This is a genomic window from Sediminicola luteus (assembly GCF_002514735.1).
Classification (GTDB): Bacteria; Bacteroidota; Bacteroidia; order Flavobacteriales; family Flavobacteriaceae; genus HQA918.
Genome location: NZ_NBWU01000005.1, coordinates 288,357 through 346,027 on the forward strand (window position 1 = coordinate 288,357; position 57,671 = coordinate 346,027).

General features: G+C 44.8%; 53 protein-coding genes and 1 tRNA gene (2 of these 54 cut by a window edge). 22 read left to right on the forward strand and 32 right to left on the reverse strand.

Annotated elements, in window-relative coordinates:
• From B7P33_RS16485 to B7P33_RS16515, 7 genes are all read left to right on the forward strand, one after another.
• A protein-coding gene (locus B7P33_RS16485) for a porin family protein (protein WP_097443323.1) crosses the window boundary here: on the forward strand, positions 1-230 show its 3' end. It extends 424 nt beyond the left edge of the window; 230 of the gene's 654 nt are visible here — the last part of the coding sequence; the start codon falls outside the window, past its left edge; the stop codon is at positions 228-230.
• A 133-nt stretch (positions 231-363) separates the two neighbouring features.
• A complete protein-coding gene (gene dnaG, locus B7P33_RS16490) occupies positions 364-2,343 on the forward strand; it encodes a DNA primase (protein ID WP_097443324.1) in 1,980 nt (659 codons plus the stop codon).
• Positions 2,344-2,511: 168 nt separating this feature from the next.
• Positions 2,512-3,648, forward strand: a complete 1,137-nt coding sequence (locus B7P33_RS16495) for a glycerate kinase (RefSeq protein WP_097443325.1) — start codon at positions 2,512-2,514, stop codon at positions 3,646-3,648.
• A 159-nt stretch (positions 3,649-3,807) separates the two neighbouring features.
• Positions 3,808-5,313, forward strand: a complete 1,506-nt coding sequence (locus B7P33_RS16500; protein ID WP_097443326.1) for an MFS transporter — start codon at positions 3,808-3,810, stop codon at positions 5,311-5,313.
• A 32-nt stretch (positions 5,314-5,345) separates the two neighbouring features.
• On the forward strand, positions 5,346-6,209 hold the full coding sequence (locus B7P33_RS16505) for a phosphoenolpyruvate hydrolase family protein (RefSeq protein WP_097443327.1): 864 nt from the start codon (positions 5,346-5,348) through the stop codon (positions 6,207-6,209).
• A gap of 3 nt (positions 6,210-6,212) precedes the next feature.
• Positions 6,213-6,620, forward strand: coding sequence for a cupin domain-containing protein (locus B7P33_RS16510; protein WP_097443328.1), 408 nt, complete (start codon positions 6,213-6,215; stop codon positions 6,618-6,620).
• Between the two features lie 18 nt (positions 6,621-6,638).
• Entirely contained in the window at positions 6,639-9,977 is a 3,339-nt protein-coding gene (locus tag B7P33_RS16515) for a PVC-type heme-binding CxxCH protein (protein ID WP_172435979.1), read from the forward strand.
• 80 nt (positions 9,978-10,057) lie between these two features.
• On the opposite strand, the gene B7P33_RS16520 is transcribed toward B7P33_RS16515, so the two are convergent.
• The gene (locus B7P33_RS16520) at positions 10,058-10,927 is read right to left on the reverse strand and encodes a helix-turn-helix domain-containing protein (RefSeq protein ID WP_097443330.1); all 870 of its coding nucleotides are present in this window, start codon (positions 10,925-10,927) and stop codon (positions 10,058-10,060) included.
• A 170-nt stretch (positions 10,928-11,097) separates the two neighbouring features.
• On the opposite strand from B7P33_RS16520, the gene B7P33_RS16525 reads away from it, so the two are divergent.
• Together B7P33_RS16525 and B7P33_RS16530 are read left to right on the forward strand one after the other, a co-directional pair.
• Positions 11,098-11,799, forward strand: a complete 702-nt coding sequence (locus tag B7P33_RS16525; RefSeq protein ID WP_097443331.1) for a hypothetical protein — start codon at positions 11,098-11,100, stop codon at positions 11,797-11,799.
• Entirely contained in the window at positions 11,796-12,860 is a 1,065-nt protein-coding gene (locus B7P33_RS16530) for a PCMD domain-containing protein (RefSeq protein WP_097443332.1), read from the forward strand. Before B7P33_RS16525 ends, B7P33_RS16530 begins: the two co-directional genes overlap by 4 nt.
• 221 nt (positions 12,861-13,081) lie before the next feature.
• Here B7P33_RS16530 and B7P33_RS16535 read toward each other — a convergent pair.
• From B7P33_RS16535 to B7P33_RS16615, 17 genes are all read right to left on the reverse strand, one after another.
• Positions 13,082-13,155 (reverse strand) — tRNA-Arg (locus tag B7P33_RS16535).
• On the reverse strand, positions 13,146-13,397 hold the full coding sequence (locus B7P33_RS16540; protein WP_097443333.1) for a GIY-YIG nuclease family protein: 252 nt from the start codon (positions 13,395-13,397) through the stop codon (positions 13,146-13,148). Before B7P33_RS16540 ends, B7P33_RS16535 begins: the two co-directional genes overlap by 10 nt.
• A gap of 48 nt (positions 13,398-13,445) precedes the next feature.
• Positions 13,446-13,697 carry a GIY-YIG nuclease family protein gene (locus B7P33_RS16545; protein WP_097443334.1) on the reverse strand — a complete coding sequence of 84 codons (252 nt, stop codon included), beginning with the start codon at positions 13,695-13,697 and terminating at the stop codon, positions 13,446-13,448.
• Between the two features lie 74 nt (positions 13,698-13,771).
• The gene (locus B7P33_RS16550) at positions 13,772-14,218 is read right to left on the reverse strand and encodes a GatB/YqeY domain-containing protein (protein ID WP_097443335.1); all 447 of its coding nucleotides are present in this window, start codon (positions 14,216-14,218) and stop codon (positions 13,772-13,774) included.
• Between the two features lie 98 nt (positions 14,219-14,316).
• Complete coding sequence (gene ftsZ, locus B7P33_RS16555) at positions 14,317-16,311, reverse strand: cell division protein FtsZ (protein ID WP_097443336.1); 1,995 nt, start codon at positions 16,309-16,311, stop codon at positions 14,317-14,319.
• 48 nt (positions 16,312-16,359) lie between these two features.
• Complete coding sequence (gene ftsA, locus B7P33_RS16560; protein ID WP_097443337.1) at positions 16,360-17,697, reverse strand: cell division protein FtsA; 1,338 nt, start codon at positions 17,695-17,697, stop codon at positions 16,360-16,362.
• 3 nt (positions 17,698-17,700) lie between these two features.
• On the reverse strand, positions 17,701-18,420 hold the full coding sequence (locus B7P33_RS16565) for a cell division protein FtsQ/DivIB (RefSeq protein ID WP_097443338.1): 720 nt from the start codon (positions 18,418-18,420) through the stop codon (positions 17,701-17,703).
• The gene (murC, locus tag B7P33_RS16570) at positions 18,410-19,762 is read right to left on the reverse strand and encodes a UDP-N-acetylmuramate--L-alanine ligase (RefSeq protein WP_097443339.1); all 1,353 of its coding nucleotides are present in this window, start codon (positions 19,760-19,762) and stop codon (positions 18,410-18,412) included. The genes B7P33_RS16565 and murC overlap by 11 nt, the downstream gene beginning before the upstream one ends.
• Positions 19,759-20,850 (reverse strand): undecaprenyldiphospho-muramoylpentapeptide beta-N-acetylglucosaminyltransferase, encoded by a 1,092-nt coding sequence (gene murG / locus B7P33_RS16575; RefSeq protein WP_097443340.1) that lies wholly within the window; start codon positions 20,848-20,850, stop codon positions 19,759-19,761. Before murG ends, murC begins: the two co-directional genes overlap by 4 nt.
• The gene (locus B7P33_RS16580) at positions 20,837-22,048 is read right to left on the reverse strand and encodes an FtsW/RodA/SpoVE family cell cycle protein (protein WP_097443341.1); all 1,212 of its coding nucleotides are present in this window, start codon (positions 22,046-22,048) and stop codon (positions 20,837-20,839) included. The genes murG and B7P33_RS16580 overlap by 14 nt, the downstream gene beginning before the upstream one ends.
• A gap of 46 nt (positions 22,049-22,094) precedes the next feature.
• The gene (gene murD, locus B7P33_RS16585) at positions 22,095-23,426 is read right to left on the reverse strand and encodes a UDP-N-acetylmuramoyl-L-alanine--D-glutamate ligase (RefSeq protein ID WP_097443342.1); all 1,332 of its coding nucleotides are present in this window, start codon (positions 23,424-23,426) and stop codon (positions 22,095-22,097) included.
• Position 23,427: 1 nt separating this feature from the next.
• Positions 23,428-24,642, reverse strand: a complete 1,215-nt coding sequence (gene mraY, locus B7P33_RS16590; protein WP_097443343.1) for a phospho-N-acetylmuramoyl-pentapeptide-transferase — start codon at positions 24,640-24,642, stop codon at positions 23,428-23,430.
• Between the two features lie 18 nt (positions 24,643-24,660).
• Entirely contained in the window at positions 24,661-26,124 is a 1,464-nt protein-coding gene (locus B7P33_RS16595) for a UDP-N-acetylmuramoyl-L-alanyl-D-glutamate--2,6-diaminopimelate ligase (RefSeq protein WP_097443344.1), read from the reverse strand.
• Positions 26,121-28,124: a penicillin-binding protein gene (locus B7P33_RS16600; RefSeq protein ID WP_097443345.1), complete on the reverse strand. Its 2,004-nt coding sequence runs from the start codon at positions 28,122-28,124 to the stop codon at positions 26,121-26,123. The genes B7P33_RS16595 and B7P33_RS16600 overlap by 4 nt, the downstream gene beginning before the upstream one ends.
• Positions 28,124-28,438, reverse strand: coding sequence for an FtsL-like putative cell division protein (locus B7P33_RS16605; RefSeq protein ID WP_097443346.1), 315 nt, complete (start codon positions 28,436-28,438; stop codon positions 28,124-28,126). Before B7P33_RS16605 ends, B7P33_RS16600 begins: the two co-directional genes overlap by 1 nt.
• A gap of 2 nt (positions 28,439-28,440) precedes the next feature.
• Entirely contained in the window at positions 28,441-29,343 is a 903-nt protein-coding gene (rsmH, locus tag B7P33_RS16610) for a 16S rRNA (cytosine(1402)-N(4))-methyltransferase RsmH (protein ID WP_097443347.1), read from the reverse strand.
• The gene (locus B7P33_RS16615) at positions 29,333-29,794 is read right to left on the reverse strand and encodes a division/cell wall cluster transcriptional repressor MraZ (protein WP_097443348.1); all 462 of its coding nucleotides are present in this window, start codon (positions 29,792-29,794) and stop codon (positions 29,333-29,335) included. Before B7P33_RS16615 ends, rsmH begins: the two co-directional genes overlap by 11 nt.
• 271 nt (positions 29,795-30,065) lie before the next feature.
• Here B7P33_RS16615 and B7P33_RS16620 point away from each other — a divergent pair, with 271 nt between their 5' ends.
• The gene (locus tag B7P33_RS16620; RefSeq protein WP_097443349.1) at positions 30,066-30,833 is read left to right on the forward strand and encodes an alpha/beta fold hydrolase; all 768 of its coding nucleotides are present in this window, start codon (positions 30,066-30,068) and stop codon (positions 30,831-30,833) included.
• A 9-nt stretch (positions 30,834-30,842) separates the two neighbouring features.
• On the forward strand, positions 30,843-31,448 hold the full coding sequence (gene yihA / locus B7P33_RS16625; protein WP_097443350.1) for a ribosome biogenesis GTP-binding protein YihA/YsxC: 606 nt from the start codon (positions 30,843-30,845) through the stop codon (positions 31,446-31,448).
• 3 nt (positions 31,449-31,451) lie between these two features.
• Here yihA and gldC read toward each other — a convergent pair whose 3' ends face one another.
• On the reverse strand, positions 31,452-31,787 hold the full coding sequence (gene gldC / locus B7P33_RS16630; protein ID WP_172435980.1) for a gliding motility protein GldC: 336 nt from the start codon (positions 31,785-31,787) through the stop codon (positions 31,452-31,454).
• Positions 31,787-32,749, reverse strand: coding sequence for a gliding motility lipoprotein GldB (gldB, locus tag B7P33_RS16635; RefSeq protein WP_097443352.1), 963 nt, complete (start codon positions 32,747-32,749; stop codon positions 31,787-31,789). The genes gldC and gldB overlap by 1 nt, the downstream gene beginning before the upstream one ends.
• Positions 32,750-32,809: 60 nt before the next feature.
• On the opposite strand from gldB, the gene nadE reads away from it, so the two are divergent.
• From nadE to B7P33_RS16650, 3 genes are all read left to right on the forward strand, one after another.
• On the forward strand, positions 32,810-33,598 hold the full coding sequence (nadE, locus tag B7P33_RS16640) for an NAD(+) synthase (RefSeq protein ID WP_097443353.1): 789 nt from the start codon (positions 32,810-32,812) through the stop codon (positions 33,596-33,598).
• Between the two features lie 155 nt (positions 33,599-33,753).
• On the forward strand, positions 33,754-34,383 hold the full coding sequence (locus B7P33_RS16645) for a response regulator (RefSeq protein WP_097443354.1): 630 nt from the start codon (positions 33,754-33,756) through the stop codon (positions 34,381-34,383).
• A gap of 248 nt (positions 34,384-34,631) precedes the next feature.
• Positions 34,632-35,051, forward strand: coding sequence for a CBS domain-containing protein (locus B7P33_RS16650; RefSeq protein WP_097443355.1), 420 nt, complete (start codon positions 34,632-34,634; stop codon positions 35,049-35,051).
• Between the two features lie 84 nt (positions 35,052-35,135).
• Here B7P33_RS16650 and B7P33_RS16655 read toward each other — a convergent pair whose 3' ends face one another.
• Both B7P33_RS16655 and rpe read right to left on the reverse strand, forming a co-directional pair.
• Entirely contained in the window at positions 35,136-36,092 is a 957-nt protein-coding gene (locus tag B7P33_RS16655; protein ID WP_097443356.1) for a YpdA family putative bacillithiol disulfide reductase, read from the reverse strand.
• Between the two features lie 3 nt (positions 36,093-36,095).
• On the reverse strand, positions 36,096-36,755 hold the full coding sequence (gene rpe / locus B7P33_RS16660) for a ribulose-phosphate 3-epimerase (RefSeq protein WP_097443357.1): 660 nt from the start codon (positions 36,753-36,755) through the stop codon (positions 36,096-36,098).
• Positions 36,756-36,877: 122 nt separating this feature from the next.
• On the opposite strand from rpe, the gene B7P33_RS16665 reads away from it, so the two are divergent.
• From B7P33_RS16665 to B7P33_RS16675, 3 genes are read left to right on the forward strand one after another with little or no spacing between them, the layout of a single operon-like run.
• On the forward strand, positions 36,878-39,148 hold the full coding sequence (locus tag B7P33_RS16665; RefSeq protein WP_097443556.1) for a tetratricopeptide repeat protein: 2,271 nt from the start codon (positions 36,878-36,880) through the stop codon (positions 39,146-39,148).
• A 54-nt stretch (positions 39,149-39,202) separates the two neighbouring features.
• Positions 39,203-39,382, forward strand: coding sequence for a type II toxin-antitoxin system HicA family toxin (locus tag B7P33_RS16670; RefSeq protein ID WP_097443358.1), 180 nt, complete (start codon positions 39,203-39,205; stop codon positions 39,380-39,382).
• A 55-nt stretch (positions 39,383-39,437) separates the two neighbouring features.
• Complete coding sequence (locus tag B7P33_RS16675) at positions 39,438-39,875, forward strand: type II toxin-antitoxin system HicB family antitoxin (RefSeq protein ID WP_097443359.1); 438 nt, start codon at positions 39,438-39,440, stop codon at positions 39,873-39,875.
• A gap of 204 nt (positions 39,876-40,079) precedes the next feature.
• Here B7P33_RS16675 and B7P33_RS16680 read toward each other — a convergent pair whose 3' ends face one another.
• The 6 genes from B7P33_RS16680 to tamL all read right to left on the reverse strand — a co-directional run bounded on the left by B7P33_RS16680 (position 40,080) and on the right by tamL (position 48,588).
• On the reverse strand, positions 40,080-40,943 hold the full coding sequence (locus B7P33_RS16680; protein WP_073180565.1) for a sigma-70 family RNA polymerase sigma factor: 864 nt from the start codon (positions 40,941-40,943) through the stop codon (positions 40,080-40,082).
• Between the two features lie 213 nt (positions 40,944-41,156).
• Entirely contained in the window at positions 41,157-43,406 is a 2,250-nt protein-coding gene (locus tag B7P33_RS16685; protein WP_097443360.1) for a polyribonucleotide nucleotidyltransferase, read from the reverse strand.
• Between the two features lie 183 nt (positions 43,407-43,589).
• Complete coding sequence (gene rpsO, locus B7P33_RS16690; protein ID WP_097443361.1) at positions 43,590-43,859, reverse strand: 30S ribosomal protein S15; 270 nt, start codon at positions 43,857-43,859, stop codon at positions 43,590-43,592.
• 91 nt (positions 43,860-43,950) lie between these two features.
• On the reverse strand, positions 43,951-44,811 hold the full coding sequence (accD, locus tag B7P33_RS16695; protein WP_097443362.1) for an acetyl-CoA carboxylase, carboxyltransferase subunit beta: 861 nt from the start codon (positions 44,809-44,811) through the stop codon (positions 43,951-43,953).
• A gap of 15 nt (positions 44,812-44,826) precedes the next feature.
• Positions 44,827-45,894 (reverse strand): class II fructose-bisphosphate aldolase, encoded by a 1,068-nt coding sequence (gene fbaA / locus B7P33_RS16700; RefSeq protein ID WP_097443363.1) that lies wholly within the window; start codon positions 45,892-45,894, stop codon positions 44,827-44,829.
• A gap of 93 nt (positions 45,895-45,987) precedes the next feature.
• Positions 45,988-48,588: a translocation and assembly module lipoprotein TamL gene (tamL, locus tag B7P33_RS16705; protein WP_097443364.1), complete on the reverse strand. Its 2,601-nt coding sequence runs from the start codon at positions 48,586-48,588 to the stop codon at positions 45,988-45,990.
• Positions 48,589-48,612: 24 nt separating this feature from the next.
• On the opposite strand from tamL, the gene B7P33_RS16710 reads away from it, so the two are divergent.
• Positions 48,613-49,338 carry a TrmH family RNA methyltransferase gene (locus tag B7P33_RS16710; protein ID WP_097443365.1) on the forward strand — a complete coding sequence of 242 codons (726 nt, stop codon included), beginning with the start codon at positions 48,613-48,615 and terminating at the stop codon, positions 49,336-49,338.
• Positions 49,339-49,346: 8 nt separating this feature from the next.
• Here B7P33_RS16710 and porT read toward each other — a convergent pair whose 3' ends face one another.
• Entirely contained in the window at positions 49,347-50,045 is a 699-nt protein-coding gene (gene porT, locus B7P33_RS16715; RefSeq protein ID WP_097443366.1) for a type IX secretion/gliding motility protein PorT/SprT, read from the reverse strand.
• A gap of 60 nt (positions 50,046-50,105) precedes the next feature.
• Entirely contained in the window at positions 50,106-50,834 is a 729-nt protein-coding gene (gene ubiE / locus B7P33_RS16720; RefSeq protein WP_097443367.1) for a bifunctional demethylmenaquinone methyltransferase/2-methoxy-6-polyprenyl-1,4-benzoquinol methylase UbiE, read from the reverse strand.
• A gap of 171 nt (positions 50,835-51,005) precedes the next feature.
• Here ubiE and trkA point away from each other — a divergent pair, with 171 nt between their 5' ends.
• Genes trkA through B7P33_RS16735 form a run of 3 tightly spaced genes read left to right on the forward strand, consistent with a single transcriptional unit; the run spans position 51,006 to position 54,308 of the window.
• On the forward strand, positions 51,006-52,355 hold the full coding sequence (trkA, locus tag B7P33_RS16725; protein WP_097443557.1) for a Trk system potassium transporter TrkA: 1,350 nt from the start codon (positions 51,006-51,008) through the stop codon (positions 52,353-52,355).
• Positions 52,355-53,845, forward strand: coding sequence for a TrkH family potassium uptake protein (locus B7P33_RS16730; protein WP_097443368.1), 1,491 nt, complete (start codon positions 52,355-52,357; stop codon positions 53,843-53,845). Before trkA ends, B7P33_RS16730 begins: the two co-directional genes overlap by 1 nt.
• A 16-nt stretch (positions 53,846-53,861) precedes the next feature.
• Entirely contained in the window at positions 53,862-54,308 is a 447-nt protein-coding gene (locus B7P33_RS16735; protein WP_141402504.1) for a hypothetical protein, read from the forward strand.
• Positions 54,309-54,392: 84 nt separating this feature from the next.
• Here the strand turns inward: B7P33_RS16735 and B7P33_RS16740 are convergent, their stop codons facing one another.
• A complete protein-coding gene (locus tag B7P33_RS16740; RefSeq protein ID WP_097443370.1) occupies positions 54,393-55,577 on the reverse strand; it encodes a pyridoxal phosphate-dependent aminotransferase in 1,185 nt (394 codons plus the stop codon).
• A gap of 317 nt (positions 55,578-55,894) precedes the next feature.
• Between B7P33_RS16740 and rsmG the strand changes: the two genes are divergently transcribed.
• Positions 55,895-56,530: a 16S rRNA (guanine(527)-N(7))-methyltransferase RsmG gene (rsmG, locus tag B7P33_RS16745; RefSeq protein WP_097443558.1), complete on the forward strand. Its 636-nt coding sequence runs from the start codon at positions 55,895-55,897 to the stop codon at positions 56,528-56,530.
• A 358-nt stretch (positions 56,531-56,888) separates the two neighbouring features.
• Here the strand turns inward: rsmG and pruA are convergent, their stop codons facing one another.
• Positions 56,889-57,671, reverse strand: partial view of an L-glutamate gamma-semialdehyde dehydrogenase gene (gene pruA / locus B7P33_RS16750; RefSeq protein ID WP_097443371.1) — the 3' end only. It continues 846 nt past the right edge of the window; the window shows 783 of its 1,629 coding nt (coding positions 847-1,629); the start codon falls outside the window, past its right edge; the stop codon is at positions 56,889-56,891.

Here is a 57,671-nt window from a genome sequence, read left to right on the forward strand (position 1 = left end):
ATAATGGACAAAAAAATGGCGAAAACAACTTTGATAACTGTGCCGTGGGCGTCTCACCGGGGGTATCGGTTTTTTTGAATGATAGATTTGCCTTTCAATCGCAAATAGGGTTTTTGGGATATCGCCATCATAAAACGGAAGCTCCAAATGGAGGAAAAAGTAGGGTAGACCGGTTCAGCCTCGATTTTAATACCACCCAATTTTTCTTTGGGTTGGCGTATTATTTCTAAACAACGGAAACATGTAATCCAACGCTTAATGGGAGGTGCAACGTACAAAGCACCTCCCTTTTTTTGGTATGGACTCGAAGTTATCGGGCAGATTTTCCGATTTTTGCTACCTTATCGCTAATTTCAGTTTTCCTTGATTGCAAAATCGACCATAGATGCCGTTTACGATACCGCCCGGGTAGAGGAGGTTATCGGCGATTTTGTGCAACTCAAAAAATCAGGTGCCAACTTTAAAGGCCTTAGCCCTTTTTCCGATGAGCGTACCCCAAGTTTTATGGTGTCGCCCGTAAAACAGATTTGGAAGGATTTTAGTAGTGGTAAAGGAGGTAATGTGGTCGCTTTTTTGATGGAGCACGAACACTTTACCTATCCGGAAGCCATAAAATACTTGGCCAAGAAATACAATATTGAGATAGAGGAAACCGAACAGAGCCAAGAAGATAAGGCTGCCGCTTCGGAAAAGGAAAGTATGTACTTGGTCTCAGAATTTGCCCAAAAACATTTTTCCGAAACCCTATGGCGTTCCGAACCAGGCAAGGCCATCGGCTTAACCTATTTCAAGGAACGGGGTTTTACCACCGAAACCATCGAAAAATTCGGTTTGGGCTATTGCTTGGACGAATGGGACGGTTTTACCAACGCTGCTTTAAAAAAAGGCTACAAACTGGAGTTTTTGGAGAAAACGGGCCTGACTATCGTAAAGGAGGCCGGTACGGACCGTCAGCGGACTTTCGACCGTTTTAAGGCAAGGGTCATGTTCCCAATCCATTCCATGAGTGGGCGTGTACTCGGGTTCGGGGGGCGTATTCTTACCAACGATAAAAAGGCCGCCAAATACCTGAATTCGCCCGAAAGCGAGATCTATCATAAGAGTAAGGTGCTCTATGGTATCTATTATGCCAAGCAGGCCATTGCCAAAGAAGATGTCTGTTATTTGGTAGAAGGCTATACCGATGTGATCCAATTGTACCAAAGGGGGATACATAATGTAGTGGCTTCCAGTGGTACCGCCCTTACCCCCGAACAAATCCGTTTGATCGGTAGGCTTACCAATAATATTACCGTGCTCTTCGATGGCGATGCTGCCGGAATGCGGGCCTCGTTGCGCGGGGTCGATTTAATCTTGGAACAGGGCCTGAACGTTCGGGTGTGTACTTTTCCGGAAGGCGAAGATCCCGATAGTTATGCCAAAAACCATTCTTACGAAGAAGTAAAGGATTTTTTGGAAAACAATGCCAAGGATTTTATCCAGTTTAAAACCTCTTTGTTGTTTGCAGAAACGGCACACGATCCCATTAAAAAGGCAGAGACGGTCCGCGATATCGTAAGCAGTATTTCCAAAATTCCCGATCGCATCAAACAAGAAATCTACATACAGGAATGTGCCCGTATGCTCGATGTTTCGGAAGAAGTGCTTTTCAATACTTTGGCCCAAAATCGTAAAAAGGAAATTAATGCAGCGGTAAAAGAGGCAAAAAAGGACAAAGAAAAGGCCTTTGAGGTGGTTAAGAACGAACCCCAACGCCCCCAGGTAAACCAACAGGCCTTGCTCGAACGCAAAATATTGGAGTTGCTGTTACTCTACGGTAATATGGAGGCCGAATTCGAAGATCTGATTCTAAAAGAAGACGATAAAGGGGAATTGGCTCTGGAACCCGAAATGGTATCGGCAAAAGTGTATGAGAAAATCTATTTGGATCTTCAAGAAGACGAGATTGGTTTTACACATGGCAATTTTCAAGCTATATTCGGACTTATAGTTCAGGAGATGAACCAAAACCCCGAATTTAATATGGGGCAGTTCCTTTCCGATAAAGATATTGGCTTGGTCGAAGAGATTTCATCCATTCTTATGGAAGACGAAAAATATGTACTCCACGAATGGGAAAAGAAAGAAATATATCCTAAATCAAAAGAAGTGGGCGTGGCCCAGATTGTTAGTGAGACCATACTTACCCTACGCTGTGTTCTCGTAAAAAAGCAGATTTCTGAACTTCAGGCCAATTTGGCCCAGGGCCCGGAAGCCGATAATAGTGGTATATTAGAAGAGGTTTTGGGTTATATCCAACTCAATAAGATTTTGAGTAAAAAGCTCAACCGGGTTATGGCTTAACATATTCTCAAAAAGTATCGGGCAATGGCTACTTTACTTATCCCATTTCTGAAGAGGTGCCCATTATCACCATCATTTGGCCGGTTCCGATACTATTATTTCATTCAAGTGCCATTTTTTAGGCTCAATAAGGAATAAAAAGTACATTAGGGCGACAATCTTCACATTATGAATATCGTACTTGCTCCCGATTCCTTTAAAGAATGTCTCTCGGCTACCGAAGTGGCCCAGGCCATGGCCCAAGGCATTTTAGAAGTGGTGCCCGAAGCCAACATAAAACAGATTCCCATTTCCGATGGGGGAGAAGGCCTTTTAGATGCCTTGGTGCTTCCTTTAGGAGGTACTATAAAAAGTACGGAGGTACAAGATCCCTTAGGGCGATTGATCACAGCCGAATACGGCCTACTGCCCGATGGCAAAACCGCTGTAATCGAAATGGCCAAAGCATCCGGACTCGAATTACTGACCCCCGCCGAGAAAAATCCCTTGATTACCACTACCTATGGTACGGGTCAATTGGCACGGGCGGCCTTAGATCAAGGTTGTGACCGATTTATTCTGGGAATAGGTGGTAGCGCCACCAACGATGGGGGCGTGGGTATGGCCCAGGCCTTAGGCTATCGGTTTTTGGATGGCGAAGGGAATGAGTTACCCCCTGGAGGCGGTAGTTTGGGTAATTTGGTCACTATAGATTCCAGCCATGTAGACCCTCGAATAAAAAACGCAAGTTTTACGGTGGCTTGCGATGTATCCAATCCTTTTATTGGAGCCACCGGGGCTTCAAAAATATATGGTCCACAAAAAGGTGCCAAGCCCGATATGGTTGAACTTTTGGATGCTAATCTGCAGCATTTAGCCGAAACCATTTCCCAACAATTGAAAGTTGATATTGCCCAAGTGCCCGGATCGGGTGCGGCTGGAGGTTTGGGAGGAGGACTGTTGGCTTTCTTCCAAGGACATTTGAAACAGGGCATAGAATTGATATTACAGACCCTAGAACTTGACAAACATCTCCAAAATGCCGATCTGGTATTTACCGGCGAAGGTAAGATCGACGGACAAACCCTTTATGGTAAAACCATTGCTGGTTTGGGACGATTGGCCCAAAAACATAATGTACCGGTGATAGCTGTTGCAGGAAAACTGGGCGAGGGTAGCGAAAACTTGGCCCAAATTGGCGTTACGGCCAGTTTTTCAATAGTTAATGGTCCAATGACCTTATCCGATTCCATGGCCAATGCGGGCCCTTTGATTCAAAAACAACTGAGCCAGATTATGCGTTGTATTACACTTTCTATAAAGTAAAACCCCTAGGCCTACGATAGTATTTTGACTAGTTTTTAGCATCTATTTAGGTCAAATGTCATAATAGTATCGAAAACGGTATTAAAATAACTGGATTTCATCCCTATTAATTTGCTCCTTTGTCACAATGCTAATGATAGCAGTTAATTGTAAAGTGTCATGGGAGAACTTCAAATTAATAAAAGTAGGTTGTTGTGGGCCAGTTTTTTTACCATTGTGGCGGCCGGGGTCGGCTTTGCCGTTCGTGGGGCCATTTTGGTAGATTGGGCCAATGAGTTCGGTTTTACCATGACCGAATTGGGCACCATAACCGGTGGTGGATTCGTGGGTTTTGGACTAATAATCATTTTATTCAGTCTTATTGCGGACAAAATCGGTTACAAAAAACTGATCGTACTGGCCTTTGTACTTCATTTTCTTTCCTTGGTCATTACCGTTGCCACGGCCTATGTATTTGAGAATATGGGACGCGAGGCAGCCTACTGGTGCCTGTATTCGGGTACCTTTTTGTTTGCCGTGGGTAACGGGGTCTGTGAATCGGTGATCAATCCGTTGGTAGCCAGTTTGTACCCGAAACAGAAAACCCATTACTTGAATATTTTACATGCCGGTTGGCCCGGGGGAATGATCCTTGGAGGGATTCTTTCCATTGCTTTTGGCGATATGGTTTCTTGGGAGGTATTGATGTCGTTCTTCTTAGTCCCCGTATTGATCTACGGTTTCATGATTGCCAAAGAAAAATTCCCGGTATCGGAGGCGAAGGCGGCTGGAGTACCTTTTAAAGAAATGCTGGCGCAATTCGCTTCCCCGATCTTAATACTACTTGTGGTACTTATGGTCTTGGTAGGTTATGTAGAACTGGGCACTGACAGTTGGATCCAGAATATTACCGGAAACATATTACAAAGCGGCACCAAAGGGGTGTTGCTCTTTATCTACACCTCGGCCCTCATGTTCGTGCTTCGGTTTTTTGCAGGGCCCATAGTACATAAAATATCCCCCTTGGGATTATTGTTTTTAAGTGCGGTTCTGGGTACCATAGGCCTTTACATTCTCGGTAATTCCACTACGGGAATGATCATGGTGGTGGCCGTAACCATTTATGGTATAGGTAAAACCTTCTTTTGGCCCACTATGCTGGGTGTGGTGGGCGAGCGTTACCCGAAAGGGGGCGCCGTTACCATGGGTATAATCGGTGGAGTAGGCATGCTTTCTGCCGGATTGTTGGGTGGCCCCGGAATAGGGTACAAGCAAGATTATTTTGCTTCTGAACAGATTAAGACCACGGCTCCGGATGCTTATGACCGGTATAAGGCCGATCATGAAAACAGCTTTTTGTTTTTTAAAGGTATTCAAGGTTTAGACGGTGCCAAGGTGGCCATTTTAAACGATGGTGGTGCCCAATTGGAAACCGATAAACAGAATTGGGAGAAAACCGGAAAATCATTGGCTGAGAACGCCAACCTTACCCAATTGGATCAATGGTGGCAAAGTGCCAAAACGGATGCGAACCAAGACAAGAATCCTATACAACAAGCTGGGTTCTATGGGGCCGGAAAAGCGGTGGTTGTCACGGCCTTGGTGCCTTTGGTCATGGCGCTGGGTTACCTCTTTTTAATCCTGTATTTTAAACGGAGGGGAGGCTACAAACAATTAGAGATTTAATCAAGAAACTATAATATTTAAAACGGAATATCATGCCAAATCCATGGACGGGGATAGGAAACCCCTATACAAAACAAGAAGTAAGGGATAGGTTGCAGGCTACCTTGGATCAGAAAAAGGCCATTATCGCCGCTGGTGCCGGAACGGGTATCAGTGCCAAATTCATCGAAAAAGGTGGGGCCGATCTATTGATTATCTATAATTCTGGGCGTTTTCGTATGTCCGGACACGGATCTACCGCCGGAATGATGGCTTATGGCGATGCCAATGCCGTAGCCATGGAAATCGGGGAGTTCGAAGTGTTACCCGTGGTAGAGGAAATACCTGTAATCTGTGGTGTTCATGGTAGTGACCCCAGAAGACGTATGTGGCACTGGTTGGGCAAGGTAAAGGATATGGGCTTTTCAGGGGTAAACAACTTTCCGACCCATTCCATTATAGACGGCCACTTTAGAAATGTGCTCGAAGAGACCGGAATGAGCTTTCAAAAAGAAGTGGAAATGGTGCGATTGGCCACTAAAATGGACCTTTTTTCCATTGTGTATGTAGGTAAACCGGAGGAAGCGGTACAAATGGCCGATGCCGGGGCCGATGCGGTTATCGCCCACGTAGGTACCACGGTAGGTGGTTCTATTGGGGTTACAGGGGCTACCTGTGGTATGGACGAGGCTATTGATCGTACCCAAAGTATTATCGAAGCAGTGAAAACAGCCAAACCCGATACCTTTTTCTTGGCTCATGGAGGGCCCATAAACACCCCGGAAGATGTACGTGTGATCTTGGATAAGACCGATGCCGATGGTTTTGTCGGGGCTTCTTCCCTAGAACGTATGGGTGTAGAGGCTTCTTTGACCCAACTTACCCGAGATTTCAAGGCTTTGACCCTCAACCGTTAATCTATGGCTACCGGTTATACTTTCCGAAAATCTTCAGATGGTTGGGAAGAACAAGTGCTCGGGCGCGATCATCTATGGCATTTCCATCCGGAAATAACCACAATGGCCGATACGCTTTTGGTAAAAGTGACCATGCCCCCCAAAGGCTTTCACGATTTCCATAGGCATCCCGAGATGAACGAGATACTGTACATTCTAAAAGGAACGGCCGAACAATGGGTCGAAGATGAAATGCAGCTGTTACAGGCGGGCGATTCGGTTTACATGGATCCCGATGTGGTGCATGCCACCTTTAATGCCGGGGATACCGATTTGGAATTTTTGGCCATTCTGGCCCCCAAAGCAGGTTGGGAAGCCGGAACCATTGACGAATATAAGAACGAACCCTATTGTAATTATAGGAAGGATTAGTAAATAAAAATGAATACTATGAAAGCCATCTTCAAGGCACTTATGGCCTTTGCTGCCATAGCCATTATGATTACCGCTTGCAAAACGGATAAAGGTCCGCTACCCCCACTTACCTATACCGGTGAGGAACCTAAGGTACAAGACCCTTTATCGCCAGAAGACTCGCAACGGCATATTCAGCTGCCCGAAGGTTTTGAAGCACAACTTTTTGCGGCTGAGCCCAATATCATAAATCCGATTGCATTTAGTTGGGACGAAAAAGGTAGATTGTGGGTAGTGCAATCCCAAGATTATCCGCATGGATTGGCCAACGATGTCGGTGGCGACCGTATTACCATTTGTGAAGACACCAATGGTGATGGTAAGGCAGATACCTTTACCGATTTTGCCACAGAACAAAGCCTTACTACCGGTATAACCATAGTCGATGGTGGTGCCATAGTGGCCCAAGCCCCGAATATGGTGTATTTGCAAGATACCGACGGTGACGATAAAATGGACAAAAGCACCATACTTTTCGATGGTTTTGGCACCTGGGATACCCATGCGGGACCCTCGAGCCTACGTTATGGGTTGGACAATAAAATCTGGGGTTCCGTGGGCTATTCCGGATTCGAAAACAGCTTCCAGGGTAAGAACGTAAACTTTAAAATGGGAGTGTTCAACTTTGGCCGCGACGGAAAATCGTTTGAGCCCGTAGGGCAGTTCAATAACAATACTTGGGGACTTGGATTTAACGAGAATTTTGAGATTTTCGGGTCCACGGCCAATAATAACCATGCCTGTTATGTGGGTATTCCATTGCGTTACTATGAGTATTTGGACAAAAGGCCAAAATGGGCCTTGAATGCCGATTTTATTCAAGGGCACTATGAGATTACCCCTGCCGATACCCTAATTCCATTACAACAGGTAGATGTACGTGGCGGCTATACGGCCGCAGCCGGAGCTAATTTCTATACTGCCCGTAATTACCCCAAGGCCTATTGGAACCAAATGTACGTTACCGAACCTACAGGGCATTTGGTGCACTTGGCCCGCATCGAAAAAGAGGGTGCTGGTTATACCGAAGTTGATGGGGGTAATATTTTTGCCAGTACTGATGCTTGGTCGGCTCCTGTGTTTGCTGAGACCGGGCCCGATGGTAATCTTTGGGTGGCCGATTGGTACAATCCCGTAATTCAGCATAACCCCGACAAAAGGGGGATGGAAAACCAAATCTGGAACGATGAAAAGGGCGATGGGAATGCCCACATTAATCCATTACGCGATAAGGGCCATGGTCGAATTTATATCATAACCCATGAAGATGGTGACGATTCCGATATCGAATCTTTGGAAGATGCCGATAACGACGAATTATTGGAAGCACTTTCCGACCCTAATATGTTTTGGCGAACTACCGCACAGCGGCTTATCGTAGAAGGCAACAAAAAAGAATTGATTCCGGAATTGGTCAAATTGGCCAAAAACAATGCCCAAATCGATGAAACCGGACTCAATGCCGGGGCCTTACATGCCCTGTGGACCTTAGATGGTTTGGGTGCTTTTGACAATGAGGAGCATATCTCCCTTTTATATGGGGCGCTTGGTAATAAAAGTTATGCCGTACAACGTGCCGCTATAGCCTTATTGCCGGCCACAACCGAGGCTTCGGAAAAGTTGGTGGCATCCGGTTTGTTGCAAACTTCTGATCTTAGATTATGTAAAAATGCGATTCTTAAGGCGGGTGAACTTCCTGAAACCGTTGAAATGTCCGCAGCCATGGAAACCCTTGCCAGCGTGGGTGTCAATAGTGAAGATAAGTGGCTCGATGCCGCGGTTAAAGTCTATCATCGCGAAAAGAATTTTGAATATGTAGAGGAAAAAGATGTGGATATGCTCTTAGGTAGTGCCCAAGAAGGCAAGGCGGTATGGAGCTATACCCAAGAAACCCCTGCAGAAGGTTGGAACCAAGTAGATTTTAACACTAGTAGCTGGAAAAAAGGGGAAGCCAAATTCGGAGGGAAGAAAACCTTTAAAAAGACCTTATGGTCTACCCAAGATATTTATCTCCGTCGCGAATTTACCCTAAAAGAAACCCTAGAGGAGCCCGTAATCAAAATTGCCCATGACGATGGTTATTCCATATATATCAATGGGGAATTATTGGTGAGCGAAGAAGGTGCCAGTGGAAAACATAAGTACATTAAACTCGATAAGGAAAAAGGAAAATTATTTAAAAAAGGGAAAAACCTTATCGCCGTCCATTGCCATGACAACGGGGGGGAGCGTTATATAGATGTTGGTATCGGTACGGTGCGCAAACCTGTACCAGATGTAACCTTTAACCTAAAGACAGTCAACCAAAAAATGGCCTTTGATAAAACAGTTCTCGAGGCAACTGCGGGTCAGTTGATCGAGATCAAATTGGCCAATCCGGATCAAATGTCGCATAACCTGGTGGTAATTGATAAAGGAAGTACGGAAGCCTTTGGTAAAATGGTCGATGACTTTATGCAAAAACCAGAAGCGGCCAAAATGGGTTATGTGCCCAAATCGAGATATGTTTTGGGTGCCACCCCCATGCTGGAACCTGGTGAATCGGGTTCGGTAATGGTGCGTTTACCCAATGTACCCGGTAGGTATCCGTTTGTATGTACCTTCCCAGGGCACTGGCGTATGATGCAGGGGGTAATAATCGTAAATGCCCCCGGCAGTTATATTTCCAAGGATGAAAGAGCCCCAAAAATAAGTATGATGGGCGGGGGCGGTTCCCACGATTTCCTGAGATTTTTTGGAATACAGGATGGTAAGACCTTGAGTTTGGATGGCACCAATACCGTTATTTACACTGAAAACGGTAAGGAGCTGGAAGACCTTCTCCCTGTAACTGATGTATTGCATATTTCGAACAACAAACCCTTTGGCGCTACTACCCAAGAAGCTATTTTCAATAGGGTAAATGAAGGTATGGCCATGCTTATCTATCATCCCAGTACTTGGTATAACTGGCAAGATTGGCCCAAATACAACAAAGAACTGGTTGGGGGCGGATCCCGTTCCCACGAAAAATTACAGACTTTTGAAGTCAAGGTGGTTAAGCCGAACCATCCCATTATGAAAGGGGTACCGGCCAAGTTCAGGATTTTTGATGAATTATACCGTTGGGAGCAAGACCCAGAAGGTACCGATATCGAAGTTTTGGCCATGGGCCGCGGACTGGAATCGGGCGATGAGTTTCCGGTGGTTTGGATCGTAAAACACCCGAAGTCCAAAATTGTGGCCAACACCTTGGGCCACGACGAAAGGGCACATGATATAAAGCCATATCAAACCATACTTAAAAACAGTATCCAATGGGTGCTGCCACAATAACCTACACCCAGGTAATCGTATTAGATTAAAGGTGTAGTTTGTTTGAGTCGTGAGGTCGTTCCGTTTGGGGCGACCTTTTTTTAACGCATACTGCGATAGCCTTGTCTGTATTTAAAAGGATTGGTGCCCACGATACCCCTAAATTTTTTATTGAAATTAGAAAGGGTCTTGTAGCCACATTCATGGGCAATCTGAAGAATGGAAAGGTCGTTGGTTTGTAATAGTTTGCAGGCCAGCCCGATACGCAGTTCCGCCACGAATTCAGAAAAGGTCTTATTGGTATGCGATTTAAAATACCGACTGAACGAGGTGGGGGAGAGGTTGGCCAGGGCGGCCACTTCATCTAAGCGTATATCCCCTTTAAAATGGTCCAAAATATAGGCATGTATGCGCTGCATGCGTTTCGAATCGGCATCGGTAACCGTATTCAAATAACCTTCCTTGTTTATATAGGTCAAATCTGGGGTTTCTGAAAGTTGGTGCAAGATTTTCAACAGGCTAAGTACCCCTTCGAACCCATGTTGGGTAAGCATTTCCAACATTTGGCCCTCTACTTGGTCTCTGGTATTACCCAAGACTTCAAGCCCTCTATGGGCGCGATCCAATAACTTTTGAATGCCCTCCATTTCTTCTTTGGCCAAAAAAGCATCACCTAGAAAATCAAATGAAAAATAGATCACCACACAACGGGTACGCAATCCTTGATTATCAAAATAGATATCATCGTTACGCCAAACATGGGGTAGGTTAGATCCGGTAAGTACCATATCGCCTGCCTCAAAATGTTTTATGTCATCGCCAACGAAACGTGTACCGGTACCCTCCAATACAACCACCAATTGATATTCTTCGTGAAAATGCCAATAGGGATCGAAATAAGGGGCCACCAAATCATACATAGTATATGACTTGGATGCCTTAATCGGTAATTTGCGTATGGCTTGCTTCATTTTATCATCTGTTGACGAGTAAATATACGTTTTAAAGACAAAATAAAGGTGGTTGTGTGTCTTTAAAATGGGGTGTGATGGCACTAAATTTTCTAGGTATTATGGCATGCCAATGGTTGGTCGGTTTGCCTTATCTTTAGCCTTCTTTCTTGGTGTTAATGCCTTGCCCTATGCGTAAATATGTTTTTCTTTGGTTGGCCCTAGGAGTAGTAGTTCAAATCCGGGCCCAAGACTTGCCTTCCCAATTTGAAAAAGGGAATACTATGGTCTCTGCTACTTTTCATTTAAAGCATTCCGAATCGGAAAATGAACCTAGGTTGTTCCAAACCCTCGATGGTTCTTATACTTTGGATTGGGGAGTAGACATGAAAGCCGGAAAATTTATAAAGAAGGATTTTGTGTTGGGTGGGGGTATTTTTTATGATCAACAACTAAAAGAGCGGCAATACGAAGGCGACAATGGCGCGGTCACCGACGATTTGTTGTCTAAGGAATATGGGGTAGCTCCTTATATAAGAAACTACTTGCCTATTGGTAATGGTCGGTTTAGTATTTTTAATGAAACCAGTTTACAGTTCACTTATGGCCGCAGTGTTCGTCAAATAGAAGATGCCTTGGAATTGGACAGATATGTGGTGGATTCCTATGGGTTAACATTGGGACTACAGCCGGGAATTTCAGTTTATATTACCAAAAATGTCGGTTTTGAGTTGGGCACCTCGGTCTTGGGCATTAGTTCAACCTATTCCAAAGGGGAATTGAACGGCGACGGGGACAATGCCTCGACCAAATTTACCAACCAGGTTAGTTTTGAGGTGGACCTGTTAAAGTTGTTTTTAGGAGTAACCTTTTATTTGCCCCCAAGATCATGAAAAATATAGTTGTCTCGGTACTAAGTGTAGCTTTTTTGTGGTCATGTGTTAGTGAAGATCATTTCGGTAAATCAGGGAAAGCTTTAATTCAAACTTTTGAATTGGAAGGTCAGGTGGGTACCACTGTCATAGATAATGAGGCCTTAACGATTGCCGTTTCGGTAACGGACCAGCAGATCGATTTAAATTTGGCACCAACCGTTATTGCCGTTTCAAATTTTGCACAGGTAGCCCCCAAGGTTAACGAAGTACAAGATTTCTCAATGCCCGTAAGTTATACCGTTACAGCCGAAAACGGGGTAACCAATACCTATACCGTAACTGTAGAACGGAGTGGCCCCGATGCCCAACTCGATAATACTTCTTTCGAAGATTGGTATACGGCTACCTCCTTAGGTAAATCTTTTGAACAACCGGGTAGCTCTAAAACAACTACCATATGGGATACGGCCAATGCGGGCTTGGTTTTGGGCGGAGCAGACCCGAATACCAAACCTGTAGAAAAAACGGCCGATTCTTTAGGGGTTCAAATGGTAACCGTTGCGGCTCCGGCCTTGGTGCGTTTGGCTGCGGCTACGATTTTTACGGGTAAGTTCACTGAAGATTTTCCCAGTGTGTCCGATCCACGGTCCAATATTGAATTGGGCACCCCTTTTCAAGGTAGACCGCTTAGCTTTTCGTTTGAATATACGTATATACCGGGTGCGGAAAATGCCGATACCGATGGGCAACCCTTACCCTATGGCGATCAATGCGATATTTATCTTTTGTTGGAAAACCGCGAAGGGAGCCAAACCCTAAGGGTAGGCACGGCTTGGTTTAGGAGTGGGGAGAGTGTTTCGGATTGGAAAAAAGAACTAGTTCCGGTCAAATATGGTGAATTGCCAGCTAGTGACCCTTGGTATGCCTATGCCCAACCCCAATCCGGTGAAAGTTGGGGAACCGGCGAGGAGCCTATAACCCATATTTCTGTTTTGGCCACTTCCAGCTTTGAAGGCGACTTTTTTAAAGGTGCCATAGGTAGTGAGTTACGTTTGGATAATATCTATTTGGGGTATTGAGTGGCATAAAAATCCTTTAATAACCATTACCATAAATAAGGAAACTCGGGTTTTCAATCTTCCGAAAAACAAAAAGCCAACCTGTCGGTTAGCTTCCTTGCTTGATGTGACCGCGGGAGGATTGCCCATAGGCCTCCTCACAAAGCTCCGCTTTGAAAATAGTACGAACAAAAAAACGCTCAAGCGAACTTGGCGTTTTTTCTTATCGAACTATTTATTCGTGACCGCGGGAGGATTCGAACCCCCAACCCTCAGAGCCGAAATCTGATATTCTATCCAGTTGAACTACGCGGCCAGTATGTCTTTTAAAAATTCTCGACCTGCGCCCGATTTCAGGTATTTCTCCCTTAATCTGGCCTCTTGCCGAGTTTCAAATATTTCATGGTAAACCAAAACCCAAGGCATATATCCTTTAGTAGATTTAACTTTACCACCGTTGTGTTGACTAAGTCTTAACTCAAGATTCTGGGTCATACCCTTGTACAATCTTCCGTCAACTTCACTTTTAAGAACGTAAACATAATGTTTTTCTGCCATAGAAATCTGATATTCCCTGCCTGCCGGTCAGGCAGGTATCCAGTTGAACTACGCGGCCAGTATGTCTTTTAAAACTTCCCGGCCTGCGGCCGATTTCAGGTATTTCTCCCTTGATCTGGCCTCTTGCCGAGTTTCAAATATTTCATGATAAACCAAAACCCAAGGCATATATCCTTTTGTAGATTTAACCTTACCACCATTGTGTTGACTAAGTCTTAACTCAAGATTCTGGGTCATACCCTTGTACAATCTTCCGTCAACTTTACTTTTAAGAACGTAAACATAATGTTTTTCTGCCATAGAAATCTGATATTCCCTGCCTGCCGGTCAGGCAGGTATCCAGTTGAACTACGCGGCCAGTATGTCTTTTGGGGTTACCCCAGTTTTTCTTTTACGATTTTAGAAATGGTCTTGCCATCTGCTTGGCCAGCCAATTCTTTGTTTACCGCACCCATAACCTTGCCCATGTCCTTCATGTTTGTAGCACCTAAGGCATCGATGGTCATAACCACTACCTTTTCGATTTCTTCCTCAGATAATTGCTCTGGGAGGAATTTTTCTAAAACGGCAACCTGTGCCAATTCCGGTTCGGCCAAATCGTTGCGGCCTTGCTCGGTAAAAATGGCGGCACTGTCCTTACGCTGTTTTACCAACTTTTGGACAAGCTTAATCTCGTCGGTTTCGGTGAGTTCAGCACTACCTGCTTCCGACTTTTGTAACAACAAGGCCGACTTGATGGCACGAAGGGCTTCCAAGGCAACAGTGTCCTTGGCCTTCATGGCGGCCTTCATTTCTTCCATAACACGTGATTGTAACGACATGCTTGCTGTTTTTTAAGGCCACGAATATAAAAAATAAACCCGAGAAAGTAGGTTCCCGGGTTTTATATTTATTCGAATTAAGGTCGTTGAAACATGGTCTAATCTACATTATCGTGTAGAAAGGAATTATTAGAGCGCAATTGTAGGTCATCATTACTGTCTTCGCCCAAACTGGTACGCGAAACATTGCGTTCTTCTGGCCCTTCACTAAGATTGATACCCTGACGCTTGTAAGCAGGTTCCTTTTCAATCTCATCGATTCGCTTGTTCAAGCCTTGGAATTTATAGTTGAAATCTTTTAGGCTTCTGCGTCTTTCTTCGGCCCTGCGACGTAATACCTCTTTGATTGGTACTTCGGTTGGGTCAACATCTACATGGTCTGAATTGGCATCGGTCTCAGGAAGCACTTTTTTCTCAAAAACCAATTCGTCGTCAACGATTTTTGGGTCAAAATTCTCGGCCTTCGATTTGGCACCGGTCAATTTGGCTTCTAAATCCATATAATCGTCCAAACTGTATCGGGTTTCGCCTTCTTTATTGTATTCCAAAACAGGTACTACTTCTATATGGTCGGTTACCTGCACTTGGTTTACCTCTTCTTCGGCATCTAAATCGAAGGTTACCTCTAGTCTTTCGTCTTCTTGATCCTTAGGCCCCTGTTGGTTTAACGGCATGTCAAAACTCAGGGTAATCTGGTCTTCCTCCTTTTTGGGCTTTACCACTTCGGCATCGATTACCTCGATGTTTCGTATGTTTTCTTGGGCATCTACAATTACGAAATGCTCGGTAATATCCTCAGGTACTACCTCTTCATAGAATACATTGAAATTACGGATGTAGTTGGTAGTCGGAATCAAATTGGGGTCGGCTTGTGGCTGGGCCGGAGCCTCAGGTTCCACTTCATCTTCCAATACCAAGGTGTGTTTTATAATGGTTTCCTTCTCCTCTACGATTGGGGCTACTGGAGGCGCTTGAACCACAGGGGTTGGGGCTACGTTTTCTACCGAGGCCTGTGGGCTTGGAGTAGGGGTTACCGGTGGTTGGGCCTGTAACTCTTCCAAGGAGTGCACGATTTTTTTCGATTCGGTGTTTACAATGGTGTCTTGTTGGTCTACATTGAACCCGGTAGCGATTACGGTAACTGCAATGGCATCGCCCAAGGCATCTTCCTCACCCACACCCATGATGATGTTGGCGCCATAACCGGCTTCGGTCTGGATAAAGTCATTGATTTCACCGATCTCATCGATGGTAATTTCCTGGCTACCGGAAACGATGAGCAAGAGTACGTTTTTGGCCCCGGTAATTTTATTATCGTTAAGTAAGGGCGAGTCCAAGGCCTTCATAATAGCTTCCTGGGCGCGGGAAGAGCCTGAGGCATGGGCAGAACCCATTATTGCCGTACCGGAATTGGATAGCACTGTCTTGGCATCTCGAAGGTCAATGTTCTGGGTATAGTGGTGGGTAATAACCTCGGCTATACCTTTGGCGGCTGTTGCCAAAACTTCATCTGCCTTAGAGAAGCCTGCCTTAAAGCCTAGGTTACCATAAACTTCACGGAGCTTATTGTTGTTGATGACTATGAGCGAGTCTACATTGTCCCGTAATTTTTCGATACCCAATTGGGCTTGATCGCAACGCATTTTACCCTCGAACTGAAAAGGAATGGTAACGATACCAACCGTAAGTATGTCTAGTTCGCGGGCTTGTTTGGCAATCATAGGTGCGGCCCCGGTACCGGTACCACCACCCATTCCGGCGGTAATAAATACCATTTTGGTATTGGTGCCTAACATATTCTTGATGTCCTCCATGCTCTCAATGGCGGCTTGTTCACCAACATTAGGGTTGGCACCTGCCCCCAATCCTTCGGTTAGGGATACGCCTAATTGGATCTTATTGGGAACGGAACTGTTTTGAAGTGCTTGGGCATCGGTATTACAGATAACGAAATCTACTCCCTTGATCCCAGCCTGGAACATATGGTTGATCGCGTTACTACCGCCTCCGCCTACACCTATAACCTTGATTACGTTGCTTTGGTTTTTAGGAAGGTCGAAGGAGATGTTCTCAAATTCAGTGTTCTTGCTCATGTTGTAACTGATTTCCGGTTTTGTGTTTTGTGTTGGTGATACTGGTTGTTATTCGGCGTTGTCCAAAAAGTCTTTCAACTTATCGGTCCAACGTTCAAAAATAGATTTACGGGGCCCTCCGTAATGTGCTTGGGTCTCTTGGGTTCCGCCCTCCAATACATCTGCGGTCTCCAATTGTGCTTCCGGTGAAGCGGCAGCTTCTTCTTCCTGTAATTGCTGCTTTTCCTCATTTCTGATGGCATCCATCAATAATCCTACGGCAGTGGCGTATAACGGACTCGCAATATCTTCATCAGAGTCGCCTGCCAAATGCTCGTTGGGGTATCCAATACGGGTATCCATCCCGGTAATATATTCTACCAATTGTTTTAAATGTTTCAACTGGCTGCCCCCACCGGTCAATACAATACCGCCGATGAGTTTTTTCTTCTGGTCTTCGTGCCCGTAGTTCTTGATTTCTACATAGGCTTGCTCGATAATCTCCACTACTCGGGCGTGAATGATTTTCGATAGGTTTTTTAAGGTGATTTCCTTGGGTTCGCGACCACGTAATCCGGGAATGGAAACGATCTCGTTGTCCTTGTTTTCACCGGGCCATGCCGAACCAAAGCGTACTTTTAATAATTCGGCCTGTTTTTCTATGATGGAACAACCTTCTTTAATGTCTTCCGTAATAACGTTGCCCCCGAAAGGGATTACAGCGGTATGGCGAATGATGCCATCTTTGAAAATGGCCAAATCGGTGGTGCCGCCCCCTATATCGATCAAAGCCACACCGGCTTCTTTTTCTTCTTGACTGAGTACGGCGTCTGAAGAGGCCAAAGGCTCCAAGGTAATGCCCCCTAGATCCAATCCGGAACTCTTGATACAACGCCCTACGTTTTTGATAGAGGATACTTGCCCAACCACTACATGGAAGTTGGCTTCTAATCGGCCCCCGTACATGCCCATAGGTTCTTTGATCTCGGCCTGGCCATCTACCTTGTATTCCTGTGGTAGTACATGTATGATCTCCTCACCCGGAAGCATCACCAATTTATACACTTGGTTGCAAAGGTTGTCCAGGTCTTCATGGTTTATGACCTTTTCGGAATCTTGTCGGGTAATATAATCGCTGTGTTGTAGGCTACGGATATGTTGTCCGGCAATACCGACCACTACCGATCCTATCTTTAGGCCAGCATCTGCCTCGGCTTGGGCCACTGCTTGTTGTATCGATTGAATGGTTTGGGTAATGTTGTTCACCACCCCGCGGTGAACCCCAAGGCTTTTAGATTTACCCACACCCAAAACCTCGATCTTACCATATTCGTTTTCACGACCGATTATGGCCACGATCTTGGTGGTACCTATGTCCAACCCTACTGAATACTTAGCTTGTTCCATACCCTAAATTTTTGTGCACACGACCTGGTTGTCAAATTCTAAACTTACTACACGATAAGCCCCCAAAATCTTGTCTTTGGTGGCTTTGGCATAAAATGCCTTGAAATTGGCGAATTTTTGGGGCAATTTTTCAATGGCGCCTAATTCTACCACAAAATCTTCCATTCGGAACCGCAACTGGAAATCGTTATCCGATACCACGTGGATTCCGATGAGGTTTTTTCTTAAAAAGCCATCTTGGTTAACGTACTTGAGCAGCTCATAGATTTGAGACAAAGCATCGCCGGTTACCTCACCTGTGATTATAGGTACGCGGGCAGCATAAAAGGGCGACAATGGCATGCGTTTGCCCTCATCGTCCAAATAAAATTTGTCGTTCCCTTGCACCCTGCCAATAGGTGTTCGTTGTACTATATTGGCCTTAAGTTGCCCGTTTACAGTGTAGTACACATGGGCATTTTTAATCATGTCGTTGGCCAAGATGGTCTGTTCGAGACTATCCAAAACTACTTCATCTTTGGGGAGGTTTTCAAGGCTCCCATAATTTTGTATTAACAATTTATTAACCGCGTCTTGGGTTATAAAAAGTCGGTCGTCGCCCAAAAATTTGAGACTTATTTCCGTGGGTTTTCGAAGTTGGGATCTATGGTTGCTAAAGGCGAATAGTGCCATGACCACGATTAGGGCCCCCAAGAGTTTTATACTTTTCCATTTAGTTCCCATGGCTTAATGCGGTTTTAAGTTGGGTTACTTCGTTTCCTATATCACCGGCACCTAAGGTTAATAGGATATCGGGGTTGATATTACGTACCTCGTGCACCAATTCTGCTTTAGTGACCAGTTTTTTGTTCGGGTTCTCGATCTTGTTGAGTAACCAGTTGGCATCCACCCCCGGGATGGGGAGTTCCCGGGCCGGATAGATTTCTAACAGTAGCACATGGTCGAATTGCGCAAGACTTCTTGCGAAATCATCGGCAAAATCTTGGGTGCGACTGAATAAATGGGGTTGAAAGACTACTGTATTCCGTTTGTCAGGATATAGCTCGCTTACGGCCTGATGTACCGCATCGATTTCCGTAGGATGATGGGCGTAATCGTCTATATAGACAAAATCACTGGTTTTTATTTGATAGCTGAACCTTCTGGCCACGCCTTTGAATGTCCCTAAGGCCTTAGCTAGAATATTCGGGTCAAAACCAGATTCTACACCCAGGGCAAAGGCAGCCAAGGCGTTCATAAGGTTATGTCGCCCTGGTTTGGTAAAACGGCATCCTTTTATGTGTAGGCCCGGAGCTTCAATATCAAATTGGTAGGCTCCTTGATGTAAACGAATGTTGGTGGCCCTATAGGTGGCTTCGGCTTCTTCGCCATAGGTGATACCTGGTATTGGTAGGCCGTATCTGATAATGGACTTTCCACCCGGTTTTTGAAGTGCAATAAATTCTTCAAAAGCTGCGGTTAACTCCTCAGCTGCACCATAGATATCTAGATGATCGGCGTCCATGGCCGTTATACAGGCTATATCTGGGGTCAGGCGTAAAAAGGAGCGGTCAAATTCATCTGCTTCAACAACGGCGTAATCAGTACCGTTAAGGGCGAAGTTATTGCCTAAATCTTCGGAAACGCCACCTAAAAATGCCATATAAGGGGCTTGGGCCTCGTTTAGTAAATGGGCCAAAATACAGCTGGTAGTGGTTTTTCCATGGGTGCCGGCCACGGCCATGCAATAACTGGGATTGGCGATCATGCCCAAGACCTCTGATCGTTTGGCCAAATGGAAGTCGTTCTGACGGTAATAGGTTAACTCGGTATGGGAGTCGGGTAGGGCGGGGGTGTAAACCACCAGGGTGTTTTCTGGCTGAGTAAAGTCCGCTGGGATTTTTGAAATGTCGTCTTCAAAATGAATTTGGGCCCCTTCGCTTTGCAATGCTTGGGTACGGTCGTTTGGCGTACGGTCGTAACCTCCTACTTTTTTGCCCGAAAAAAGGAAATAACTGGCTAGGGCCGACATCCCAATGCCGCCAATGCCCAAAAAGTATACGTTATGTACTTGTTCCAGTTTCATTTTTTTAATAAAGCCTCTATTTCGTCTACAATATGTTCCGTGGCCTTTGGTAGGGCCAATTGTTTAATATTTTTTGAAAGTTCGGTTTGTTGTTCTTCAGATGCAACCAAGTTTTTGAACAGGGGTTGGAATCCCGTTTCCAGTTCTTTTTCCCTGACCAGTATGGCGGCTTTTTTATCGACTAGGGCCAAGGCGTTTTTTGTCTGATGGTCTTCGGCTACATTAGGCGAAGGAATAAATACCACAGGCTTACCAACGATACAGAGTTCCGATACCGAACTTGCTCCCGCTCTTGATATAACAAAGTCTGCTGAGGCATAGGCCTGGCCCATTTCTGTGATAAAGTCCAATACTTTTACCGAATCGTTTTCCAATGTGGCATATTGCGTTTTATACAGTTTGCCACACTGCCAGATGAGTTGAATGTCCAACGAATCGAAAAACTCTAGATTTTCACTGATCAACTGATTAATGCGTTTAGCACCTAAGCTACCTCCCAAAATCAGTAAGGTCTTTTTGTTGGGGGCTAATCCAAAATGTTTTCGGGCCTCTTCTTGAGGTGTGTGCTGCGATATGATAAGATCCCTTACCGGGTTTCCGGTCAATCGGATTTTGTCTTTTGGGAAATACCTTTCCATGTTATCGTAGGCTACACAGATTTTAAAGGCGGCAGGGGCCAACCATTTATTGGTGATACCGGCATAAGAGTTTTGCTCCTGTAAAACACTAGGTACGTTTAAAAAGGAGGCGGCCTTAATCAAAGGGCCACTGGCAAACCCGCCGGTACCTATAACGACATTGGGTTTAAAACGGGCTACGATACTGCTGGCTTTAATTAAACTCCAGACCAGTTTAATGGGGAACAAAAGGTTCTTTAGCGAAAGCTTACGTTGCAGTCCGCTGATCCAAAGTCCTTTTATGGGGTATCCGGCTTGGGGTACTTTTTCCATTTCCATGCGATCAGAGGCGCCTACGAATAGGAATTCTGCCTGCGGATGCCTACGTTTTAATTCGTTGGCAATGGCAATGGCCGGGTAAATATGACCGCCGGTTCCGCCTCCAGATAATATGAATTTATAATTGCCCACTGAGTACTTCCAAGGGATTTGGTTCTTCTTCTTTTTTTGTGGTTTTCACGGCTTTTTCCTCCTCAGTATCTTTTTTAACACTGGCACTAAGGATAATGCCTACAGCCAAACAGGTCATCCAAATGGAGGTGCCCCCCGTACTAATCAGAGGTAGGGTTTGGCCAGTTACAGGGAAAAGTCCCGTAGCTACCGCCATATTGATAAAAGCCTGGAAGACGATGGGTATGCCCACGCCTATGGCCAATAGTTTGGCGAAAATGGTTGTTGCTCCGTTGGCCACAACGACCACACGGAACAGGAATAATAGATAGAAAAAAAGTAGGGCGAGTCCGCCTAACATGCCATATTCCTCAATGATAATGGCATACATGAAATCGGAAGAACTCTGGGGTAGGGTGTTTTTCATAACACTCTTACCGGCTCCCCTGCCAAAAACACCACCTGAGGCAATGGCCATTTTAGCCCGCTGCGACTGGTAGTCTTCATTTAATCCGTCTTCACTGGGGCTAATGAATCGTTCGATACGGGCAGTCCAGGTGTCTACCCGAGTGGGCATAAGGTCTGGGAATGCCTTGGTAGTCATTATAAACAAAGCTGCCCCGATTACCCCTGTGGCTACAATGCCCAATAGATATTTGATGGGGTAACCCCCAATAAAACATAAGGTAAGTACCATACTAAAGATGATGGCAGCGGTAGAAAAATTAGCCGGAAAAATAAGGGCGACCACTAAGAATACCGGGGCCCATAGAGGGAGAATACTTTCTTGAAAACTAACTTTTCGGTCTTTTATTTTTGATAGGTAGCGGGCCACATAGACCATTAAAACCACCGCGGCCAAATTTGAGGTCTGGAATTTTAAACCTACGAATGGTACTTGCATCCATCTACTGGCGTTGGCGCCATCCATAACCTTGCCTTGGGCCAAGGTATAGGCCAAAAGTAAAATGATAACGGGCATGGCGATAATGGAGAGCCCTTTAAAATAATGAGTAGGCACGCGATGTACGGCATATATAATCCCGAAGCCGAGTATGAGTAAGAATATATGTTTGATGATATACCCGAAAATGGTGCCACTACCTGCCAATAATGAACTGCCCGTGCTGTATACGGGTAAAAATGAGAAAAAGGCCAAAAGGGTTACTACGCCCCAAATGGCTTTGTCTCCTTGTATGTCGGCTAGGTATTTTTTCATTTTCAGTGTTCTTGTTAGCCGGGTTGTTTTATGTTGTGCCCCTAGTTTATAGTCTTTTAATGGCTTGTTTAAATTGGTTTCCGCGATCTTCGTAATTCTCAAAAAGGTCAAAACTGGCACAGGCAGGCGATAATAGTACCGTGTCTCCCCTGCGGGCCACTTTGTAGGCTACTTTTACGGCTTCTTCCATAGAATAGGTCTCCACCAACAATTCGGCAATATTGCCAAAAGCGTCAACGATTTTGCTGTTGTCGTTACCTAAACAGATTATGGCCTTAACCTTTTCGCGAACCAAGGGCATCAATTCGTTATAGTCGTTTCCTTTATCTACCCCGCCTACGATCCATACGGTAGGGGTCTTCATGCTGTCAAGGGCGTAATAGGTGGCGTTTACATTGGTGGCCTTAGAATCGTTAATGTACTGTACGTGGTGTATTTTCAATACTTTTTCTAGGCGGTGTTCGGCTCCTTGGAAATTGGCGATGGAGTTACGTAGGGTTTCCTTTCTAATGCGTACCAAATTGGCGACCGTGGCGGCGGCCATGGTGTTTTTTAAGTTATGCTTACCTTCTAAAGCAACGGTATCCCTCATAATTTCCATAGTGTCTTCTGCTGTTTTAATAACAATTTTATTTTCATTTAAATAGGCTCCGAATTCCAATTCCTTTTCAAGGGAAAAGGGGAGTAATCTGGATTTCACGGGATGTTTTGCCAACCAATCCACCAATACCGGGTCATCGGCATCGTAGATCAAATAGTCGTTTTCGTCCTGGTTTTCCGCAATACGGAATTTAGAAGCGATATAGTTCTCGAATCGGTATTCGTAGCGATCTAAATGGTCGGGCGTAATGTTCGTAATGACCGCGATATGTGGCTTGAAATCTATAATACCGTCCAGTTGAAAACTGCTGATTTCAAGTACATAAGGGTCATAATCATTTTCACTGACCATTTTTGCGAAACTGTCGCCTATATTACCTGCCATGCCTACCTGTTTACCGCCTTCTTTTAAAAGGTGGTGGGTTAGTAGGGTAGTGGTGGTCTTACCGTTACTTCCGGTTATGGCGATAAGTTCTGCGGCCGTATAACGGGCCGCGAATTCAATCTCAGAAATGACCGGGATACCCGCCGTCATGAGCCTGCGTACTATAGGCGCGGTTTCGGGTATGCCCGGACTTTTCATAACCACATCGGCGTCGAGGATCAACTCCTCGCTATGTTGTTGTTCTTCCCAGTGAATTCCAGAATATATAAGAACCTTTTTGTATTTCTCTTGGATGGTGCCGTAATCCGATACGAATACCTCCAGTTGTTTTTTTTTACCTAATAGTGCCGTACCTACGCCACTTTCACCACCGCCCAATACCACCAATTTCATCTTAGCGAATCTTTAGGGTTACGATGGTTACCACCGCCAAAAGGATTCCAATAATCCAGAATCGCGTAACGATCTTGCTTTCGTGATAGCCTTTCTTTTGGTAGTGGTGGTGTAGGGGGGCCATCAAAAAAATACGTTGACCTTCCCCGGTTTTCTTTTTGGTGTATTTGAAATACCCGACTTGTAGCATAACAGACAGCGACTCTGCGAAAAAAATGCCGCAAAGAATGGGTATCAATAGTTCTTTTCTGATGATGATGGCGATAACCGCGATAATACCACCAATGGTCAAACTCCCGGTATCACCCATAAATACTTGGGCAGGATAGGCATTGTACCATAGGAAGCCGACCAAGGCTCCGGTAAATGCGGCAATGAACACTACCATTTCCCCGGCTCTGGGAATGAACATAATGTCTAGGTAATCGCTAAATATCACATTACCAGATACCCAGGCGAATATGCCTAGGGTGAGTACGATGATCGCCGATGAGCCCGCTGCCAAACCGTCGATGCCATCGGTAAGGTTGGCACCATTTGATACGGCGGTAACGATTAGGATGACAAATGGAATAAAAATGAGCCAAGCATACTCGGCCATGCCATCGCCCATCCAACTGATAAAATCGGAATAATCCAGTTCGTTGTTCTTTATAAAAGGCAAGGTCGTTTTGGTCGATTTTACCTCGGGTATGTCAGCGATTTCTATTTTGGGTAATTGGTCATCGGACTGATGGGCTTTCATGGTTACCCCGGGATGAAAGTAGAGGGTAGCGCCAACGGTGATGCCGAGTACTACTTGTCCCAAGATTTTGAACCTGCCTTTTAGGCCTTCCTTGTCTTTTTTGAAAACCTTGATGTAGTCATCTATAAAGCCGATAATGCCCATCCAAACGGTGGTTACGATCAATAAAATCACGTAAACATTATCGAGCTTGGTGAAGAGCAAAACCGGAACCAAAGTGGCCAATATAATAATGATGCCGCCCATAGTGGGAGTGCCCGCTTTTTCATTTTGACCGGCCAGGCCAAGATCGCGCACGGTTTCGCCTATTTGTTTTTTACGGATGAAATTGATGATGCGTTTACCGTACACCGTAGAAATGAACAACGACAACAAAATGGCCAGTGCTGCCCTAAAAGTCAGGAACTGGAAAAGTCCGGCTCCGGGGAGCTGGTAGTGTTGTTCTAAATATTCAAACAAATAATATAACATATGCGTGGGTGCCTGGGCTTATTTTTCCAAAACCGTCAAGGCTTCTTTTATCTTTTTAAAATCGTCGAATTCGCTGCGTACCCCTTGGGTTTCTTGATAGGTTTCGTGGCCTTTGCCGGCTACGAGTACAATGTCTTTGTCTTGGGCCAACCTACAGGCGGTCTTTATGGCTTGCGCCCTATCGACTACCGAAAGAAGCTTGCGTTGGTTTTGCATTTCAACGCCGGCTTCCATCTCGTTGATTATGGTGGCGGGGTCCTCGGAGCGGGGGTTGTCCGAGGTAAAAATGACGGTATCGCTCATTTCTGAAGCGATATGACCCATAACCGGACGCTTTGAGTGGTCACGATCACCACCACACCCCACTACGGTGATGACGTTTTCATTTCCGGTTCTCAACTCGTCGATCGTACGGAGTACGTTCTTAAGTGCATCCGGTGTATGGGCATAATCAACTATGGCTGTAACCCCTGTTGGGGATTTGTAATATTGAAATCTGCCGTCTACGCTTTCCAATTCACTGATAATCCTGAGTATTTCCATGGCCTCAAGACCCAATAATTCCGCAGTCGCGTATACCGCTAAAAGGTTATATGTGTTGAAACCGCCTATTAATCGGCTCCAAATCTCATTGTCATTGATCTTTATCAGTTGACCATCAAACTGTTGTTCCAATAATTGGCCTCTATAGTCTGTATAGGTTTTAAGGGCGTATCCGTATTTCGTGGCCTTGGTGTTTTGCAACATAAAGCCTCCATTTTTGTCGTCTTGGTTGGTAAGGGCGAAGGCCTTTTTGTCGAGTTGGTCGAACAGTCTTTTCTTAACGTTCCTGTACTCGGCAAAATCTTTATGGTAGTCTAAATGATCGTGGGTAAGGTTTGTAAAGATGGCACCGGAAAATACTAGGCCATCGGTACGTTTTTGGTCCAAACCATGGGAACTAACTTCCATAAAGCAATAGCTGGCACCTGTATCGCGCATTTCAGCCAAATATTTGTTGATTACCAAGGGGTCTGGGGTGGTGTGTTTGGTTGGGTAAACCTGGTCGTCTACCTTGATTTTAATGGTGGAGATTAAACCGGTAGCGTAACCTGCCTTACGAAACAATTGGTAAAGTAGGCTGCTAACAGTGGTTTTTCCGTTGGTGCCTGTTACGCCGACTAGCTTCAAGCTCTTCGAGGGGTTGTCGTAATAATTGGCGGCCATAATGGCCAAGGCACTTTGTGGGTCCGGGGTTTGTACGTAAGTGGTGTCTTCGGCTAAATTTTCCGGCAATTTTTCACAAACGATACAATTGGCCCCTAATCCAAGGGCTTTATCAATGTATTGGTGTCCGTCAGTTAGCGTGCCTTTTATGGCTACGAAGAGGTCGTTTTCGCCCACTTCCCTAGAGTCGAATTGTATGGCAGTAATACTTTTATCGGTACTTCCGTAAATAGTACCGATGCTAACCCCGAACAATATGTCTTTAATCAAGGTCATAAGAGTTCCAGTACTACTTGGTCTACTTTGGTTAGGGCGGTACCCTTGGCTACCGATTGTTTTTTCACTTTGCCATTACCTTTTACCACGACCTTAAGCCCGAGGTTTTCGAGTAGGGCAATGGCGTCCATGCCGCTCATGCCTTTTACGTTGGGAAGGGTGGCGTATTCTTTATTGCTATGATCGTAAAAATTGCCAAAGGCTTTTTCCAGATTTTCATCCTCACCTTGTAGTGGTAAGGCATCTTTGACCGGTGAACTGGCAAAAACCTTATGGGCAATGGATTTGAAAACGGGGCCAGAAACATCGGCGCCGTAATAACCTACCGACTTATCTGGATCGTGAATCACAACGATGCAAGAGTATTTCGGGTTATCTGCCGGAAAGTAGCCGGCAAAGGAAGAGATATAGGCAAAATGTTCTTCGTCTTTTGGGGCATAGTTTTTCTGACAGGTACCTGTTTTTCCGGCCATGGAGAAATAGGGGGTGTATAAACCCCTTCCGGTGCCATGTTTGGTCTCTACTACATTTTTAAGCATATGCTGTACCTTACCCAAGGTAGCTTCAGAGCAAATAGATGGGTTTATGATCTCTTTGTCGAAGGTGTGTATGGTGTTATTCAGTTCGCGTACCTCCTTGATCAATCGCGGACGGATCATTTCACCATCGTTGGCTATGGCATTGTAAAAGGCCAAGGTTTGCATGGGGGTCATGGATACCTCATATCCAAAAGACATCCAAGCTAAGGAAATACCGGACCAGCCTTTGTCTCCAGGATAACGTATTATAGGTTGACCTTCACCTTTAATGGGGAGTTCAAGGTCTTGGTGCAATCCCATGGACATAAGACGCTCTACGAACTTTTCAGGTTGGTTTTGGTAACCGTTATAAACAATTTTGGCCAAGGCTACATTCGAAGAGACTTCAAAGCCTTTGCTTGCGGTAACTTGACCATAACCCCCAATTTTGGAGTCTTTTACGACTCTGTCATATACACGCCAGCGGCCTTTTTCGGTGTCAAGAACCGTATTGGTGTCTACCACCTTGTCTTCTAGGGCGGCCACCATGGACATAAGTTTAAAGGTAGAGCCGGGCTCATGGGATTCGCCGACGGCGTAGTTCAGGCGTTCATAATATTTGCCTTCTTTGTTTCGGCCTAGGTTGGATATGGCTTTGATCTCGCCGGTACTGACCTCCATAACCACGGCACAGCCATGGTCGGCATTGTATTTTTCCAATTGTTTCAGTAGGGCGTGGTGGGCAATATCTTGAATACCGACATTGATGGTAGATACCACATCGTACCCATCTTTGGGTTCGATTATGTTCTCTTGGCCAATGGGTTTCCATTTGCCGTTTTGAATACGCTGTTTTAAACGCTTTCCGGCAGTACCCCGCAAATAGTCGCCGAAGGCGCCTTCTAGGCCAACGGGAACGTATTTGCCGTTTTCATTCAAGCGTTCCGAACCTACGGTACGCTCGGCTATTTTGCCCAAAGGATGTTCTCGAACGGTTTTGAATTCAGGAATAAAGCCCCCTTTGATCTTACCTTCCTTAAAAATGGGGAAGCTTTTGATGCGTAGGTATTCGGAGTATCCCAGGTTTCTGGCGATCAACTGGTAGCCGTTCCTATTCTTCCGGGCTTTTTCCAAAAGTAATAGGTAGTGAGAGGCCGGTTTGCCTAACATGGCCCCCAAAGAATCGGCCAAGGCTTCAACATGGTCGGTAAACAAACTTTCCTTTACGATGTTGGCATCGAAGTGTATCTCGTACTTGGCGACCGAAGTGGCTAATAAGCTACCGTCGTCCGCATAAAGGTTGCCCCGGGCAGGGTCGATGGTGAACATTTTTTCGTTGGTAGCATCGGCCATATCCCTATAGGTAGTGCCTTCCGTGGTCTGTAGGGTAACCAACTTGAATACGATGGCGGCCGCAAACAGGAACAGACCCCCGGCGAACAGGTAAGAGCGGAGCATGATGTTCTTTTCGTTGGTGGCCATTAGTTGCGTACTACTTTTATGTGTTTTGGTGGGGTTTCCGATGGTGCCAAGCCTTGCTCGGCCATTATTTGGGTTACTTTCGATTCTAGCTTTAGCTGCTGTACGGCATAGCGTCCTTCTACATACTGCCCCTTGAGTTCGCGAATGCGTTCGTTCAATTGGGCTATTTCGTGTACTTTCTTGTCTGCGTTATGCGAGCTGGATATCATGACCACGGCCAAGAAGGATAGGAATACAATGAACAGCCAATTCTTGGGGGCGTCGCCACTAACCAAGAATTTACCTTTTAATATGTCCATTAATCCATTTCGCATGTCTATACTTTTTTGGCGATTCGCAGTTTGGCACTGCGGGCCCTATTGTTTCTGTTTATTTCTTCTTGGCTCGGTACGATCAATCCGCCTACCTTCTTAAAAGGAACCTGGGCATTGCCGTAAAAATCTTTTTCTACTTCCCCTTCGAATTTACCGGTGCGTATAAAGCGCTTTACCAGGCGGTCTTCCAAGGAATGGTAGCTAATCAGGCTTAACCGTCCGTTTGGGGCCAATATGTCATGGGCTTGCAGTAATAGTTCCTTTATTACCTGTAGCTCTTGGTTTACTTCTATGCGTATGGCCTGGTATATCTGGGCCAATATTTTTTGTTCTTTGTGCTTGGGCAAGAACTTTCCCAATACTTTTTTTAAATCGGTAGTGGTGGCGATCGGACCATTGGTGCGGGCCTCTACTATGGTGTTGGCTATGGCGTGACCGTTTCGGAGTTCTCCGTATTGCTGTAAAACCCCTCTAAGGTCTTCCATGCTATACTGGTTTACCACCTCATGAGCCGATTGGGTGCCGCTTTGGTCCATTCGCATATCCAAAGCACCGTCGAATCGGGTAGAGAAACCTCGGGCCCCACTATCGAATTGATGCGACGACACACCAAAGTCTCCTAGAATGCCATCTACCTCAGTAATGTTATAGAACTTTAGGAAGCGATTCAGGTGCCTGAAATTGGCTTGGATCAGCTGGAACCTGTCGTCTTCCGGTATGTTGTTGGCCGCATCGGTATCTTGGTCAAAACCGAACAATTTACCGTCTGGGCCTAGTCTCGATAATATTTCCCTAGAATGGCCACCGCCACCAAAAGTGACATCTACATAAGTGCCATTGGTCTTTATGGCCAGTCCGTCTACCGACTCTTTCAGTAGTACGGGGTCATGATACTCAGTCTTCATCGCCGAACCCTCCCATGATTTCAGCGGCCAGTTCTTTAAAGCTTGGCAACGAATCTTCGATAACCGCGGCAGATTTGGCCGTATCCCATATTTCTATCCGGTCTCCCGAGGCGATCAAGGTGACTTCCTTCGAAATCCCGGCATCGGCAACTAAGGTTTTCGGAATCTGTAACCTTCCGGTCGAATCAATGCTCACGGGTTTGACCCCGGCCGAAAGCACCCTGATAAAGTTGTCGATCTTGGGATGGAACCGGTTCTTTTTCAAGACGCGCTGCATCATCTTGTCAAAAGCGGCCCGCGGAAACAACTCCAAGCACTCATGGTGTACGGAGGGCTTTATTACAAAGCCTTCCTTGAGTATGGCGGCCAGCTGCTCCTGTAGGGATACAGGTAGCATAACGCGGCCTTTGGCGTCTGCCTTACACTCGTATGAACCAATGAGATTCGTCACTGAAAAAGGATCCTTTTTTCTTTATATAACCCAAATATATAGAATTTATTACCACTGACTTCCGAATTATGCCATATTGTTGATAAGTTCTACCACTTTCTACCACCAATTTTTATAATTCGCTGATTTTTAAGGGGTATTTGGGCGGTGTGGTTTTTATTCCTCGACCGATTATCGAAAGATTTTCGATGTGTTAAAACACGGCAGAAAACTGGGCTTTCCATTAGGCGGAAATGACTATATTTGCGATCTTAGAGTTGAAGCTGACCTGATGGACACAAGCGTAATAACAGAAGGAAAATTCCGATATATCGAGTTTGGTGAAGGTACGCCCATAGTCGTGTTACATGGCTTAATGGGTGGCTTGAGCAACTTCGGTGGCGTGAGTAGTTTTTTCCCGGAAAAAGGGTATAAGGTTATATTGCCCGAACTTCCTATTTACGATATGCCCATGCTTAAGACTACGGTGAAGCACTTTGCCAAGTTCGTGGCCGAGTTTTTGGAGCATAAAGGTCTTGATGAAGTGTTGCTTTTGGGGAATTCCTTAGGAGGGCATGTAGGCTTATTGTTCACCAAAATGTATCCTGAAAAAGTCAAAGGGCTCATTATTACCGGAAGCTCAGGGCTTTATGAAAGTGCCATGGGCGATAGTTATCCCAAACGTGGGAGCTACGAATTCATTGAAAAGAAGGCGCAAGATGTTTTTTACGACCCTGCCGTGGCAACCAAAGAGATTGTCGACGAGGTGTATGCGACCGTTAATGATAGGGTAAAACTCGTAAAAACCTTGGCGATTGCCAAAAGTGCTATACGCCATAATATGGCCAAAGATTTACCGAAAATGCCAACCCCTACCTGTATTATTTGGGGTAAGAACGATTCGGTTACCCCGCCCGAGGTGGCAGAAGAATTCCATACCTTATTACCCGACTCCGATCTGTACTGGATAGATAAATGTGGCCATGCGCCCATGATGGAGCACCCTGATACTTTTAACGAGCTGTTATACGCTTGGTTGTTGGCCAGAAAATTCCAATAAAACAGAATTGTGAAAATAGCATCTGCCGAATTTGTCGTCAGTAATTCCAATGTGGCCTCTTGCCCTAAAGATGCCCTACCCGAATATGCTTTTATAGGTAGGTCTAATGTGGGTAAATCGTCTTTGATCAATATGCTGACACAACGGAAGCATTTGGCCAAGACTTCTGGGAGGCCGGGAAAAACCCAATTGATCAACCATTTTAAGATTAATAAAGATTGGTTTTTGGTCGATTTACCGGGTTATGGTTATGCCCGGGTTTCTAAAAAAGATAAAAAAACCTTTCAAAAATACATAACCGATTACTTTAAGGAGCGCAAACAATTGGTGTGTGCTTTTGTGTTGGTAGATATTCGGCATGAGCCTCAACCCATTGATGTGAATTTTATGGAATGGCTGGGCGAAAACCAAATTCCCTTTTGTATCATTTTCACCAAGGCCGACAAACTAAAACCAGCGGCCATAGAAAGGCAGGTGGCAGATTATCTTGGAAAATTGGAGGCGGGTGCTTGGGAAGAGGCGCCCCAGCATTTCGTGACCAGCTCAAGTCATAGAACGGGTAGGGAAAACCTCCTGGACTTTATCGATCAGGTGAATACTTCGGTCAAGGGGTAAACCTTATTTTTTCTTCAGTTCCAACTTTTCGGCAAAATAATCGCAAAAATCACGCATGGTTGCCGTCATTTTTTCGTCTTGGGTAGCCTTAAAGAAGGTGTCGGACATGGCCATAAGTGTCTGGTGGAAGAAGATTTTCATTTCGTCTACAGGCATGTCTTTGGTCCAAAGATCGATTTTTAAAGATTCCTTGGCGTTGTGGTCCCAAACCGATAATAAGAAGGCCTTGGCTTCTGCTTTGGCGACCCCACCATCAACGGCAGACCAAGATAAGGCTTCCGGCACCCTGTTTTCGTCCAATTCTACGTTCAATTCAATCTTTGAGCTATGCTGTGCCATTATCTTCGAGGTTTGTAATTAGCGCGTTTAAATATTTCGTCCGCGGGTAATTGTAATAGGTCTTGTAGGCTTAGGTCGTTTTTCTCCATGAAGGCGTTAACGATCTGCCACCCCATATATCTTCCGGTCTTACCGGGCGATTCACTGTCGAGTTCCAATTGGAATTTAGAGAATGGGGCAGGGGCTAAAAAACGCCTTTCGAGATTTTTATCGGTACTATAAAGTAGTTCACGTTCAATAAAGTAGCGCCAAATCTGTTCTTCGTTGGCTTGTGCCCATTGCCATTGTGCCTCGGTATAGTGCATTAAATCATGAGGCGGGCTTTGGGGCAATAGTTTTTGCTTTAAATAGAGTTCTTTACCATAGCCTATAATTTGATCCAAAAACCGGCGGCCACCCATACTAATCCATTGTTTGGCAAAGGTACCGGCCACATCGGGCAGCAGGTATTTTTTATCCAGTTCTTGGGCCACATAACGCGGTAGTCCCTGATAGAATTTGTGGTCAGGACCCAGATAGTTTTGTAGTCCGATTAAAAGCAAACTATCTGCCAAAACGACCCTATAGGCATAATCTACCTCGGCAGCAAGGGTAACTGTTTTGGGTATCCGGGTTTTGGGGAAGTAATATTTTATGTGTTTGTACAATTGCGTAAGGCCTTCTTTTTCGGTTTCTAAATCAGGAAAAAGTTGTGCTACTTCTTTAGAGATCGAAAGTTGTAAGGTGTCTTGCATGCGCCTCTGCCATACGCTATCGGCCACGCTTTCTGGATAAAGGTAGGGGTATTTGGCTTTTAACTGTCCAAGATTATCTGGTGAGGTCTGTGCCAAGTCTTTATCAAAACGTTCAAAAATGGGGTCAATGGCGATATGGTCGAGGTTTAAAGCGCTGTTTTTTGTGTCGTCTTTACAACCGATACATAATAAAAGAAGTGATACGAAAAATATGTGCGCCCTTTTCAAACCGTATTCGTTAATTTAGCGGCAAAGGTACCCATTTTAGTAATATCAAATAGCTTTTAGATGGATTCGAAAAAAACGGTAGATTATATTGTAGATTGGTTGGGTTCTTATGCAAATAAGGCAGGTTTAAAAGGATTTGTGGTGGGCATTTCCGGAGGAATTGATTCTGCCCTGACCTCCACGCTTTGCGCTAAAACGGGCTTGGAGTTACTTTGTTTGGAGATGCCTATCCATCAGGCAGAGAACCAGGTATCACGTGCAGCTGCCCACATTGAATGGCTACAAGCGAATTTTGATAAAATAAGTAGGCAAAAAGTTGATCTTACGGAAACCTTCGATACCATGGTGGAGGCTTTTCCGGCGGTAGCGAACGAAGAAGATCGCTTTTTACCCTTGGCGAACACCCGGGCCAGATTACGTATGTCTACCTTGTATTATTTTGCCGGATTGCACGGGTATTTGGTAGCGGGTACCGGCAACAAAGTTGAAGACTTTGGGGTCGGCTTTTTTACCAAGTACGGTGATGGCGGCGTTGATCTTAGCCCGATTGCCGATCTTGTAAAATCTGAAGTTTATGCATTGGCGGCATATTTGGGTGTAAATCAAGAGATTTTAGAAGCGGCACCTACCGATGGTCTCTTTGGTGACGACCGTACCGATGCCGATCAACTGGGGGCTAGTTACCCGGAGCTTGAGTGGGCCATGGAACAAGATGCCTTGGGTAAAATGCCATCGGATTTTGTTGGTAGGGATACCGAGGTGTTGACTATTTATCAGCGCCTGAATCGTATTAACCAGCACAAAATGGTGCCGATTCCGGTATGTAACATTCCCGATAAAGTGCGGTAAAAACCGGAGTAATGCGTAATTTCTTGCAAATTCTTACGTAAATATTGCTTTTTTTATGAAAAAGTAGGACAATATTTTGTAGCATTTCACTGTTTTAAAGTATCTTGCAGTCGGTCACGCACGACCAGCAACCAATTTAATTAATTATTTTTCTAATGATTAAAGTTTTAATTGCGGACAACCATCCGGTAGTCCGTACAGGAATCAAGAGTGTATTGGGTTCCGCGGCAGACTTTGAGGTCCTAGGGGATGTCGCTACCACTACAGAATTGTTTGCCACATTGGAAATTAACACGCCTGATGTCGTGATTATGGAATTGGATATTCCAGAAATCAACGGTATCGCTACACTTCGAAAGATCAAACAAGATCATCCGGATGTAAAGGTGTTGATCTACAGTGGACAATCGGAAGACGTCTATGCTTTGAGTACGATCAGGGCAGGTGCTTTTGGTTATCTTTCGAAAACCGCCGATATCGATTATATCGTAAACGCGGTGCGTAAAGTCAGTACAGGCGGCATGTTCATTACCAATGAACTGGCTCAGCGTTTGGCTTTTGACGAAGGAACCCAAAAACCTAGAAGGTTTTTCAGGAAATTGTCTACCCGCGAAGTCGAGGTCCTAAAACTATTGGCTAGTGGAATGCGCAACAAGGATGTGGCCCAAGGCCTCAACCTGAACGAAAAAACGGTGAGTACCTATAAGGCTCGCTTAATGAAAAAGCTGAATGTAGACAACCTAGTTGATCTATTGCAGCAGGCTAAAGCGTTGGAATTGTATTAACGATTCCATGGCATTACGAACCAAACCCTGGCCTAGGCCAGGGTTTTTTTATGCGTCAGGGTTTCCTCAAACGCTTTATATACGACTTTTTGGTTTGAAAAGCGTTGTCTAGTGTTCTAGGCTTAGGTTTATTCCAAATTTGGGTATCGTATAAGATAGGAAATAGCTTGTTGTAAAGGCATGATTTTTATCATGGTGATCTAGTGGGCATATGCCGACCTTTAAAGTGCATTTAAAAACCACGGACCATGAAAAAAAGAACTCCGGTCTCCTCTATAATGACCAAAGACGTTGTTACACTGACACATACCGATGATTTGGTAACCGCCGAATCTTTATTCAAAAAACATCATATCAGACACATTCCCGTGGTAAATGGGGGTGGGGTAACCGGTATGCTTAGTTATACCGATTTGTTGCGAATCAGTTTCGCTGATGCGGTAGATGAAGATGAAGTGGCCGTAGATACCACGGTATATAATATGTTTACCATTGAACAGGTAATGGCCAAAAATCCGGTTGCGGTACAAACTACAACCACCGTTAAGGAAGTAGCCGAGATTTTGGCCAATAACGAATTCCATGCCCTGCCCGTAATCGATGAAGGCAAACTGAAAGGAATCGTTACCACCACTGATCTTATCAAATATCTCTTGTCACAGTATTAGTAGTAGTTTGTCATAGGTTATACGACAAGGGAAACGGAAAAGCAGGTGCGAAAGTGCCTGCTTTCCTTCGTTATACATGCGAGCTTATAACTTGGTATGTATGTGTGCCATTATATGTTTGGCGTGTATTCGGGAGTTTTCTATAAACCATTTGTGGGTTTCCATACCGCCACAGATAACCCCCGCCAAATAGAGTCCGCTTACATTGGTTTCCATGGTTTCTGGGTCGTATTGCGGTAAGCGCTTTTCGTCTTCAGAAAGGGTAATGCCCAGTTTTTCCAAGAAAGTGAAATTGGGTCGGTATCCGGTCATGGCCAATACATAGTCGTTTTCTAGAATATGGGTGCCATCTGGCCCTGAGACTTGTATTTTATCTGGTGTTATTTCCCTAATAGTACTATTGTAATAGGCTGCAATACTTCCTTCTTCAATTCGGTTGATTATATCGGGACGTACCCAGTATTTGACCCTTGGGCCTACCTCGGGGCCACGAATGATCAAACTTACCTCGGCTCCCTTACGCCAACATTCCAAGGCAGCATCTATGGCCGAATTGCTTGCTCCGACAACAGCCACTTTTTGGCCGGCGTAGTAATGCGGATTACCATAGTAATGACTTACTTTTTCCAAATCTTCCCCGGGTACATTAATGTAGTTCGGAATATCGTAAAAACCCGTGGCCACTACCACTTGTTTGCTTTCGTAGCTTCCTTTGGTGGTACGGATATTAAAATGACCGAGGTTTTCTACCTTTTCTACCTTTTCGAATAGGTTTGTACGCAGCTGGTTAGAAGTTACTATTCTGCGGTAGTACTCCAGAGCTTCGTCTTTCTTTGGTTTTGCTTCCTTGCTTATAAACGGGATGTTGTCTATTTCGAGTCTTTCAGAAGAGGAGAAGAATTGCATATTGGCCGGATAGTGGTACAGCGAGTTTACGATGCAACCTTTTTCCAAAATCAAATAGCTCAGTCCTTTTTTTTTGGCTTCCAGACCACAGGCTATCCCAATGGGGCCTCCTCCAATTATGACAACATCCAACATGGGCTAGGCAATAACTTTTTTAAGGTTCTTAATGGTGTCCGTTGGGTTATCGCTCTTAAACACAAAACTTCCGGCCACTAAAACATCGGCACCGGCATCTACCAGGGCTTTCGCATTTTTATCATTGACACCACCGTCAATTTCGATTAAAGTTTGGGCGCCATTATCGTTGATCAAGGTTTTTAGTTTCTTGATCTTGTCATAGGTGTTCTCAATAAAGGCCTGTCCGCCAAAACCTGGGTTTACGCTCATTAAACAAACAAGGTCAATGTCTTGGATCACGTCTTCGAGCAGGTGTGCGGGCGTATGCGGATTTAAGGCGACACCGGCTTTCATGCCTGCATTTTTAATGGCTTGAAGGCTGCGGTGTAAATGTGTACAGGCTTCATAATGTACAGTGAGTACATCGGCCCCAAGATCGGCGAAAGTTTGCACATATCTGTCGGGGTCAACGATCATAAGGTGAACGTCCAAGGTTTTTTGGGTATGGCGTGCCATAGCTTGTAAAACGGGCATTCCAAACGAAATGTTGGGAACGAAAACCCCGTCCATGATATCGATATGGAACCAATCGGCCTCACTGGCGTTTACCATTTCAATATCGCGTTGTAAATTGGCGAAATCGGCTGCGAGCAGTGATGGGGCTATCTTTTTGTATTGCATGTCTGAAGGCGTTGTTTTGCGCCGCAAAAGTAACGAATATCGGCGATGTTTTTAAGGCAGGGGGTCGTATATTTGAGCTTAAATTATCCAGTATACCTTTCACCACAACCTATATCCGGTATATGTTTATAACGCGACCCCACTCCCTTGTTTTAAGATTAATCCGTCTGTTAAGTCAATTGTCATTGTTCTTCTTGTTGTTGTTTTCCTGTACCGATAAAAAGGAAAGTTATAGCAAAAAGGGCGCAGGGGAAGACCCGAATATCTATGGCATGAAAGCGGATGCCGATTTTTTGGGCGATGGAAAATGTAAGGAGTGCCATCAAGAAGAATATAGTGAATGGGAAGGGTCGCATCATCAAATGTCGATGTTGCTGGCTGATAGCATTTCGGTAAAGGCGCCGTTTCAGGGTGAGATTTTCGATAGTCAAGGGGTGAGATCGACCTTCTGTTCGAAACCGGATGGCTTTTACGTAACCACCGAAGGTCCCGATGGTAAACCGGCTGATTATAAAATAGAATATACTTTTGGCATTGCCCCCTTGCAGCAATATATCGTAAAATTTCCCGATGGCCATTATCAGTGTTTACGAACGGCTTGGGATACCGAAAAAGGGGAGTGGTTCGATCTTTATCCCGATTTTAAGGTGGTGCATTCCGAATGGCTGCATTGGACCAAGGGCGGACTGAATTGGAATACCATGTGTTCGGACTGCCATTCGACCAATGTGCGCAAGAATTACAAGGCCGATACACATAGTTACGATACCCAATACGCCTTAATCAACGTAAGTTGCGAAGCTTGTCATGGGCCAGGAAAAAGCCATGTTGCCGAGGTGGAACGTTTGGGGGATGCGTATGAGCCAAATGGTAGTTTTCAAATGACCATGGCCACACCGCCCAAGCAATTGGTGGATCAATGTGCCCGTTGCCATGTGTTACGGGAGCAGGTCACCGATGGATTTGATTATAAAGGGAGTCTTTTGGATCATTATTTTCCCCGCTTAATCGATACCTTGACGTATTTCCCGGACGGACAAATTCTAGGGGAAGACTATGTGTACGGTTCTTTTGTACAGAGCAAAATGTATCATAATAATGTAAGTTGTAAAGACTGCCACAATTCTCATTCCTTAGCCTTAAAAGCCGAAGGCAATGCCCTTTGTCTACAATGCCATGAGTCGAGTACGTACGATACGGAAAGGCATCATTTTCATAGCATGGGGCAAGAGGGGGCGGCCTGTATCAATTGTCATATGCCGGGCCGGATCTATATGGGCAACGATTTTAGGCGTGATCATAGCTTTAGGGTGCCTCGACCCGATCAGAGCATAGCCTATGGTACACCCAATGCTTGTATGGATTGCCATGCCGAGAAAGGTAATGCCTGGGCTTGGGAGGCCTATAAAAAATGGTATGGAGAAGCACCGGAAGGGCATTTTTCTGATTTGTTGGCGGCAGGCTTAACTGCCCCGAATGGGTCGCAGCTATTGAAAAAATTGGCGCAAGATACCCTGCAGCCCGATATTGCCAGGGCTTCAGCCATTCATGGGATGCACGAGAATGCCTTAAGTGAGGCGGAGATACAAGGGGTTTTGGCATTTTTAAAAGATGATGCGGCCGTAGTACGGGGAGCCACCCTGGATTTCTTTGGGGAACAGGAAAACTCGAGTTATACCAATCATTTTTGGCCCCTGTTAAAAGATGCCAAGCGAGCGGTTCGGGTGAAGGCTTATTTTGCCTTGGCCGGACAGCAATCGGTGCCCAAAGGTTATGAAGAAGCTTATAAGAAAGTCGGGGAGGAATTCGCCCATTACCTCAAGGCTACGTCCGATTTTGTTGGCGGTAGGGTAAAGCAGGCAAATTATCATTTAAAGAAAGGAAAGTTGGCCCAGGCCATTGCTAGTTATGAAAGCGCCCAAAGATTGGATGCCTTGGATAATAATGTCCGTATGACCTTGGGTAATCTATATTATCGAAATAAACAATACGACAAGGCTGAAAAAGCGTTCCGCACTATAATCGAGCAAGAGCCCGAATTTGGGGCTACCTATTTTACCTATGCCTTACTATTGGCCGAACAAGAACGATTCAACGAGGCGGCCCAGCAGTTGGAAAGTAGTATAGCCAGAGCACCCGATAACCAAAGGGCCTATTACAATCTTTGTTTGATCTACGACCGCATCGGGGAAAAGGAATTGGCCTATACCACCGCCTTAAAAGGCTTGGAAAAGCAGGAGAATAATGTGGACCTTATGTATACCCTGGCCTTTTTGTACCATAAAAATGGGGATTCGAAGAAAGCTAGGCCTTGGGTGGTTAAATTGATCCGTTTGCAACCCGAGAACCAGCAGTTTAGGGCTTTTTTGAATGAGATTGATTATGGAGAGTAATGTTTTTACATATAACTATTTTGTTGTATAACAAAATAGTTATATATTGGAATTATGAAATCAAGTTCCTTGATAAAACTGATTGAAGCGGATGGGTGGAAGTTAGTTAGAACGAAAGGGAGTCATCACCACTTTAAACATCCGGTTAAGAAGGGATTAGTTACGATTCCACATCCCAAAAAAGATGTGCCAATCGGAACTGTAAAATCTATTCTTAGACAAGCGGGTTTGTAATTGGATTCCGTTTTATTCTATCAATTTTGGTTTCAGGAAAGTAATCGAATAAATTATGACAACAGAGGAAAAGGGTGTTTTTTCAAAGGATTCGGTAATCGTGTTTGTTGAACAGGCTAATGACGGTACCTATTGGGGTACCAGTCAAAATATACCTGGGGTGGTTTCTGCTTTCGGTAATAGTTTAGAAGAACTTAAGGCAAATTTCAATCAGGCATTTTTGGATTATCTGGAAGTGGCAAGAGAGCTAGGAGAACCTTGGTTAAGAGATGTTGAAGGGCTGGGTAATTATCTTTTTAAATTAAATCTTCAATCTTTTTTTAGACTGGTACCTGAGGTGAAAATCAGTGCTATTGCAGAAAAGGCAGGGATTAATGCTTCATTGCTGCGCCAATATGCCACGGGTAAGGCAAATGCTTCTGAGACAAGGGCTAAACAAATAGAAAAAGCGGTGCATCAATTAGGTCAAGAATTGTTGTCAGTATCGCTGTAGACTAACCCTAAATACCTCATTTTCTAAATTTACAATGATTGATACACCTAATAATTAGGCACAAAAAAACTCCGGTAATCAGCCGGAGTTTATTCATCAATCAAAAAACGAACAGTCATGAATAACTGTTTATTAGGGCCTAAGTTACCACATTTACACAAAAAAACCAACTTTTGATTCGGTTTAATGTGTAAAATGCACTTTTTAACCTAGGTATGTCTTTAATATCTTGCTTCTTGAGGTATGCTTTAGCCTTCTAATGGCTTTTTCCTTAATCTGGCGTACCCTTTCGCGAGTCAGGTCAAAGGTCTCTCCGATTTCTTCCAAGGTCATGGAGTGTTGCCCGGCCAAACCAAAGTACAGGCGGATAACATCGGCCTCTCTTGGGGTCAGGGTTTCCAAAGCGCGCTCGATCTCGGTACGCAACGATTCGTGCAACAGTTCCTTGTCGGGGTTCGGGGATTCGCCCGAACGCAATACGTCGTATAGGTTCGAATCTTCCCCGTCGATCAATGGGGCATCCATAGATACGTGGCGACCACTGTTCTTCAACGACTGTTTTACGTCTTCAACGGTCATATCCAATTCCTTGGCGATTTCTTCGGCCGAAGGCACACGCTCATGGGCTTGCTCTAAAAAAGCAAAGGTTTTGTTGATCTTATTGATCGAACCGATTTTGTTCAAGGGCAAACGTACGATACGCGATTGCTCGGCCAATGCCTGAAGAATGGATTGACGGATCCACCATACGGCGTACGATATGAACTTAAAACCACGGGTCTCGTCAAAACGTTGTGCAGCTTTGATAAGACCTAAGTTTCCTTCGTTGATCAAATCGGGAAGGGTCAATCCTTGGTTTTGATATTGTTTGGCCACAGAGACAACGAACCTTAGGTTGGCCTTGGTCAATTTTTCCAAGGCAATTTGATCTCCGGCCTTGATCCGCTGTGCCAATTCTACCTCTTCATCTGCCGTAATCAAATCTACTTTACCTATCTCCTGTAGGTATTTGTCCAAAGAGGCGGTTTCCCGGTTGGTTACCTGCTTTGTGATCTTTAACTGTCTCATGCTGTATTTTCCTTTGTGTATTTAGGACCTTTTATAAGTGGGTGCTATTTGTTTATACGTAAGAATTACACAAAAGTTACAATTTCAATATATTTTTTTTGCCAAAGTTTCCGTAGTACTGGTTTTTAGTCCCATTTTGTTGAGGACGTCTTATGTTGTGAAGAAATAAAAAAGCCCGGGATTTCCCAGGCTTTCGTATGCTAAAAAAGAAAATTAATCCCTTTTTGGTCTGTCGTCGCGGTTGCGATCTCTGTTTCGGTTGTCCCTTCCGCGATTATCACGGCCACGGTTATCGCGTCCACGATGATTTCTGTCGCGTGGTGGGCGCTCTACATAACCTTCCGGTTTTGGCAACAAGGCTTTTCTCGATACCTTTTCCTTACGGGTTTTAGGATCTATTCCGAAGTACTTCACGTCCATTACGTCGCCCATGTTCACTACATCAGTTACGTTTTCGGTGCGTTCCCAAGCCAATTCGGAAACGTGTAACAAGGTTTCGTTACCCGGGGCCTCAACGTATTCTACAACGGCACCGAATTCTAAAATCTTAATGACCTTAACCTCATATACGCTACCTACCACAGGTTTGAAGGTGATAGAGTCTATCTTGGCCAATACGGCATCGATGCCCCCTTGGTCGGTACCCAAGATCTCTACGATACCTTCTTCGGTAACCGGGTCTTCGTTGATAACGATAGTGGTTTTGGTCTCTTTCTGAAGTTCTTGGATTACTTTTCCACCAGGTCCGATCAAAGCACCGATAAACTCGTTGGCAATGGTAGTAGTAACCATTTTCGGAGCATGTGGTTTTACATCTTCGTTAGGTGCGGCAATGGTATCGGTTAGTTTGTCCAAGATGTGTAAACGACCTTCTTTGGCTTGCATTAAGGCGTTGGTCAAGATCTCGTAAGAAAGACCTTTTACTTTAATATCCATCTGACAGGCTGTGATTCCCTCTTCGGTACCACAAACTTTAAAGTCCATATCACCTAAGTGATCTTCATCACCAAGAATATCGGACAATACGGCGTACTTACCAGATTCGGCATCGGAAATCAATCCCATAGCGATACCTGAAACTGGTTTTTTAAGCTGTACCCCGGCATCCATCATGGCCATGGTTCCCGAACAAACGGTAGCCATAGAAGAAGAACCATTAGATTCCAAAACTTCCGATACTACTCGAACGGTATAAGGACAATCGTCTGGTACCATGCGTTTTAAGGCGCGTTGGGCCAAGTTACCGTGACCTACTTCCCTACGTGATGTACCACGGATCGGACGGGCCTCACCGGTACAGAATGGAGGGAAGTTGTAGTGAAGATAGAAGGTCTCTTCACCTTCGTAAGATGGCATATCGATTTGGTTGGCCTCTCTAGAAGTACCTAAGGTTACCGTGGCCAATGCCTGGGTCTCACCTCGGGTAAAGATGGAAGAACCGTGGGTAGAAGGTAGGTAATCTACCTCACACCAAATCGGACGGATCTCGGTGGTCTTACGACCATCTAAACGTAAGCCTTCGTCCAAGGTTAGGTTACGTACGGCTTCTTTTTCGGCCTTGTGGTAATACTTCGATATCAAACCACCGTATTCTTCTTGCTCTTCTTCTGAGAAGGTTTCGGTAATCTCTTCTTTGATGGCCATAAAGCTGGCGCTACGCTCGTGTTTGGCAGAACCGGCCTTGGCTACGGCATAAACCTTGTCATAGGCCATGTCGTAGATCTTTTTGGCCAAATCTTCGTCGGCACGCTCTGGCTCATACTCACGTACTTCTTTCTTTCCGAAGGCTTCGGCCAAACGAATCTGGGCCTCACATTGTACTTTAATGGCTTCGTGGGCGAATTGGATGGCTTCTACCATTTCCTCTTCGGAAATCTCGCTCATTTCACCTTCTACCATCATAACCGAATCCATAGAGGCACCGATAACCATATCGATATCGGAGGTTTCTAACTGGGCACGGCTTGGGTTAATAATCAAGTTACCGTCTACCCGACCTACACGTACCTCTGAAATGGCACATTCGAACGGGAAGTCGGACAATTGAATGGCGGCAGAAGCGGCAAGACCGGCCATGGCATCTGGCATTACGTCCTCGTCATGCGACATCAATTGGATCATTACCTGGGTCTCGGAATGGTAATCTTTTGGGAAAAGCGGACGCAAAACACGGTCTACCAAACGCATGGTAAGAACCTCGCCATCGCTTGGACGTGCTTCCCTTTTGAAAAAACCACCTGGATAACGACCTGCGGCGGCGAATTTTTCACGGTAATCTACGGTAAGGGGCAAGAAATCTACATCGCTTTGTTTGTAGTTGGAAACTACGGTACACAGCAACATACATTTACCCGATTGTACTACGACAGATCCGTGGGCCTGTTTGGCCAATTTTCCGGTCTCGATGGAAATGGTCCTACCATCGCCCAAATCGATGACCTCTCTAAAAACTTGTGGAATCATACATACTGATTTAGCCTTTTTAGCAAAAGGCTTTCATTAAACTTTGGTCTTTGTCCGAAACGGACTAGTGTTGTTGTGTTGTGTGTTGTTCGACCAATGAAAAACCGGTATGTCAGCTTTTTGTGTGCCCCGCAAAGCAGGGAAATATAAAAAAGGGGAAGCGTTGCCGCCTCCCCTCGAAAATTATTTTCTAATGCCTAATTCTTTAATGATGGCACGATACCTAAGAATGTCTTTCTTCTTAAGGTAATCCAATAAGCTTCTACGCTTACCTACCAATTTTACCAACGAACGCTCGGTGTTGAAATCCTTACGGTTTTGCTTTAAGTGCTCGGTAAGGTGGTTGATACGAAAGGTGAAAAGGGCAATCTGTCCTTCAGTGCTTCCGGTGTCGGCCTCCGACTTTCCGTGCTTTTTAAAAATTTCGGCTTTTGTCTCTTTAGTCAAATACATGCCAATATTGTTTTAAATGATTATTATGTATTCTGTTTTTAAACAGGCGGCAAATGTACAAATAATTTTGATAGCTTCCAGAAAAACTTCCCTAGGAACGTATAGGGGCGTTTTGGATCAAATCGATGTACTGGTTAATTTTCTTTTTCAAATCGCGTCGGTGACTGATAAAATCCAAGAAACCGTTCTCCAACAAGAACTCCGAGGTCTGGAAGCCTTCGGGCAGATCCTGGCCTGTGGTGTCTTTAACCACACGCGGGCCGGCAAATCCGATCAATGCGCCTGGTTCTGATATATTGATGTCGCCCAACATAGCGTACGAGGCTGTGGTGCCCCCGGTAGTTGGGTCGGTACATAGCGAGATATAGGGTATCTGGGCGTCGGCCAATTGGGCCAGTTTAGCAGAGGTCTTGGCCAATTGCATCAAGCTCAAGGCGGCTTCCATCATACGGGCACCCCCAGATTTCGATATCATTACAAACGGAATCTTGTTCTTTAAGGAATGGTCTATGCCACGTGCGATCTTTTCACCGACCACAGAACCCATAGAACCGCCGATAAAAGCAAAATCCATACAGCAGACCACCAAATCTTGACCTAAAGATTTACCCACCCCGGTACGAACGGCATCTTTTAAACCGGTCTTTTGTTGGGCGGCCTTTAAACGATCGGAGTACTTTTTGGTGTCCTCGAACTTTAAAGGGTCTTTAGAACTCAAGCCTTTGTCGAGTTCTTCGAAGTTGTTATCGTCGAAAAGAATCTCAAAGTATTCCTTGCTTCCAATACGTACGTGATAGTCGTCTTCCGGACTCACGTAAAAATTTCGGGACAGTTCTTCGGTCTCTACAATCTTTCCAGTGGGCGATTTGTACCACAGGCCTTTAGGAGTGTCTTTTTTCTCCTCGGTCTTGGTTTGGATCCCTTTTTCCTTTCTTTTAAACCATGAAGACATAGTATACGGTATTCGTTAGAGGGTATTTACATTGTTCAGGTCTTCGAAGGCTTTTTTCAAACGCTCTACAAAAGCATCTTCACCTTTACGTAACCAAACCCTTGGGTCGTAAAATTTCTTGTTGGGTTGGTCGTCTCCGTCCGGATTCCCAATTTGGGTCTGAAGATAATCCTTTTTGTCCTGAACATAATCCCTTACCCCAGAAAGGAAGGCATATTGCATATCGGTATCGATGTTCATTTTAATAACACCATAACCGATAGATTCCCTGATTTCTTCTACGGTAGAACCAGAACCTCCGTGGAAAACGAAATCTACGGTGTTGTGGGGTACATTGTACTTTTCCGAGATAAACTCTTGCGAGTTCTTTAAGATCTTCGGGGTCAATTTTACGTTTCCGGGCTTGTATACACCGTGTACGTTTCCGAAAGAAGCGGCAATGGTAAACCTTGGGCTCACCTTCATTAATTCTTCGTAAGAATAGGCTACTTCCTCGGGTTGGGTATATAGTTTAGAATCGTCTACGTCGGTATTGTCAACGCCATCTTCCTCTCCACCGGTAATACCCAATTCGATCTCTAGGGTCATGCCCATTTTGGCCATACGCTCTAAATAACCTTTACAGATTTCGATGTTCTCCTCTAAAGGTTCTTCGGAAAGATCGATCATATGCGAGCTAAAAAGCGGTTTTCCGGTTTCGGCAAAGTGCTTTTCACTGGCATCTAACAAACCGTCTACCCAAGGCAATAGTTTTTTGGCACAGTGATCGGTATGTAAAATTACGGAGGCACCATAGGCCTCGGCCATTTCATGAACGTGCTTGGCTCCGGCTACGGCACCAAGAACGGCGGCTTTTTGGTTTTCGTTGGACAAGCCTTTACCGGCATTAAACTGGGCGCCACCATTAGAAAATTGAATGATGACCGGGGCGTTCAAGGCCGCAGCGGTTTCCAAAACCCCATTGATGGAGTTCGATCCGATCACGTTTACCGCAGGAAGGGCGAAACCTTTCTCTTTGGCATATCGGAATATCTCTTGTACTTCGTCGCCTGTGGCAACTCCAGGTTTAATGTTGTGGGACATACTTTTGTACGTATTGTTAGTTGAACTAATTGGGGCAAATGTAATAAATAAATCGAATCGAAAGCCGACTTTGACCCCGCGGGCGTAGATTGCTTAAAATGGATAATTTATCCCTATATGGGTTACCATATTCTTAATATTATAGTCTTGAAACCATCGATTTCCCATTGGCTTGGCTGGGTCGTAGGTCTTAAATCCGAAATCGAGACGGATAATGAAGTAAGATACATCGTAACGGAAACCGATACCGCTACCTACGGCCAGCTCTTCTAGGGATTTAATGCCTTCAAAGACCGCCTTTTCATTGGTCTCATCGTCCAAAACATTCCAAATGTTTCCCACATCGGCAAAAAGGGCGCCTTTTAAATCGCCGAATATGGGAAAACGGTATTCAGTGTTGAAGGCGATTTTCATGTTGGCCTCGTTGAAGTCGTTGAGACTACCTGAAGAACCTGGGCCTAATGAATAGGCTTGCCAACCCCGGTTGTCGTTCGAACCCCCAGCAAAATAAGAACGCGAAAAAGGTATGTTGTTCGAGTTGCCGTAAGGTAGTGCTAAGCCAAAAAAGCTACGGAAAGCCAAAACCGTACCCGGGGAAGCCAAACGAAAATGTTTGATAAAATCGAATTCGGCCTTAATGTATTGGGAGTAGGGGATGTTCAATAATAAATCTTGCCCTCCTTGGTTTTCCTTGAATTCAACAATATTTGCTAATAGGGATAGGGAATTTCCGGCACTTTCCAAACGCCCCCTGAAACTATAAAAGTTACGGTCTGTCAGCCCTTCGCGGTTGGTCTTAAAGTAGGTGTAATGAGCCGAAAGTATCAGGTTGTTCTCTGTTAAGCGAATCCGACGGTTCTCAATTCGGTTAACCTCATTGTATTCGTCAGAACCTTCGGGATATTCCCCACCCAACTCGTTCTGTAACACTTCCTGCGTAAAACCAGTTGTACCGGATGGAATTCTAAGTTGGAACGGGTCAGAAGGGTTACCTGTAGTTTCGTAAAACTGGGGGTAATCACTTTCAAATCCTTTAGCAAGATCGTCTAATTGGCTATAGGTGTCTTGATACACATTGTAAAACGCATCTGGGTTCAGGTTTTTGATGTACTCAATATCGAGTATTTCAAGATTGTTCCTTCGTTTATCATTGGGTGACCATTGGTAGCCGTAATGGGTGTTGAAGGTCTGTTTGTCCAATCCAATGTTCTTTTGCAAGGCCATACCGGCAGAGATATTGGTGCTGGGTAACATATAGGCCGGTGTAATGCGCTCGGAATCTATAAAAGGAAAGGCAAAACGAGGTATGCTCAATTTAACATCGGTACCTATTTCCGATGAGAATTTTTTATCGGGTGGCGAATCGCTCAATAATCCGATAGTACCTCGGGCGCTAACACTTAGGTTCTCCATGCCCCCAAAAACATTGCGAATGTTCAGTGAGGTATTAAAAGTAGTACCTATAGTGTTTATGTTAGAGTGGGTAACATCTACGTTGAAACCTAGGGAGTACTTAGGTCGTGGGGCCAAGAAAATGTGCATGTCCAGCTTGGTGCCTGTACTATCGGGAATGGGTTCGATATTGGGGTATTTAAAGTTGTTTAAACTCGAAATTTTTCTGTAAGTCCGGGTTCTGTCAATTTCACGATACAGGCTGTCCTTGTTGAAAAATACGGTTTCCGAAATGGCTTTTGGGGTGTACTTTAAATCGCCTTTATAGTGTATGTTGAGGTCTTTGTATTGAATTGTCTTTAAGCTGTCGCTGGTTGGGTTGGCCAAATCAAAATCGGCATAAATATGCACATTGTTTATGTGATTGACCTTGTATTCACCAACATGGGTACGGTTGCCAATGGTACTTTTCGGGTTGTCTATATTTAATGTAACGTCTAGTTTTTGGTCGTCGGAGATGGCGAGGGTATCCATCAGAATATCGAAATTGATAGAGCTTTCTTGGAAATTCCATACCCCGGAATTACGGAAAAGTTCGGTCAGCCGAGCCCGTTCTTGGTTAAATTGGGCCAAATCGAACTGGTCGCCTTGGTGCACATAGGTTTCCGGTTTGGCCAATTGAAACAAACTGTCTATGTCTTTAGAGCCAATAGCGTAGTTAAGGGTGTCTATGTAGAAAGGTTTTCCTAGGTTGACATCGTAACCGATTTTAGCTCGGTTCTTTTCGTAGATTGTATCCGTGGTCTGTCGGGCAATGGCGTTAAAATATCCTTTGCTACCATAATAGGCCTTTAGGCGTTTTAAAGATTGGTCGGTTTTAAGGGAGTCTAAAATGGTGGGCGCCTCCCCAATATCTTTAAACCAATTGCTGGCCCCTTTTACCAAAAAAGATTCCCCTAAACGGTTCAGTTGTTTTTCAGACAGTAGGTTGGTCAGTCGTTGCCTGCGGTTGGGTTTACGATCCAGCCAATCTTGAAAGGTGGAGTCCGGGTTCGGATTGGCCATATTATAAATGTGCAAGCGTAAGGGGACACCCAAAAGTTTGCTATTGGGTTTTTGGGATATAAGTCCGGTTACCGTGGGGTCTATAATCTTTTTGCCTTCTACCCGTAACTCCGATTCGGTGAGTAGGTATTCGTCTTCCCCAACATTCTTTAAAGTGCTGCACGCGGCCAGGCTCAGTACCAATAAAATTAAACCTACTTTTGTAGGCAGTCTGAACATGACATTGCGTATTCCCATAGAGGCCAAAAATAAGTTATTTCGATGGTTGCGAAAAGTGAATTGAAATTTGTAAAAAGCCTACAACAAAAAAAATGCCGATCCGAATCCGGACTTTTTGTGGTAGAGGGCGTTAAATCGGTGAACGAGCTTTTGGATAGCCCTTTAAAACTGCATTCGCTTTATGCTACCGACCCCGCTTTGATAGGGTTCAATGTTGCTGCCATAGGGGTTTCCCCGGCCGAGTTAAGTCGTATGAGCGGATTAAAAACCCCAAATGCCCTTTTGGCCGTTTTTGAGATGCCCAAAGCTAAGCCTGTCGATTATTCGGGCTGGGTGTTGGCTTTGGATCAGGTACGTGACCCCGGGAATTTAGGTACCATAATCCGATTATGCGATTGGTTCGACATACGGCATTTGGTTTGTGCACATGGCACTGTTGATTGTTATAATCCTAAAGTGCTTCAGGCGACCATGGGGTCAATTACCCGAGTCAATGTGGTCTATGAAGATCTTGAAATGGTCTTGGGCAAACATGGGACACAGGCCTATGGTGCTTTTATGACCGGTGAAAACCTGTATAAGGCAAAGTTGTCCGAACGCGGTATTTTGGTTATGGGTAATGAGGCCAATGGTGTAAGTGCCGAAGTGGAGGCCATGATCCAAGGGAAATTAAGCATACCACAATATGGCGCGCAAACTACCGAAAGTTTGAACGTGGCTATGGCTACCGGTATAATTTTGGCCGAGTTGAAAAGAAAATTGGGGTAGCGCTGACGCTATTCAAAAGTGAAATTCACAAAAATACCACGGGTGTACATAGCGTTGATATTGCCTGTCCATGGACTGTTGGGGTCTTCGTCGGGTACCAATTCGTCGCTGATAAAGAAAACACCGCGAATCGATGGTGAAAACTTAAAATATTCGGTATACAAATCGATGCCAAAACCTAATTCGTAGGCAAAATTGTTTTTCTTTAATCGGAAAGTACCGGTACTATTATCGTCCAAACTGTCTTCGTTGCTGCCTAAATTCATGGATACGGAACCTCCGCCAATGATAAATGGTTTCCAGTTGCCTATGCGGCGGGTACTCACTTTAAGCAGCAAGGGAAAATTAATATAGGTCGATTTAAGTTCCCTTAAGCGGTCGTTCTCATTGGGTAAGCCTCTATACCCCAATATTCTTGAATTGTAATGTAATCCGGGTTCGAAACGGAGGTCTAGGAATTCATTGATTCGCATCTCGCCGATCAGTCCTACATTGAAACCTATCGATTTGTCTACCAGTATATCTGTATTTGGACCTAAGTGTTCCTTATAATCGAATTTGAAATCCATTTGGTTAAAACCAAGAAAATACCCCCAGTTCAAAAACTTTTTGTCTTCGTTTTCGAGATTAATAACGGGTTTTTCATTGAATTGCGCCATAACCAAATGGCCAAGCAGTAGCAGCGGAATAACGATCGTTCTCTTCATAGGTGCCTTGTAATCGGTTGTGAATGAAGGGTCAGTTGCCCATCTTGGCCCCTTTTCCGATTATTTTGAGGCCGTATAAATATTGGCCACCCCCATAGTCTGGGGACGATCCTGTACCCCTATAAACCCGATTTTTTCCAAAATATTGTTGAAAGCGGCTCCGTGCGGAAAGGCATGGGCCGATTCCGAAAGGTAGGCATAGGCGGTTTTGTCTTTGGAAAACAACCTGCCGATGGCGGGCATCAGGTATTTAGTGTACACATGGTAGCCCTGTTTAAAAGGGAATTTGGTGGGTACGGCCGTTTCCAAGACCACAAATATCCCACCCGGGCGTAAGACTCGTAAAATTTCGGCCAAGCCTTTTTCAAGGTTTTCAAAATTACGTACCCCAAAGGCTACGGTAATGGCATCGAAACTGTCGTTCTCAAACGGAAGGGCTTCACTGTCGCCAACGATCATGTCTATGGTTTTCGAAAGGTTTTTGTCGGCTATTTTCTGTTTGCCTATTTCGAGCATTCCCGGCGAAATATCCAATCCCACGATTTCAGGAGCTCCCGTCTTACTAAGCGAAATGGCCAAGTCGCCGGTACCGGTGGCAATGTCCAATACTTTCTTTGGCTGAATTTCCTTGACCAGGGCTACTACCTTTCTACGCCACGATTGGTCAATGCCGAAGGAAATAACCCGGTTTAAACTATCGTAATTGCCCGATATGGTATCGAACATTTGGGTTACCTGTTCTTTTTTGCCTAAAGAAGAGTCGCGATAAGGGGTTACTTTTTTGCCCATGGCCAAAATTTTCGGCAAATATACGGTAAACGGCTTGCTCTACTGTCATTGATGGGGTTTCGAGCGCATTTTGAGGGAAACTAAGTTTTAGCACAGGCATTTTCATTAAATTTGTGCCGTCTTTTGTGGATTAGACCAAGCTTCTTACCCAAAGACATAGATTCCGATAGCATGAAGATTTTAATCGCAGGCGCCGGAGAGGTGGGATTCCATCTGGCCAAGTTACTTTCATACGAATCCCAAGACATTACCCTTTTAGATACCGATAAAGAGAGTTTGGCTTATGCCGATAGCCATTTGGATATTCGTGCGCTACGGGGCGATGCTACCTCTATTTCCGTTTTGGAAGATGCCGAGGTGGCTCATACCGATCTGGTAATCGGGGTTACCTCTTCCGAGACCACCAATATTACCCTTTGTATGTTGGCCAAGCAATTGGGGTGTAAACGAACCATGGCCCGTATCTCCAATACCGAGTTTATAGATAACAAAGAAACCATTCGTTTTTCGGAATTGGGTATAGATGAATTGATATCGCCAGAAGAGCTGGCGGCCAACGAGATTAAATTACTTTTGAATCAGTCGGCCTTTAACGATACCTACGAATTTGAAGATGGAAAACTGATCATGGTAGGGGTAGCCCTGCCAAAAACAGCCCCTTTCGTAGGTAAAATGGTGAAAGATGCGGCCAAGATTTTTCCTGAATTGCATTTTATGCCCATCGCGCTCCAGCGTTTGGGTACCCAGTATACGATTATCCCGCGTGGTGATACCGTTTTCCGTGAAGGGGATCAAGTGTATTTTATTACGCTGAAAGAAGGGGTAGATGAATTGTACAAACTCAGTGGTAAGGAGAAAAGAATCCTTAAAAATGTAATGATCCTTGGGGGTAGTAAGGTGGGCTTTAAGACGGCCCGCGACCTTTGTGGGGATCGTTTCAATGTAAAACTGATCGAAAAAGACAGGGATAAGGCTATGGATCTTGCCGATGATCTGCCACATGCCTTAGTCATTAATTGCGATGGTCGAAATGTAGAGCTGCTCGAAGAGGAAAGCTTGGAGTCTATGGATGCCTTTATTTCGGTAACCGGTAACTCCGAGACCAATATTATGTCTTGTTTGGTGGCCAAATCTAAAAACGTAAAAAAGACCATTGCCTTGGTAGAGAACATGGATTATTTCCATCTGTCTCATAGCATTGGTATCGATACCCTGATCAATAAAAAACTGTTGGCGGCCAATAATATTTTCCGCTATGTGCGCAAAGGAGAGGTGGTGGCCTTTACCCGTTTGAACAACCTGAATGCCGAGATTTTGGAGTTTGTGGTAAAACCGAGCTCGGCCGTTAATGGTAAGATCATTCGTGAACTCGACTTTCCGCGTAGTGCTACTATTGGTGGCGTGGTACGCGATGGCGAAAGTATGATCGCCCTGGGCGATTTTAGAATCGTTGCCGGTGATCGGGTGGTGGTTTGTTGCCTGCCTAAGGCTATTTCCAAAATCGAAAAACTCTTTTTGTAATGGGGTTGAACTCGAAGATTATCTTCCATCTCATGGGCTTATTGCTCGTCTGTAATGGGGGTTTTATGTTGCTGGCCGCCTTGATTAGTGGTATTTATCAAGATGGGGTAACCGTAGAGATTTCACTTTCTGCCATTATTACCATGTTGGTGGGTGTGGTGGCCATGTTCGTGACCCGAAAACACGAAAAAGAGGTAAAGAAGAAAGAAGGGTATATGATCGTAACCTTTGGTTGGTTGGTCATGTCTTTTTCGGGGGTATTGCCCTATATGCTTACCGGGGCCATTCCGAATTTTACGAATGCTTTTTTCGAGACCATGTCGGGTTATACCACTACGGGGGCGTCTATTTTGGACGATATTGAAGCTTTGCCCAAAGGGGTTTTGGTGTGGCGTAGCCTTACGCATTGGATCGGGGGTATGGGGATTATCGTTCTGGCTATTGCGATACTTCCGCTTTTGGGTATTGGGGGTATGCAGCTGTTCGCTGCCGAAGCACCTGGCCCTAGTGCCGATAAGCTGCATCCGCGAATTACCGATACGGCCAAAAGGTTGTGGTATATCTATGTGGGCTATACGGCAGCCGAAACCTTGTTACTTAAATTGGCTGGCATGGATTTTTTCGATGCGCTTAACCATGCCTTGGCTACACTTTCTACGGGTGGTTTTTCTACAAAAAATGCCAGTGTGGCCTTTTGGAACGATTCGCCTTTGATTCAATATATTATTATCCTGTTCATGTTTTTGGCCGGGATGAACTTTGTTTTAAGCTATTTCGCTTTCAAGGGTAAAGTACAGCGTATTTTAAAGGATGAAGAATTTAAGGTCTATGGCTTTTTTGTGCTGGCTTTTACCATTTTAGTTACCCTTACGGTCTATTTTAAGGCCAATGTGCCGGTATCGGATTATCATCCCATGGTTTTAGGGCCATTGGAAAGCGCTTTTAGACATGCCTTATTCCAGGTGGTGGCCGTGATTACGACTACAGGTTTCGTTACGGCCGATTTTACGGGCTGGACACCCTTTATGACGGTTTTCTTTTTCGGATTGTTTTTTCTCGGTGGCTCCGCGGGGTCTACCGCCGGGGGTATTAAGGTAATGCGCCATCTATTGATTATTAAAAACGGCCTTCTCGAATTTAAGCGTACCCTGCACAATAATGCGATCGTTCCCGTACGCTATAACGATAAAATGGTGAAAGAGAAGATCGTGTATAATATCATCGCATTCTTTGTGCTCTATATGCTATTGTTTATTATCGGTTCGCTGGTATTGGGCTTTTTAGGGCTCGATTTTGAGACGGCAATCGGTGGGGCAGCCTCCTCTTTAGGCAATGTGGGACCGGCCTTGGGGCAATTGAATCCACTGGCCAACTTTAATAGTTTGCCCGATCTAGGGAAATGGTGGTGTGCCTTTTTAATGTTGTTGGGCCGTTTAGAGTTGTTTACCGTGCTCATTTTGATGACCCCGATATTCTGGAAGAAGATTTAATAGTTACTTAAATTGCTTGAACAGTAGCTTTGTAATGCTGGAAACCACGATAACCTATTGGAATAATTTTGCTGGCAACCTGATTACGGTCAGTGCTCTTTTAGGTGGATTTTCCTTGGCCGTAACCGCCAATTTATTGGTATATGAAAATGGTGGCAAAGTTTTTAATGCCTTAATGAAAGGGGCAGCCTTGGCCTCGGCCTGTTTTTTGCTTACGGTATTCAGCATGACCAAAATTTTGATGATGACCACTGAAGGTCGTCCCGAGGGTGTGGGAATGACCGATATTACACTGCCTAAACTTCTAGGGAGTGTTACTTTTTTTATCGGTATCGTCGCCTTGTTCGTAGTAGTCGGCCTCTCGGGCTGGACAAAATCTAAAAAAATGGGGCGTTTTACCACTTGGGTAAGTGTACTCACCTTTTTAGGAGTGTTATTGACTTTGGTCGAGGTACGGTTTTAGTACAGATTGGCCAAATAAAAAACCGCTTAGAAATCAATCTAAACGGTTAATGTTATTATTCGAAGTAATCTTGTTTTTAAGTCGCTATACCACGGCTTTTATCCTACTAATGGCTTCGCGTAGTTGCTCCTCGGAGGCTGCGTACGAAATACGGATGCAGTTGGGGTTGCCAAAAGCTTCACCGGTTACCGTGGCAACATTGGCGTTTTCTAAAAGGTAAAGGGCAAAATCGGAAGCGTTGTTAATTGTGGTCCCTTTCAAGGTTTTTCCAAAGAAACTCGAGATGTCCGGAAACACATAAAAGGCGCCTTCCGGAACGTTTAAGTAAAAGCCGTCAATTTCCTTCAAAAGGCTCAAAATCAAATCGCGACGTTTTTGGAACTCGTCGATCATATACTGTATTTTCGAAACCGGGGCGTCCAAAGCAGCAATGGTAGCTCTTTGGGCTATGGCATTGGCCCCGCTGGTTACTTGACCTTGGAATTTGGTACAGGCCTTGGCGATCCAGGCTGGAGCGCCGATGAACCCGATACGCCATCCGGTCATGGCAAAGGCCTTCGATACCCCATTAACGGTAATGGTGCGGTCGTACATGCCATCTACATTGGCAATACTTACATGGCCTCCCACAAAGTTGATGTGCTCATAGATTTCATCAGATACCACGAAGATCTGTTCGTGTTTTTTCAAAACCTCTGCCAACCCTTCCAACTCGGCCTGGCTGTATACAGAACCGCTGGGGTTACAAGGTGAACTGAACCAAAGCATTTTGGTCTTAGGCGTAATGGCGGCCTCCAATTGCTCAGGTGTCATTTTAAAATCGGTGTCAATTGAGGTGGGTACTTCCACCGGAACGCCTCCTGCCAGCTTTACGATGTCGGAATAACTTACCCAATATGGGGCTGGTAACACCACTTCATCGCCTTCATTGATCATACACATGGCTACGTTGGCCAACGATTGTTTGGCTCCGGTAGAAACAACGATTTGATCTAAACCGTATGCCAAGCCATTATCGCGTTTAAATTTACGGGCAATGGCTTCCTTTAGTTCGGCATAGCCATCTACCGGGGTATAGGCACGGTAATTTTGATCAATAGCCGTCTTGGCTTCTTCCTTGATAAATTCGGGAATGTTGAAGTCTGGCTCACCCAAACTTAGTCCGATAATGTCTTTTCCGGCATTGCGGAGTTCCCTTGCTTTAGCTGCCATGGCCAAGGTGGCTGATGTGGCCATGCCATTGATACGATCCGATAGAAATGCTTTCATTCGTGTGTGGTTTTACTCGTAATTTCGTAGGTCTTAGCCGTTTTGATAACGACAGAAACCTAGTTTTTTTAGTCGGAAACGATGGTTTTATACGCATCGATTCGGTGGACTAAGGTATGGCTTTTTGCTTGCAAAAATAGGGCTGCTTACAGCTTTTACGGTTTTGTTTTAAAATCAGGATAAATTGTGGTGTTCTTAAAAAATGAATGCGACTTTTTCGGGAATCCGTAATTGGTTTCTTGGGTGGAGAAAACGAATCTTGGGTTATACGAAGCAGTATTGTAAGTATTTGGATATTTTTGCCCAAAATTACAGCCATGGATGCCCAATTGATTTTTGATTATTTCCCCAACCTGAGCGAAACACAGCAAGAACAGTTTAAGCAGCTGGAAGCCTTGTATCAAGGTTGGAACCAAAAGATAAATGTGGTATCGCGAAAAGATATCGATGAACTTTATCTACGGCATGTGCTGCATTCCTTAGGTATTGCCAAAATTCACGCTTTTGCCGATGGATTGGAGGTATTGGATGTGGGTACAGGCGGAGGATTCCCGGGGGTGCCTTTGGCCATTCTTTTCCCAAAGGTGCAGTTTACTTTAATCGATGCGATCGGTAAAAAAATAAAAGTGGTCAACGAAGTGGTCGAAGGTCTTGGGTTGACCAATGTGAAAACTGTGCATGGTAGGGTAGAGGAGTTGCCCGGTCAGTTCGATTTTATTGTTAGTAGGGCGGTAGCGGCCATGCCTACCTTTACGCATTGGGTAAAGGGGAAAATCAAAAAGAAGTCGGCCGACAGTCGTAAAAACGGTATTTTGTATTTAAAAGGAGGTGATCTTACCGAAGAATTACAGGGGTATGCCAGTATTCAGGTATTCGAATTGGAGCCTATTTTTAAGGAAGATTTCTTTGAGACCAAAAAAGTGGTCTACTTACCTATGAAGTTTAAAGGGTAAACATACCCATATAGGCCCTGCGATACTTGCGGGCATAGCATTTCATTGATTTTTGCAAACGTTCCCAGCGGATACGAAGGTCTAGTTTTGTGTTTTCTGACAGCACCATCATATTCAATTTACAATTACTTAACGTTAAATTTACATTGAAATTGCTTCACATGCAAATTATTCGTTGAAATCGATGGTTTTTCCTACGTGTTCCCTGTTATTGAATCGTGCTTAGCGAAATGCGGTTAGAGATAGTTTGTGATAAGATGTTTTCTGTTCCGGGTGTTGCGATGAGGCTTTTAAAATTAAGACACAAAAAAAGGAGACACTTTTGCATCTCCTTTTCTATAACTATTACTTGTAAATCTTAACCTAAGAATGGGTAGCGGTAGTCTACCGGGCTTACAAAGGTCTCTTTGATCAAACGGGGAGATACCCAACGTAACAAGTTTTGGGCAGAACCCGCCTTGTCGTTGGTACCAGAAGCTCTAGCGCCACCAAAAGGTTGCTGGCCTACTACGGCACCTGTGGGTTTATCGTTCAAATAGAAGTTACCCGCTGCATTTTGCAGGGCTTGGGTAGCTTGCGCCAAAGCATAGCGATCTTGGGAGAATACGGCTCCGGTCAGGGCATATTCAGAAGTACTGTCAATAAGCTTCAAAGTATCTTCCCAATCGGCATCTTCATAAACGTATACGGTAACCACTGGGCCGAACAATTCGGTTTCCATGGTAGTATACTTAGGATCGGTTGTCAATAAAACAGTAGGTTCAATAAAATAACCAACCGATTTATCGTAGCTACCACCGGCAATGATTTCCACGTTGTCGTCTTCCTTGGCCTGATCGATATATTTGGCCAATTTGTCGAAAGAGCCTTCATGAATTACGGCGGTGATAAAGTTCGACATATCCTCGGGCGAACCGGGCTTGTTGAAAGAAGCGATATCGGCTTTTACGAAATCCAAGGTTTGCCCAGCTATCGATTTGGGTAGGTATACCCTAGAGGCCGCGCTACATTTTTGACCTTGGAACTCAAAGGCACCACGTGTAATGGCGGTAGCCACTTGCTTCGGATTCGAAGATGGGTGGGCAACGATAAAGTCTTTACCACCGGTTTCACCTACGATACGGGGGTAAGTTTTATAGCG

Coding starts and splice junctions, on each gene's coding strand:
- B7P33_RS16495 (WP_097443325.1), top strand. CDS start 2,512: ATGAATATCGTACTTGCTCCCGATTCCTTTAAAGAATGTCTCTCGGCT.
- B7P33_RS16675 (WP_097443359.1), top strand. CDS start 39,438: ATGACAACAGAGGAAAAGGGTGTTTTTTCAAAGGATTCGGTAATCGTG.
- B7P33_RS16520 (WP_097443330.1), bottom strand. CDS start 10,927: ATGAAGCAAGCCATACGCAAATTACCGATTAAGGCATCCAAGTCATAT.
- ftsA (WP_097443337.1), bottom strand. CDS start 17,697: ATGGAACAAGCTAAGTATTCAGTAGGGTTGGACATAGGTACCACCAAG.
- rpsO (WP_097443361.1), bottom strand. CDS start 43,859: ATGTATTTGACTAAAGAGACAAAAGCCGAAATTTTTAAAAAGCACGGA.
- mraY (WP_097443343.1), bottom strand. CDS start 24,642: ATGTTATATTATTTGTTTGAATATTTAGAACAACACTACCAGCTCCCC.
- accD (WP_097443362.1), bottom strand. CDS start 44,811: ATGTCTTCATGGTTTAAAAGAAAGGAAAAAGGGATCCAAACCAAGACC.
- B7P33_RS16710 (WP_097443365.1), top strand. CDS start 48,613: ATGGTTGCGAAAAGTGAATTGAAATTTGTAAAAAGCCTACAACAAAAA.
- B7P33_RS16545 (WP_097443334.1), bottom strand. CDS start 13,697: ATGGCAGAAAAACATTATGTTTACGTTCTTAAAAGTAAAGTTGACGGA.
- B7P33_RS16580 (WP_097443341.1), bottom strand. CDS start 22,048: ATGAAAAAATACCTAGCCGACATACAAGGAGACAAAGCCATTTGGGGC.
- B7P33_RS16565 (WP_097443338.1), bottom strand. CDS start 18,420: ATGGGAACTAAATGGAAAAGTATAAAACTCTTGGGGGCCCTAATCGTG.
- rpe (WP_097443357.1), bottom strand. CDS start 36,755: ATGCAATACAAAAAGATAGCCCCATCACTGCTCGCAGCCGATTTCGCC.
- ubiE (WP_097443367.1), bottom strand. CDS start 50,834: ATGGGCAAAAAAGTAACCCCTTATCGCGACTCTTCTTTAGGCAAAAAA.
- B7P33_RS16670 (WP_097443358.1), top strand. CDS start 39,203: ATGAAATCAAGTTCCTTGATAAAACTGATTGAAGCGGATGGGTGGAAG.
- murD (WP_097443342.1), bottom strand. CDS start 23,426: ATGAAATTGGTGGTATTGGGCGGTGGTGAAAGTGGCGTAGGTACGGCA.
- B7P33_RS16550 (WP_097443335.1), bottom strand. CDS start 14,218: ATGTCGTTACAATCACGTGTTATGGAAGAAATGAAGGCCGCCATGAAG.
- B7P33_RS16740 (WP_097443370.1), bottom strand. CDS start 55,577: ATGAAAGCATTTCTATCGGATCGTATCAATGGCATGGCCACATCAGCC.
- gldC (WP_172435980.1), bottom strand. CDS start 31,787: ATGGCACAGCATAGCTCAAAGATTGAATTGAACGTAGAATTGGACGAA.
- B7P33_RS16620 (WP_097443349.1), top strand. CDS start 30,066: ATGGACACAAGCGTAATAACAGAAGGAAAATTCCGATATATCGAGTTT.
- murC (WP_097443339.1), bottom strand. CDS start 19,762: ATGAAACTGGAACAAGTACATAACGTATACTTTTTGGGCATTGGCGGC.
- B7P33_RS16685 (WP_097443360.1), bottom strand. CDS start 43,406: ATGATTCCACAAGTTTTTAGAGAGGTCATCGATTTGGGCGATGGTAGG.
- tamL (WP_097443364.1), bottom strand. CDS start 48,588: ATGGGAATACGCAATGTCATGTTCAGACTGCCTACAAAAGTAGGTTTA.
- B7P33_RS16510 (WP_097443328.1), top strand. CDS start 6,213: ATGGCTACCGGTTATACTTTCCGAAAATCTTCAGATGGTTGGGAAGAA.
- porT (WP_097443366.1), bottom strand. CDS start 50,045: ATGAAGAGAACGATCGTTATTCCGCTGCTACTGCTTGGCCATTTGGTT.
- B7P33_RS16650 (WP_097443355.1), top strand. CDS start 34,632: ATGAAAAAAAGAACTCCGGTCTCCTCTATAATGACCAAAGACGTTGTT.
- rsmH (WP_097443347.1), bottom strand. CDS start 29,343: ATGAAGACTGAGTATCATGACCCCGTACTACTGAAAGAGTCGGTAGAC.
- fbaA (WP_097443363.1), bottom strand. CDS start 45,894: ATGTCCCACAACATTAAACCTGGAGTTGCCACAGGCGACGAAGTACAA.
- rsmG (WP_097443558.1), top strand. CDS start 55,895: ATGGATGCCCAATTGATTTTTGATTATTTCCCCAACCTGAGCGAAACA.
- B7P33_RS16605 (WP_097443346.1), bottom strand. CDS start 28,438: ATGCGAAATGGATTAATGGACATATTAAAAGGTAAATTCTTGGTTAGT.
- B7P33_RS16655 (WP_097443356.1), bottom strand. CDS start 36,092: ATGTTGGATGTTGTCATAATTGGAGGAGGCCCCATTGGGATAGCCTGT.
- B7P33_RS16515 (WP_172435979.1), top strand. CDS start 6,639: ATGAAAGCCATCTTCAAGGCACTTATGGCCTTTGCTGCCATAGCCATT.
- B7P33_RS16730 (WP_097443368.1), top strand. CDS start 52,355: ATGGGGTTGAACTCGAAGATTATCTTCCATCTCATGGGCTTATTGCTC.
- ftsZ (WP_097443336.1), bottom strand. CDS start 16,311: ATGAGCAAGAACACTGAATTTGAGAACATCTCCTTCGACCTTCCTAAA.
- nadE (WP_097443353.1), top strand. CDS start 32,810: ATGGATTCGAAAAAAACGGTAGATTATATTGTAGATTGGTTGGGTTCT.
- trkA (WP_097443557.1), top strand. CDS start 51,006: ATGAAGATTTTAATCGCAGGCGCCGGAGAGGTGGGATTCCATCTGGCC.
- B7P33_RS16665 (WP_097443556.1), top strand. CDS start 36,878: ATGTTTATAACGCGACCCCACTCCCTTGTTTTAAGATTAATCCGTCTG.
- B7P33_RS16680 (WP_073180565.1), bottom strand. CDS start 40,943: ATGAGACAGTTAAAGATCACAAAGCAGGTAACCAACCGGGAAACCGCC.
- B7P33_RS16525 (WP_097443331.1), top strand. CDS start 11,098: ATGCGTAAATATGTTTTTCTTTGGTTGGCCCTAGGAGTAGTAGTTCAA.
- B7P33_RS16540 (WP_097443333.1), bottom strand. CDS start 13,397: ATGGCAGAAAAACATTATGTTTACGTTCTTAAAAGTGAAGTTGACGGA.
- B7P33_RS16645 (WP_097443354.1), top strand. CDS start 33,754: ATGATTAAAGTTTTAATTGCGGACAACCATCCGGTAGTCCGTACAGGA.
- B7P33_RS16505 (WP_097443327.1), top strand. CDS start 5,346: ATGCCAAATCCATGGACGGGGATAGGAAACCCCTATACAAAACAAGAA.
- B7P33_RS16530 (WP_097443332.1), top strand. CDS start 11,796: ATGAAAAATATAGTTGTCTCGGTACTAAGTGTAGCTTTTTTGTGGTCA.
- B7P33_RS16600 (WP_097443345.1), bottom strand. CDS start 28,124: ATGGCCACCAACGAAAAGAACATCATGCTCCGCTCTTACCTGTTCGCC.
- B7P33_RS16595 (WP_097443344.1), bottom strand. CDS start 26,124: ATGACCTTGATTAAAGACATATTGTTCGGGGTTAGCATCGGTACTATT.
- B7P33_RS16500 (WP_097443326.1), top strand. CDS start 3,808: ATGGGAGAACTTCAAATTAATAAAAGTAGGTTGTTGTGGGCCAGTTTT.